Here is a 57671-nt window from a genome sequence, read left to right on the forward strand (position 1 = left end):
GCAGCGCGCTTCTTCTCCTCACTCGCGTAGCCTTTGTCGCCGTAGACCGCGGTGTCGTCCTCGCGGATCAGGTTGGCCATCACCTTCGCATCGTGAACCTTGCCCGTCGTCACGCCGGCCGTGTGCACGAGCCCGCTTTCCGCATCGACGCCGATGTGCGCCTTCATGCCGAAGTACCACTGGTTTCCCTTCTTCGACGATGACATGGCGGGATCGCGCTTCTGCTCCTTGTTCTTCGTCGAGGATGAGGCGGCGATCAGCGTCGCGTCGACGATGGTGCCGCCGCGCAGCAACTCGCCCTTGGCCGCGAGGTGCTCGGCCACGCTCTCGAAGATCGCCTTCGTCAGCTCGTGCCGTTCGAGCAGATGGCGGAAGTTGAGGATCGTCGTCTCGTCGGGGATCGCATCGCGGCCGAGTTCGAGACCGGCGAACGCGCGCATCGATTGGATGTCGTAAAGCGTCTCCTCGGCGCCAGGGTCGGAGAGGTTGTACCACTGCTGCAGGCAGTAGATGCGCAGCATCGTCGGCAGCGGGAACGGGCGGCGCCCGCCCTGCGGGCCAAGCTTGGGATAGTGCGGCTCGATCAGCGCTTCGAGCTGGGCCCACGGCACCACGGCCGACATCTCGGCCAGGAATACATCCCGCTTCGTGCGCTTCTTCTTCGCTGCAAACTCGAGCGATGCAAAGCTCAACTGGTCAGCCATCCGTTGCCCCCTCGAATCAATGACCTCAGTGTGCCATGGTCGAGTGGTTGTTCAGAGGCTCCCTAGATTCTTCTTGCAACGCGGGGCGAAATGAGGATTACATTGAGAATCTAAATTGGAGAGGCGCTTTCCGTCCCGCTGGGGGAGCAATCCATGAATAGCAATAGAAAGAATATTAGACATTCGGAGCAGACAAACCTCTCAATCACTATTTTTGATGCGGAAAGTTGTTCGGAAAAGCAAAAGTTCGCTCGCTTTCGCGACACGCTTGCAAGTAAGGGCATGCCTTGGCGTTTCGAAATGATGCCGGACGCTGATTTTCATGCACGCATTATAAGTGCAGAATTGGGTTCCGACCTGATTTCTCGTGTGCAAATGACGCCCCTTATTGGAACGCGTTCAGGGACAGAAATAGCAAATTCAAATGAGGACGTCTTTTATGTTTGTTACATTTTGCACGGCGCAGCGCAAGTAGAACAGGATGGACGGGACGCGTGCGGAATAAAGCGAAGCTTGATGATTTTTGATGGCTCATCTCCGGTCAAAGTTAAGGAGCGTGCTGAACGCTCCTACGATGTATTCTCGCTCGTGGTCCCAAAGGTTCGTTTCAATGACTTAGAGAACGCTAACTCTCTGTTTCGCAATATTTCTATTCCACCTGAACAATTGGCCAATCCACTGGCGGCGTGTTTGGACGCTCTGGTGATGACGTTGCCAACTACTTCGTCGGAAGAGCTGGCAGCTTTGTATGATGCTTCCATTATTCTTCTGCCGATGGCTGCCGGGCGGAGAAGGAAAGAGCTTATAGAACGAATGGAGCTAATACCTAGCCGCTATGTTCGAGAGTTGTTGAAATTTATCGAACATAATCTCGGTAACGCGGAACTATCTCCGGGTGCAGCAGCTGAACATTTCAACGTGTCCGTAAGATACATTCATAGGCAATTCGCTATCAATGGCACGACATTCGGCACTTACGTGATGGGAAAACGCCTAGAAGGTGTACGTCGCGACCTTGTCTCCAACGCATACGACAACATTCCTATTTCGGCCTTGGCTTTCCGCTGGGGGTTCAGTGATCTTTCAACATTTACCCGAGCTTTCAAGAAGCGATTTGATTGTACCCCGAGAGAATGTAGACGCAGGGGTTAAACGGCCAGCGGAAGTGGCGAACACTGCCGCCACTTCCGCTGGTTTACGTCGGCCACCGTTCAGTAGCCTGCAACCGGATCCCAGAAATCACATTTGTACTCGCTTCTGTACTGCGAGACAGTCGTCGTCGAGAGAGGTATGTCCTGGACGAAGTACTTCGCGCTGTTGCCGGCGCCGAACTTTGGCCAGGGTGAATTCCCCGAGCCATTCGGATTGCCGCTCTTCGCGAAGTTAGTCCACGCGGCAACGAGCTGATCGGATAGTTTCGTTTCCTTGTTATTTAACTCTCGTGGCTGACCCGTCTCCTGGTCGAGATTCACGCCGAGTTGTCCGCCATGCCAGTTGTTGAACAAGAACTGGATGTCAATCGTGTGTGCTGCCAGACCTTTGAAGCCCGGCATCTTCGGGAAGTAGTAAGGGCTGTTCTGATAGGTGAAATCGTAGGCGTAGGTCGGCACCTGCGACGCCAATGTCTGTAGAACGTGGAGATCCTTGCACTTGATCGGATCCGTCGTCGCTCTGTCGTAAGCGGCCATCGGATCGCCGCCATAGTTGGAGAGCGGGTACTGATCTGCAGTTCCGGCCGGAAATGGCGTTCCAAGGAAAGGAGAAAGCGCTCCTTGTGCGATCGCCGCTGCATACTGATCCGCTATCATCGGCGACTGAGGCGGGCCGGAGAAATATTCAGTAATACCTGTAAAGAACGTGCCCTCGTCTTTGGTCGCGCCTCCCATGACGGGCATCTTGTTGAACCTGCCGGCTGCCAAGGCTTGCGCCGGATTGGTCGGGATGATTGTGCCATCGGCAATTGCTAAACTGATGAAAGCACTGTTCGCGTTGGGCGTGCCTTGCAATTGCAGAATGCGCGCCGCTGTGAGATCGCGCAGGCATTTTGCGGCGGCCGCATCAGATCCCTTGCATCCGGCCGCAGTCGCAAAGTTCTTGCCGGTGCTCGACGCGGTGGCTGCTGGAATGGCTGTGTCGAAAAATGCTGGTGAACTCTGCGCGATGGCTCGGTTGAACAGGCCATTGCTCAACGGCGAAAGCAAGTTGAGTCCGGTATCGAGCGCGCCTGCAGATTGGCCGCCCAACGCAACACGGGACGGATCACCACCGAACGCTGAAATGTTGCGCTGAACCCAGCGAAGCACAGCTTGCTGATCGAGGATGCCGTAGTTGCCCCAGAGATGGCCTTCCTTATTTATCGCAGGGTGTGAAAAAAAGCCAAACAGGCCTAGGCGGTAGTTCATCGTCACAACGACGGTCGGGGTACCGTTCGGGCCGCCGGTCGCCAGCTTGCTGCCATCGTAGTCGCTCGACTCGCCATCGAAATTTCCACCGCCATGAATCCAGACGATGACCGGCTTCTTTTTGTTGTTATTCTTGTTGGTAGTGAAGACGTTGAGATAAAGGCAGTCTTCGTTCGCACTCGTCGGACCTGCAAATGCGCCGAGGGTCGTTACCTGCGGACACGTGTTCGCATAGTGCGTGGCGTCGAGTTGGCCTTTCCAGCGTTTGACTGGTTGCGGCGGCTGCCAGCGCAGATTGCCGACGGGCGGAGCGGCATACGGAATGCCCAGGAAGATATTGACGCCATCCTTTGTGTATCCGCGTATCTTTCCATCGGTCGTCTTGACGGTCGGTCCGCTATTGTCGTTGTTGTTTTGGGCAATTGCGGGAGTTATCGCTAGTCCTGCTGCAAGCATTGAACACGCAAGAAGACTTTGGCGCAACGAACTATGTCGAGCGCCGAGATTGAAGATACTTTGCATTATTCCTCTCCATTGCAGATTGTTTGCTTTTCTTTTATTGAGAATAATTCGCTGCTTCTTTCGCAAGGAAGTGACGGAAGCATACTCATGGCGTTATTTCGTTTGTCCTGAGCGAACAGAATTGGCCTGGAGCGCCATAATCCGGATTTTGGACCTGTATCTTTTGCACTCAACTCCGCGCATCTTGCCTATGCCAACGCAGCGTTGATTAACACCCCAAGCATTTCGGATTGAGAAGTGGCGGCTTCTGTCGCCACTTCCAGAGTTCTTGTCGTGCGTAGCTGCTTAGTAGCTGGCGACGGTGTCCCAGAAATCGCATTTATAAACAGATCGGAATTGCGATACCGGCGTCGTTGACAGCGGAACGTCCTGCACGAAATATTTCGCGTTCTGTCCGGCATCGAACTTCGGCCAAGGCGAGTTGCCCGAGCCGTTCGGATTGCCATTCTTTGCGAAGTTGGTCCATGCAGCGACAAGCTGATCGGAGAGCTTTGTTTCTTTCTCATTGAGTTCGCGAGGCTGGCCTGTCTCCTGATCAAGGTTCACGCCGATATTGCCGCCATGCCAGTTATTGAACAGGAACTGGATATCGATGGTATGAGACGCCAGAGCTTTGAAGCCCGGCATCTTCGGGAAATAGTACGGCGCATTGGGATAGGTGAAGTCGTAGGCATACGTCGGGACCAGCGGCGCCAATTTCTGTAACACGTGAACTTCTTTGCACTTCGCAGTATCTGTCACCACGCGTTCGTAGGCGATCATCGGATCGTTGTTGTATGTGGACAGTGGATACTGATCGGCAACACCTGCCGGCATTGCACCACCGGTGCAGAAGGCGCAAGGCGCGCCTTGTGTGACCGCAGCTGCATACTGATCGGCGGTCATCGGTGCCTGCGGTGTTGCGAAGTATTCGCTGATGCCTGTTAGGAATGTCATCTCGTCCTTGGTTGCGCCACCCATGACCGGCATTTTATTGAACCGCCCGGTGGCCCAGGCTTTTTCAGGGGTGATGGGGATGATCGTTCCGTCGACGAACGGCGTGCCCGTCGTGTAAGGGCCATCGGCATTTGGCGTACCCTGTAACTGCAGAATGCGCGCCGCAGAGAGATTGCGCAGACAGTCAGCGGCCTTTGCACCCGAACCGGTTGGGCAAGCGGCAGCCTTGGCAAAATTTTTGCCGCGCGTTAGTGCATCCGCAGCTGTCGGAAGTGTGGAAAAGAAACCAGGCGAGCTTTGGAAGATTGCGCGATTGAAAAGACCATTGCTCAAGGGCGACAAGAAGTTCACACCCGTGTTATAAGCCCCAGCGGATTGGCCGCCCACCGCCACGCGGGTTGGGTCGCCGCCGAAAGCTGAGATGTTGCGCTGGACCCAGCGAAGCACAGCCTGCTGATCGAGGGTGCCGTAGTTGCCCCAGAGATGGCCTTCTTTGTTGATCGCCGGATGGGAAAACGTTCCGAATAAACCCAGTCGATAGTTCAGTGTTACAACAACTGTTGGCGTGCCGTCGGGACCACCAGTCGCGAGCTTGCTTCCGTCATAGTCGTTGGATTCGCCATCGACATTGCCACCACCATGAATCCAGACGATGACAGGTTTCTTTTTGTTGTTATTCTTGTTGGTGGCGAAGACGTTGAGATAAAGGCAGTCCTCGTTCGCGCTGGTCGGACCTGCAAAGGCTCCAAGAGTAGTTACCTGCGGACAAGTATTTGCATAGTGCGTAGCGTCGAGTTGACCTTTCCAGCGCTTGACCGGCTGCGGCGGCATCCATCTCAACTTCCCGACCGGCGGAGCGGCATACGGAATACCTTTGAAGATGTTGACGCCATTTTCGGTGAGGCCGCGCACCTTGCCTTCGGCCGTTTTGACCACTGGACCGTCGCTATTCGCGCCTGCCGACGTAGGCGAGGTAATAACTGCGGTCGAGATCAGCGAACAAACCAGAATTGCACTACGTGTCGATCGTTGTCGTTGGCTCAGGTTAAACGAGCTTTGCATAGTTCGCTCCCTAGTCGTTGTGTGTGTGTTTGCTATTTTCTTTGCTCTCCACTTGGGGAGGCCGTACTAAAGGGCACTTCGAGAGCGACTGCGTTGCAGAAACCGACAGTAATATGCAGTGAGCGACATTAATCTTGATTTTGCGATGCAAAGAGCCGGCTCCGGAAATCTGCACAGTGCGATAATCTCGCCTTCATCATTCCAACTTCTGCATTCCCGAAAGCACAGGACGTCGATCACAAATTTTCAAACGTCCTAATACCTTCAGAAAAACTGGTTGGTCCATTGGCCGGCTGCCTCACGATGCTCGCGCAGACGCTATGCACTGCCCCAGCTGAAGAACTCGCGACTCTTTTTCAGGCGTGCATTTCGTTGCTTCCAATGTCCGTCGGTTTCATCGAATGCGGTCGACAGCCGAATATTCCCAAAAACTATTTGCTAGTGGATGGAATCTAACGCTTGGTGCCCGCGCTTGACGGCGGCGATGATCTTGTCGGGATCGGCGGTCCAGGTGAAGGGCTTTGGCTGCTGGTTGTGCTCGGCGAGGAAACGGTTGATGGCGGCCTGGAGATCGACAATGGAGTGGAAGACGCCGCGTTTCAGGTGGCGCTTGGACAGCTTGGCGAAGAAGCCTTCTACCGCGTTGAGCCATGAGCATGATGTCGGAGTGAAGTGGAAGGTGAAGCGCTCGTGACGGTCGAGCCAGGCGCGCACCTTGGGGTGCTTGTGGGGAGCATAGTTGTCGAGGACCACGTGCACCGCCTTGTCTGCGGGAACCTCGGTGTTGATGGCATTGAGAAAGCGGATGAACTCCTGATGGCGATGGCGCTGCATGTTCCTGCCGATGACGGTGCCGTCGAGGACGTTGAGGGCGGCGAACAGGGTGGTGGTGCCGTTGCGCTTGTAGTCGTGCGTCATCGTACCGAGCCGCCCCTTCTTCATCGGCAGGCCGGGCTGCGTGCGGTCAAGGGCCTGGATCTGGCTCACATGGGGATTTGTGGGTCAAGATGTTCGGATCAGGATTCCATGGTAAATCTCCGGTCGTTGCTGCGTATCCAAGGTCTGAGCCCGTTTGCATGACCCGGCCCGTTTCCGATGCCGCTTCAAACTCACATCCGGTCGCCGCTCACATCGGCCGCACCAATATCCCGCTTGCGTCGGGCGAGGGCTCAGGAGGGCGGGACCATTCTCTTCTTCGGCTTTTTAAGCCAGGCCAAATTTCGGTCCGCTCACCTGGATCCACCGGAGCTGATCAGGCCCCGGAAGATTGAAAAGGGGGAAGCGTTTGTTTTCAGGCGGCCGTTGTCTCGGCTCCTTCCAGCACAACCCCGGCGGTCACATATTTCCAGAAGGCGATCAGCAGCTTTCGCGCCAAGGCAACGATCAGCACTTTCCGAACTCGGCCACCATTGAGCTGTACGCGCTGATGAAACCACAGGGTCAGTATCGAACGGGGCTGATGCCTTACCCACAACCAGGCGAGCTGGATCATGGTTGTTCGCAGCCGCGGGTTTCCGGCTTTGGAGACGCCTTGTTCGTGCGCGACGGATCCGCTCCGCCAGGGCGTCGGCGCCAATCCGGCATAAGCGGCAACCTGCCGTCGGTTGGAAAAGTTTCGGAACAACCCCTCCGACCACAGGACACCGGCGAATTCCGGGAGCCGATCAAGTTCGCGTCCAATCTGTGCCTTCAAATGCTCAGGTAGCGGACGACCATCACCGGTCCTGAGTTCCTCAAGCCGCTCCCGTCTTTTGCGCAATAAGGGCCCATAGTCAGAGATGCCCTGGGCGAAGAGCAGCCCCTTGATCCGATTGACGTGCTCGACCCGCTCCGCTGTCAGCGTCTTGCGCTCGCGACAGATCCGGCGGCGATCCTCCTCTTGTGGGGTCGGTGCTCGAACCATGGCGCACACCCGCGGCTCGCCTCGCTTATACGCCAGCAGCGCGCGCACCAGAGCTTCCCCGTCGATCTTGTCAGTCTTCGCCCGTCGACGCCGGCGCGACGTCGCGATTGAAGCAGGATCAACGACGTGGCTTTCGACCCGTTCGTCCTGCAGCAAGCGGTGAATCCAAAAGCCGTCGAGACCCGCCTCCTGAATCACGATGATAGGAACGACATGCCCCGTGCGGACCTGCACCTTGTCCTTGAGCTGACAGAACCGTGCCCACAGTCCAGCGACATCGCCGCTGCGAACCGTATGCTTCGACATCTTTTCTCCGCCGCCCGGCGACAGCGATGTAATCAGCCAGGTCGATCGACTAAGTTCCAACGAGACGAAAATCGCGCCAAAATCGGTGCGGATAGCGGTCGGCGCTTGGGGTTGGTCAGTAATTATTTGCATGGTCGCCTCCAGAGTGGGTGGGTCAGCAACCTCACTCTGCCAGAGCGTCGGTCGCTATCCACTCCCCATGGGATCTCTTCTCATCCACACACAGCACCAGAGCGCGATCAGGCGGCTTCATGTAGAGCCCCACCACATCCGTGACCTTCTCCTCAAACGCCGGATCGCTGGAGATCTTGAACCTCTTCACCAGATGCGGCTTGAGGCCGGCTTCGGCCCAGATGCGCTGGACGCTCGTGCGGCTGATGCCGACCGCCTTCGCCATCGTCCGCACGCTCCAATGCGTGGCGTCCGGCGGCGTTTCGTTCGCGGTCTTGGCGAGCACTTTGCGCTTCACCGCCGCCGACAATGGCGCCCGGCCCGGCGGACGCGTCTTGTCGCGCACAAGGCCATCCACCCCTTCCGCCGCGAACCGCTCCTGCCAGCGCCACACACATGGCTTCGATTTGCCCGTGGCGCGCATGATCGCCATCGTGCCCAAGCCATCCGCGGAGCCAAGGATGATCTTGGCGCGCCATACGACTTTCGCTGGCGTGTTGCGATCCGCTACCAGGCGCTGCAGGCGCTCCCGCTCAGCCGCGCTCACCTTGAAGGATATGTTTGCTCGCATGTCCCCGAGAATGACTGATTTGCCAGGCCGTGGGAATCCTGTGTCCGGGACGGAACACTAGAATCTTGAATATATTCCGGTCAAAGCCGATCTCATGCAGCAACTCCAGGAGATGACCCGCTATCTTCCAGCTCTGGAAGATCCCGATTTTGCGCCCGGTGAGTTTAGTCCCGCTCAGAAGACGAAATCTGGTTCCATCATCATGCCTTATGTGATTTTCGGCGACGTCGCCGAGGCGTTTATCAGGACCGCCTATAATCGTGGATGGGTGTTACGCGGTTTCGACTGGGCATCATGGGCTCATTCGGACGAAGCTCAAGCGATGTGCGGCGATCGGGGTAGCGCAGAATCTGAGGAAGGCCGGTTATCGGAACATATCCTGGTCTGACGCGACGTCAGCTTCGATCATGTCTGGACCAGCTTCAAAATGTCGACCATCCGATTCCAAGATCGAACGCTTCGGGCGAGCGATTCTCAGAATTGATGCCGGCGAAGTTCTGAGCCCAATATCGGCACCGCTTCTCGAGAAGTTTCTGTACGAGGCGAGCGCGTTCCCTAATATTTCCGACGACGATCAGGTTGACAGCATGACTCAAGTTGTTGCGAATATCGATAGCGCAATTTTTCAAGCGAGGCGCAACAAGCAGAATTTTGGCTAGGCCCACAAGCTTCACAGGGCGATCTCGTCAGTCTACGAACGATAATCTGACGCGCGCGGACACCAGTCTCGCGCGACCGTTCCGAGCCCGATGCTTATGGCTTCCACCCGGAAGCGAGTTTGAACTCGTGGACAACTCCGCAAATTCATCAAGAGCAGGCGCACGCGGCGGTACTCGATCAGCTTCCAGAAAAGTCCCTTTCAATCGGCAGTCCTCTCGGCACGCGCGTCCGTTCGCTTCGCGACCCGTGGACCATCATCGAGCCTCGGCGGCTTGCTCCAGTTGGCGTAGCCGCGACTCTTCTTCGGTGATGTAGTTCCTCGTGTTGGGAATCGCGTCGATTTTCCTGGTAAGTTGCATTTGGAAAACCATCAGTCCGCCGTAGCGAAAACCAACTTCGCTTCCCGCCAGATAGAATTCCCACATACGGCAGAACCTTTCGCCGAGAACGGCCGCAGCATCTGCGCGATGACTGAGGAAACGGTTGCGCCACGCCGCAAGCGTGTCGGCATAGTGCAACCTCAGGATCTCGATATCGGTGACGATGAGTCCGGAATTGTCAACAGCGGGAAGAACTTCCGCTCGCGAGGGCAGCCCGTTGATCGCAAACGGCTCTATCAACTCTTGGTTTCGATGATTCAGGCTATGGTAGTTTGCTACTTTGCCCAGGAGATGTCCCGATCGCTGTTGAACTAGGTCGGGCCGACGTTGCCGGACTGAATGTTACGCGGCCCTCGTGACGTGGGCAACGGGCTTGATCGTCATGCGATCGTGGTGAGCTTGAAGGGCCGCACGCAGAACCGACAATTGCTTATGCGCCTTCAATCGTCGGAAGCTCTTGTTGGCCTCGATCATGCCGGCCGCGACCCATCGCAACGCCATGCTGGCATCACGCCAGCGTTTGACGTTGCGTGTGACGCGGCGAATGGTGCCCATCATATTCTCGGCGATGTTGGTACAGGCGAGCGATCGACGAAGCTCCTTCGGCAGCTTCAATCGGACGACAGTCAGGATTTCGTCGACGCCTTCGAGGATGCTGGCCGCTACGCCGGGCCATCGCTGGTCGAGTCGACGCGCGAGATTGCGGATCAATTTTTCAGCCTTGTCGGCGTCATCGAGCTCCCAGGCCTGGCGCAGCACCCGACGGGTGGCCGCATGATGCTCTTTCGGCAGGCGTTCCATGATGTTGCGCGCCTTGTGGATCTGACAGCGCTGGATCGCGGCGGCCGAGCCGAAGGTGCGGCGGATCGCCTTCGACAACGCTTTCGCGCCGTCGACGATGAACAGTCTTGGCACCGTCGGTGCGAGCCCGCGCGAGACCAGGTTGTCCAGCAGGGCCTGAACCGTTGCGGCGTTCTCGGTCGCCCCTTCCACCAGCGTCAGCGGATGCTTGTTGCCTTCACCGTCGACACCGATCGCGGCGACCAGCACGAGATCGTCGCCGATATGCAGCCCGTCGATTTGGACCACCAGAAGGTCGAGCGCGGACAGATCGGCAGTCATGAAGTCGGCCAGCCGCGCCGCCGACAGCGCGACGAACCTCCGCGAGGCCGCCGACTTCGAAACCCCCGATCCGGGCGGTGCCGGCACGTCACCCTCGGGCAGCCGGACAGCGCGGCGAACCGGCGCGTCGACACGTTGATCAGCATCAGGTTCATCGCCCAGCGACCGAGCCAGTCCTCCTGCGCCGCCGTTTCCCAGCTCGGAATCGTGACCTCGCGGCCGTCCACGCCACGAACCCGCGGGCGCTCGACCTCGATCTTGCCGCCGTGGAAGCCGATCCGTCCCCGCGTGCGGCCCCAACGGTGCGCCCGCCGCGCCGTGTCACGACCGTGGCGCGGCCCGCAGGCCGCCGTGACATCCGCCTCCATCATCGTGCCGAGCGCCTCGATCCCTGCCGTAAGGCAGAACCGATCAAAGCTCGCCCGCACTTCCGCATACGCTTCGTCCACAGCCCCGGTCGCCGGCGAACCAGCTGGTGTGATATCTCTTGTCATGGCGTTGCTCTCCTTTGTGGAATCAGCACCCCGAGCCTACCGGCTCAAGGTGGGCAACGCCGACCTCTTCAGAAATTCAACAGAACCCCGGGACATCCCCTGAACCCGATTTCAATCCTTCTAGCGAGCCAAAAAAATGGATAGATACAGCAAGTTCATTCAGACCGTAATAGCGATCGCCCTGGTTTGGATCGTGATTCGACCCTTCTTCACGGTGACGGCCGCGGACGCGCAATCGATTGCCAACGTTCGCGTCGTCGCATTTGACGTGAACACTCCGCTCCCGGTCACCACTGGTGGCACGCCGTTCCCAGTGAATATCGTCGACGCGTCCGTGCCATTGGCCGTTACTATTACGGGGCCCGTACCTCTGCCGATCGTAACACGCTAGTGGTTATCCATGCTGGAACATCGCGTCCAAACCCGGGCTCTGCCGCCGCGGCGTGTATGTTTTCATCGCAAGACGGACGGCACCGATGACTCGCACTCGCGTTGCACCACCTGTCATCGCTTGCGCGGCAATAGCGATTGCGGTGATCTCTCTTTACGTCTTCGAATTTCCCTACGCCGCACTCTCTTGCGTCCTCGGCTGGACAATGCTGGGGATCGCCGCATCCGACGCCGCACGTTACATAATCCCCGATGCCTTGTCGTTGCCATCAATCCCTATCGGATTGCTGGCGACATATTTTCTGGGCGACCTCCAACGTGACCCATCGCTGACACTAGACCACACCGGGGCGGCGATATTCGGTGCGATGCTCTTGTATGGCATCAGGGAAGCCTACTTTTACTGGCGCGACAGAGAAGGCCTTGGCCTCGGAGATGTAAAACTCGGCGCAGTTGCCGGGGCCTGGACGGGTTTCCAGGGGATGACGAATGTCCTGCTATTAGGATGCATCCTAGCGATCGCCTACATCATCGCGATGATGCTGTGGCAAAGGCGGGTGCTATCCGGCGCCACCGCAATGCCGTTTGGTGTCTTCCTGGCACCGGCGATTTGGATCATCTGGTGTGCAAATGCCTTAGCGGCTGCTGCCTAGACGTCATTACCAACCGCAGCATCGTAATTCATTTAATTGCGCCTCCTCCCGGCTCGTTTCTCCCACCATAGCCCTCCACGCGTGCATCCCAAGCTGTAGGCCGCGGCGCCAACGAAGCCATGCCCGCGCGCAGCGCCTCTGCGGCATCCGCCGCGTCCTCCGGATCGCGGATAACCGTAGGTCTGATGAACACGATGAGCTCCGTCCGTGTTTTGCTGTTGTCTGTCTCCCCGCCCAATACGTCGCCCAAATACGGAATTTTGTTGAGCACAGGTATGCTCGATTTCGAACGGTTCACTTCTTCGCGTATGAGACCACCAAGAACGACCATCTGGCCACTCTGCACAGCAATAGTACTTGTGACGCGTCGCTGAGATATCGTCGGCGTGAGGGAGGCCGTTGCGTTCGCTTGACCCGTCGGATTCTGCAGGGCGCTTACCTCTTGCTGAATCTCCATCGTCACCAAACCGTTGCTGTTGATGCGGGGCGTAACGTTGAGGATAACGCCCGTGTTCTTATAGTCGATCTCATTGACGGTCGGCGAATCCGGATTGATGACACTTTGAGCTTCACGGGTGATAATCGGAACTTGGTCTCCCACTTCCAGCGTCGCTTGTTGGTTATGAAGGACCACCACCGATGGTGACGACACCACACGAACAGCGGTTTCCTGCGCAAGCGCGTCGAGAATGACTCTCGGATCGGAGCCTACGCTCCCCGCAATCAAATTGAGACCCGGTGTGACCGGAGCAATCGCCAGCGCGTCCGCAGTGCTGAATCCGATGCCCCCCGCTTTCCCGTGGTTCTTCTGGAAGAAGAACTGCACGCCATACTGCAAGTTCTTATTGAGAGTCACTTCGGCGAGAGTGGCGTTAATTAGGACCTGCAAGGGAGGCTGATCAACCCGACGCAGGATTTGGAGGATCTTTTTGTAGTTCCGCTCAGATGCTCTGATCAGAAGCTTGTTGTTGTGCTCGTCCGGGGTGATACGCACGCCGTCGGATGACGACGATGATGAGGACGTGGAAGATGTCGAAATATCCGATGACGAATCATCATCTGACGATGCCAGCGGAGGAGCGCCCTTTAACGGGCTGTTGTTGTTTGATGCTCCAGGGGTGTCGCCACCGCCGAAACTGCTATTGCCGGTTCCGCCCCCGCTAGTGCCGAATCCGCTTCCAGCCGAATTCGTTGAAGAGCTTCCAAAGCTGCTGCTGGTCGAGCTCAGTCTCGATGCTCCGAGCGTTGGCGCAACCTCTTTTTCCTCGGGTCCACGAACAGATCCGCCGCCTGAACCTGAGAACGCAGCCATCAATAGCTTTGCCAGGTCCCTGGCCCTGCCGTTCTCGACTCTATAGACATAGTAGTTGTCGTCGTCAGCGCCGCCATGATCGAGACGCGAAATCCAGTCTCCGACCTTATCGATGGTCTGGGACCGGGGGGCTAGGGCCAAAATCGCGTTGAGGCGCCCGATAGGTTGGAACCTTACCATTCCGCGACCTTGCTTGCTGGCCTGAAACACTTGCTGCAACTCGCGTATCACATCGTCAGGCGATGCATTGGCGAGTTTAAATATTCCAGCAGACTGTCCTTTCATCCAGTCAACGTCGAACATGGCAACGATATCGACAACTGACTGGCGGACTTGGCTCGATCCGCGAATGAATAGAAGGTTGTCAAAGACGCTGGCGCGAAGATCGTCCTGCTTCACCATCAAGCCATCGAGCATCCGCATCATCGCCTCGGTGGACACATACCGAAGTGCGAAAATCGACACTCCATAGCCGGCGCCAACCTCATGGCTTTCGCGGACATAGTCGAATGCTGAAATCCCCTGTTGATGAGCATCCGCCTCCGGAACAATGCGGTAGACATTGTTCTCTATGAGCAAGGCTGCGTGATTTGTCGCCAAGATGCTCTCGAGAATAGAGATGAGCTCAGCCCGCGTAACAGGACCGCCTGTCGAGACCGTCACGCGGCCCTCGACGTGGGAGTCAAAGACGTACGTAATGCCCAATGTGTCTTTGAGGATCACCTTTGCAAGTTCGGAAAGCTCAGTGTCGGCGAAGTTGAGTTCGTATCCCGTATTAGTCTGGGTAACACCCGGGGTTGAGGTCCGAGGCATTCGCGCGATCCGGTTATCGCCAGGATATTTCCGTTCTATCGAGCCGGTGCTCATACCGGGGCTAACTTGCGGCCGATATTTTGCTTGAGCGACAGGGGAAAGATCTGCGTTGGAAAGCTTAGCCATCTCATCCGGCGGCTCTATGAGTGGCTTTTCGAGCAAAGCAGAACACCCCGAAACGCTGATAGAAACACATCCGGCCAGGGCCAGAAACTTCCACCCAGTCATCAACGCTTTCCCCCGTCACCACTCGGACGCCAACTCATTTTTATTATGTGATCTATCGATTCGCTGCTCAGAGGTAGTTCGCCGAAGCCATCTGCCGCTTCCCCGGACGGCCGACCTTCCGAATCGATGAGAAGGGGACAATAGCTCGCGAAAAAAAAAGCAGTGACTTCTTTTCGTTGACCAAAGGGACTTTGAAGAACGCTCTGTGGCGCTGGCGTAACTTAACGTTCAAAGCATAACGGTGGGAAGTTTGCGTTTAGTGCACTGAATTGGATTTCCGTGCATTTCGCTCCGCAATGTACGATGCCGACAAAAGAATATCGATTAGTCTTAGATCGATTAGCCCGCACAAATCGAAATAAAAGGATTTTTGAAGCCCCTTCACTTTGCTAAGCTCACTGGCAGTCGACGCCTTCCTCTTTGGCGCTCGGTGTTGGAGGCTATGTATGAGTGGAAGCTTCGAAGATTACCTGCTCAGCGAACGGCTTATCACACCGACCGACCTGGACAGTGTAGGCAAGTTCCGTCAGGAAACCGGCGCATCCATTTTTTCCGCGTTACGAAAGGCGTCCGGCCTACAGTCGCAGGCGTTGGTTCGCGCGGTCGCGGACTTTCATAAAGTCCCAAAAGTCGAAGAGGGCGACTGGACGAGATTCCAACCGCCACAAACGGATATTTCGCCAACCTTTTTGCGGGAAAACAAAATATTCCCACTGGGAGAAGTTGACGGCGGCATCCTTCTTGCCATGGAAGACCCGTCAGACGTTCAATCCATCAACGCCGTCCGGATAGCACTTCAGCGCGAAATCATTCCTCGCGTTGCCGCGGCCGAGGACATCCTGGCTGCCATAGAGCGAAGCGCGCGAGAACGCGGAACAGCCGCCGTTTGGCAAGAAGGCAATAAAGCGGAAGGCGGCGACGACGTAGAACATCTGCGCGATATCGCACTCGGCGCTCCGGTCGTCCGATTTGTCAATCAGATGATTCAGAATGCCATCCACGCGCGTGCTACGGACATTCACATAGAGCCCTTCGATGGCCGCGTCGCCATTCGGATAAGGGTCGATGGGATGTTGCGGCAGGTCCCTCCGCCCCCGGCGCAGATGGCCAAAGCCGTTGTCTCACGCGTAAAGATTTTGTCCGGATTGAACATCGCCGAGCGTAGACTCCCGCAAGACGGACGAGCGCGCATTCGAATCAACGAGCACCGCCTCGACCTACGCATCGCCACGATCCCGACGGTGCACGGCGAGGCCGTCGCTATACGACTTCTCGATAACGTCAGGCGAATGCTGGATTTCGCTCCTCTCGGTTTTTGTGAGCGTGACGAGGCCGAAATGCGCAAGCATCTATCGGCGCCGTACGGCTTGATGTTGGTCACGGGCCCAACCGGATCCGGTAAGACGACAACGCTTGCGACAGCGCTTTCGCTACTCAATAAATCTCACCGCAAAATTTTGACGATCGAGGATCCGATCGAATACGAGCTTGACGGCGTCAACCAAACGCAAGCCAAGCCCTCGATCGGCCTCACGTTTGCGGACGCGCTCCGCTCATTCCTTCGTCACGATCCCGATGTTCTGATGGTTGGCGAAATGCGTGACGGTGAGACTGCGAGCATCGCAATCCACTCAGCGCTCACCGGACACCTCGTGTTGTCGACCCTTCACACGAACACGGCGGCTGGCGCGATTCCCCGCCTTCTCGACATGGGAATTGACGCCTTCTTGCTGGCCTCCTCGCTCAGATGTGTCGTGGGGCAACGCCTCGTCAGAGTTCTATGCGATCATTGCAAGCAGCCTTCAGATGAAAAGCTCTCGCTAGGTCGAGCACAAGCCACCGATCTTACGCCCGACGAAAATCGCCATTGGCGCGCGGTCGGCTGCGAACGGTGCTTCGGGACTGGCTACAGCGGACGCCTTGTCATCGCTGAAGTTCTGAGCGTCGATGATGAAATTCGCAAGCTCATTCAGCCGAACGCCGAGACCGCACTAATCGAGTCGGCAGCTAGAAAAAACGGCATGACGTCGATGATTATGGACGGACTGGCCAAATGCCGCTCCGGCGTCACCACACAAGAGGAGGTCCGCCGCGTAGCACTCGACGTTTGAAGACGCTCACAGACAACGTCATCAAAACAAAAAAATTGGGAGGACGCATTATGACATCGACAACTGACGAGCATCGACTCGGCGATTCCCGCCGGGCCGACTAGTCATGCTCTACCGATACAAGGCGCTGACGCGCGCCGGCGCCAGTCTCTCCGGCGAGATGGAGGCGCTGGACCGTACGACCGTCCTGCAGGACCTGCATCAGCTCGGGCATTTTCCGATCGAGGTGATGGAGATCAAGGCGTCTGCGTCCGGATCAAACAGCGCGCGCCCGTCTCTCTTCTCCGGCCTGCCGTCAAGTCGTCAGATCACACTCTTCACGCGCGAACTCGGCATGCTGATCAAGGCGGGTTTGCCGCTCGACCAAGCGCTGGCATTTCTCGAAAGAGACGCGGGCTCGAAAGCGCTCGGGCAGTTAGTCGGGCGCATCGGCGCAGAGATCAGCAGCGGAAAGAGCTTTTGCGAGGCATTAGAGCTCCAAGGGAACGCATTCCCGCCGATTTATTCTAGAATGGTCCGCGTTGCCGAAGCGAGCGGCACTCTTGATACCGTCCTCGAGCGAATAGCTGCCGGCCGGGAAAAGTCCCAAAAGCTAAAGAGCATGGCGCTTTCGGAGGTGCTTTATCCCTGCCTGCTGATCGTGATGGCGATCGCAGCCGTCACGATCATGCTGACGGTCGTCGTACCGCGCTTCAAAGATATGATTAGCAATGCCGGCACAAAGATCCCAGATCAGGCGCGCTTCGTCATCGGTGCGTCGGACTGGCTGCTCGCCAATTGGGAATATCTGCTTGCCGCCATTGCAACGACGGTCATCGTTCTCTTGCTTGGCTGGTCCAAGCTCCGCGGCCACGTCGAGACCGTTTTGCTGCGTCTCCCTTTGATTGGAAGCATTCTCAAGCTCAACTTAACGGTCCGGTTCTGCCGCACACTTGGCATGCTGATCGAGAACGGCATCGATCTGCCCGCTGCCATGAAGCTCGTCGGCGACGTTATCGGCAACAAGTCGGCGTCGGCCGCCCTGGACCGCTCATACGACGCGCTCAGAAAAGGTCGCAGCTTCCTCGACCCGCTTTCCCAGTCGGCAATCTTCCCTCCGGTCCTGATCAACATGCTTCGCGTCGGAGAAGAGACCGGGAGCCTTTCATCGTCCCTGCAGCATATGGCGGAAGTCTTCGAAGAAAAATTAGAGAGAACCGTAGAGCGCACGTTCACGATATTCGAACCAGTGATCATTCTTCTCGTTAGCGGAATCATCGCGTTCATCATCGTGTCGATCCTGAGTGCGGTCATCAGCATCAACGATCTCGCCATATGACAGAGGGCCGCGGCAATGAAGACCAAAAAAATCAATCGTTCGAGCCTCGCTAGGCGAAAGAAGCGCAAGCGCACCGGTGAGATGGGCTTCACGCTCATCGAATTGCTCGTCGTGATGGTCATTCTCGTTCTTCTTGCGAGTCTCGTCGCGCCGCGCGTGATCGGTTATCTCGGAAGTTCGCGAACGAAAACCGCCAAGGTGCAGATTGAAAGCCTGGGGACATCGCTCGAACTCTTCAAGCTCGACAACGGCCGATATCCCGATGGACGAGAGGGGCTGACTGCGCTTGTTCAGCGGCCCGGCAACATGCCGAGCTGGAATGGCCCCTACCTCAAGAAGGATAAGGTGCCGCTCGATCCCTGGGGGCAGCCGTATATCTATCGTTATCCGGGACAGCATGGATCCTTCGATATTTTGACACTCGGCGCCGACAAGAAGGAAGGCGGCCAAGGCGAGGACCAAGATGTGGCGAGCTGGCAGTAACAAAGCAGCTGCACGTGGGGAGGCTGGTTTCACGCTCTTTGAGGTGTTGGTGGTGCTCGTCGTCATTGCGCTAACGGCGGGCGCGATCTCGACTCTTTATCGCAGCCCCTCAAGCTCCGCCCAATTGAAGACAGCTTCGCTCCTGATGGCATCACGTCTCCGCGATATCAGATCGGGCGCGATGATCTCCGGGACGGATCGCGTCGCGGTGATCGACGTCGATCGGCACGCGATCGAATTCGGTAACGGCATCCCGCCGCTCGCGCTTTCAAGATCCATCCATTTGGATGTCACAGCCGCGGACAGCGAGAGACTCTCTCCAACCAGTGCGGGAATTCGCTTCTTCCCGAATGGTAGTTCTACCGGCGGCACCATCGATCTCAAATCAGAAGGCAAAGTCTATGAAATTCGCATCAACTGGCTTACCGGTCGCGTCTCCGCCGACTCGCTCAACTAAACGGCCCGTGTGCGGCGATTCAAGATCTGGCTTCACCTTGTTCGAAACGCTGATCGCGATGCTGGTCTTGTCAATCGGGCTTGTCAGCTTGTTTGAAGCTCATTCGCGCGCGCTTAAAACGGCGGGAACCGCAGCTAACTATGCCAGAGCGCGGATTCTTGCCCAGGGATTGCTCGCCGACGCCGTCTCCGGCTGGTCGGGAAAGCCGGTTGCGAAAAACGGCGAAGACAACGGCCTTAAGTGGTCGGTCGACGTCCGGCCGGAAACGGCCCCTTGGGCGAAAATTCATGCGCGCGACGATTGGAAGCTCCAGCGCGTCCGCGTGACGGTCAGTTGGTCCGGCGGGCGACAACTCGAGCTCGATTCGTTAAAGTTAGGACGTAACAATGGCTAGCGTCCCAAGACATAGAACATCGGCAAGTGGAGAGAGTGGCTTCACACTGATCGAGTTGCTCGTAAGCCTCACGATCCTGACAATGATACTCGGCCTATTGAGCGCGGCTCTTCGCACGCTCTCGCAGAATTGGAATGCCAACGCGAACGGCATCGAGAGGCTCGAAATGGTGTCGCGCGCATTCGACATTTTTCAGCGAGACGTCTCGGGCCTCCGAAGACTTAGCCGTACCGTGAATGAAAACCGGCAATTTATATTCACGGGAACCGAAAGCCGGCTGTCGTTCGTGACCACAGAACCTCCCTACCCGACCTCACCTGGCCCCTACTTCGTCGACTATTCGATCATTCACAATGGTTCGCAGACAGAGATGATCAGGGCCCGTGCGCCCTACCTAAGCAATATGTTCGCCTTTCCAGGAGCGACACCGGCAAACCAGGTGTCGCTATTGGAAGGGTCATTTAAATACCAATTCTCATATGCCCAAAAAGGCGCGCACGGTGGTCAATGGCTCGCGTCGTGGCGGAAGCCCAACCGGCTGCCGGACCTCATTCGGCTTGAGATCATCGATGCGAGGACGGGCGCCGATATCGCTCAGCCGTTTGTCGCCGCTTTGCGGACAGACGCGGAACTCGCCTGTCTCACCGAAGGCTCCGACGCATGCAGCGCACGGACAAAAGGACAGTTCAACCAGAACACCTTTGTGTCTCAGAAAGAAAGCGGGAGATAGACTGTGGAAAGGGAGATCTCCGAGAGGCTCACTCGTGACGCACACGCGATCGAATACCCCCGCGAACATGGCTTCGTCATGCTTGTTGTGTTGTGGGTTCTGACTTCGGCAGTCATCCTTGTTTCGTCCTTCAACGGCGCCGTCCGCGGCAGCACTGCCTCCGTCGTCTCGGAAGTCGGTTGGACGAAGTCGGAAGCTCTTGTTGACGCCGGTGTCGAAGTCGCGGCCGCGCATCTCATCGACCAGAATGATAATCGGCGCTGGCCAGGAGATGGCGTAAAACACTCCATAAAATTCGCGGGAGCCGAATTATCGATTTCAGCCACAGATGCGAATGGGTTCATCGACCTCAACAAGAGCGACGAAAAGCTGCTTCTGTCCTTCTTCCAGAAATTTACGCGCTCTGCGATCAAAGCCCAGAAAATAACCGACGTCGTGATGAAAGCTCGCGAAGCTGCTACCGGCACCGGCAAGCAAAGCCAAACAGACGCTGCTTCAAACGCCCCGCTGGATACGTTTTCTGCTCGGGCGGCGTTCATCGATGTCTGGGAGCTTGGGCGAACGAAAGGAATACCAGTCGACCTATTCAACCGGGTTGTCCCCTATCTCACCGTCTACAGCAGGGACGGAACCATCGACCCCATTGCGGCGCCGAACGCAGTGTTGGAAGCGATACCGGATCTTAGTCGCGCCGATATCGAAAAGCTAAAATACGCCAGCAAATCGGCCCTCGAAGACGTCGCGCAAAATGCTAAAGCCTATGTGACGGATCAGAGTGGCCCGGCTTATCTCGTAACGGTGAGCGCCCATCGGCCCAACGACAGCTATGGCATCAACCGGACCTTCGTAATCGCGACGGGTGTAGATCCGTCGGCACCCTATCGGATGCTCGCGAAATCGCCCATGGTCAGTGTGCCCGCGGAGAAAACGCAATGACGCGCGATCCGAACAGTCAAGGCCGCGTTCGCCGCCTTTACATATGGTGGCTGCGCGAATTGAGCAGCGTCATCACGCGTCGACCGACAGGCGAGCGTCCATGGCGTACGATGCTTTTTCATACCGTTGGAGGCCTGCAGATCTTCACTAAAGGCGAAGGTCCCATAGTGTGTCTCGCGACACTGGCGAAGGACGCGGGGCCAGACGAAATTGCCAACGTGAGGCGAATTTTGATCGGCAAGTCTTCGCAAGAGTCAAAGCAGATCTTGCTCCGATTATCGCCGACGGAGGTTGTTCAGAGAACCATACGCGTTCCCGAAGCCGCGGTCGATTTGATGAATTCCATCGTGGAAAACAAGATCGAAACAATCGTCGCCTGGCCGCAGGAGAAGACGTACTACGGCTATCGCGTCTTGGGTCCTAACGCACTCTCCTCCGACCAAATCGATACGGAAATCGTCGCGACGACGCGGCAAATCGTCGACAGTGCGCTGGAGCGTGCGCGCGAGATCGGCCTTTTTCCGCGCGCAGTTGACTTTGCGCCGTCGCCGGAGGCTGCATCGATCATCGAACTGCTGCGGCTCGAACCTGACCCAATCAGCAGAACGGCCGGCCGATTGAATTTGGCGCTTGGTGCCCTCGTCGTCTCCAGCTTGGCGATCTGCGCATTCGGCGTCTATCAGCTTTGGAATCGCGAAGCGCAATATGGCGAACTCGATAGCCAGATCGCCGCCGTCATGACACGCGTCGCCGAGGTCAAGCGGCTCAACGAAGAGAACACAAAAATCAAAGACGAGCGCGAGCGCCTCGCCAAGCGTAAAATTGATCATCGACCCGTCATGGAACTGATCGAGGCACTTAGTCGTGCGCTGCCGGATACCGCTTATCTCGATGAATTCGAAATCCACGACAATGAAGCGCGCATCGTCGGAAAATCACCTGATCCGACGGGGCTCATCAGTACACTTGAAAGCACTCCCGAATTTGAAGACGTGCGATTTTCCGCCCCCACGACACGAGATGACGGCGAAAAGCTCGGAACATTTTCGATCGTCGGAAAGGTACAAAGCGAAGGAACTCCGGAGAAGAACCAGTGAAATCCTATGGAGCCTACGTATCCGTCGCAATATTTCTGGTCGTGGTCCTGACTCTGGGCGGCGTTGCAGTAGCGCCCTTTATGCGCGTTGCAGCGCTCGAAAGCACGATTGCGGATAAACAGGAGTTACTCCCACAACTGCGTGCGCAGGTCGCCCACGAGGATAAGCTCCGCAAAGAGCATGCAGATCTCGCAGCCCTCGGACAAGATAAGAGCCTCCTGCTCGAAGGCGACAAGACAGGCGTGGCTGGTGCGAACCTGCAAAGTCTCGTCAATTCGCTCGTGACTGCAAACAGTGGAACAGCCTCGAGCATTCAGATCTTGCCGCCCAAGGAGGACGGCAATCTCATGCAAATCTCCGTCAGCATTTCGATCAACGTTGGGATCGACGGTCTGCGCGACATCATTCATACTCTCGAAACGGGAACGCCCCTCATCTTCATAGACGACATTACGGTCAGAGCGATTCACGACGACTTTCGGCCCCCAGAGCCCCACTATCTAGGGCCCCTCGATGTAACCTTGCAGGTTAGCGGCTTTGCTGCACAAAGCGGAGCGTCCTGATATGGCTAAGTATCGTCCCCTTCTGCTCATTATTGTGTGCTTAGCGTTGGGCGCCCTCGTATGGCTCGATAACCGTGACACCATATTATCGATGTGGAATTCCGCAGCACCCCGCCCTTCAAGCGCGACTGCACAAATCACCCTCCTCGACAACGCGAAGTTAGAGGGAGATGCGGCGCCCGAACAAAAGCGGACGACGGAAGTCTCTCTTCTTACGGGAAATCCCTTGGCCGCGTTCGACAAAGCGTCGCTTGAAAACTGGGTGAAGAGGCCGCTCTTTGCGCCAAGTCGGCGACGGCCACCCCCGCAAGAAGCTAAATCGAAAATTGCGCCGCCGCAGCCGCCACCCGACTACCAACTGCTGGGAGTATTGCTGAACCCCGAAAGAACAGTTGCACTGCTCCGCAGCGAAGATACGGGAGCGGATTTTCACGTTCAGGTCGGCGACATGCTCAAGGGATGGCTTGTAGCCTCGGTGGAGCGGGATGCGGTTACACTTAAACGCGATGATGAGACGTCTCAGGTCATCCGCTTCAAGAAGGCTTGCGCGGACTCCGGCGACGCGGCGTGCCCTTAGTCTTTCGCCGCATTGGAAAAAGAAGGAAGCTCAAGGCATCGCCGGCGACGCGGCGGGAGGCGGTGGGCTTTTCGTATCCTTCGAGTGGTCCGAGACGGCGATCAAAATTTTCTCTACGCCCGTTACGTTCCTTTTAGATCGGACAATCATATAATTTTGATTGCGCAGCAACCGCGCAAGTATGTCCGGCAGACTGCCTTGAAACGTCACCGAGATTGGATCATCAGAGTCGATGTCGGTATTACCGGCCACCACGACACCGTATTTGTCGTGTAATGCTTGCAGTACCTCTCCCACCGTCGCTTTATCGACTTGCAATTTGATGCGTTGCGACGGGTTATCGCTCTCAATCGTTACACCCTCAGCACGAAGTTCCGATTGGCCAAGAACGAGCGCAAGCGCAAAAAGGAATGCTCGGGCCGCAAATTTTCCGCCAAGTGAAGTACCACGCGTCATCGCCGGAAATCCAAAGCTCGAATGAGCTAGGCCATCCTCGAACTAATAGCATCCTGCATCAAGCATGCATTTGTCGAAGCGCCAATTATCGAAGCCCCACCGCTCGTATGACCAGGGTTCCCATCCCTTCCCCATTAGCAAATCGCATCGGTACATCACTTTCATGCAACGGTGATAATCTCTGCATATTCCTTCATGGCGATGCCAATGATAGATCCCCAAACGAGGATCCCAACCAAACATTCGTCGGCAATGGAAGCCATGCGCTAGCTGAATCATAGATTCTTTGTGGGCGAAATTGCTATATCTCGGTGGGTTCAGCGCTGCGGCCGGTTCGCTCAGTAGGAGCGCCGTCAGTAACCCGCAACAGAACCACTTCATAGACGGAAGCTGGTGTCCCGATTTCCGCAAAGTTGCCCCCATCCGAATAAAGCACATGAGCCGCGACAAGAGACGCGAAAGAACTATAAAACCATTTTTAGCGAAACCGCCCCGAAGAAATTATGGGCAATGTGATTGAAATCGCGGTCGTCACTTGCATGCCACGGTCTCCCCTCTTCGCGCGGCTTCCATGGCTATCGACCCCAAGCTCTCTCCTGATTACGCACCATAGTCAGCCATCTTGAGCCACCAGTATGGAGCGGGTTTTGCGGCAACTGCGGCGCGGGCGAGGGCGGGGATCATGGCGGCGAGATCGAAGCGGTGGTTGAAGCGCCATTCGAACTCGGCGAGGTAGCGCACGATGTGCTTCTTGCGCAGCGCGCGGTAGGTGCCGGTGATGGCGCTCTTGATGTTGCCGAGCATCGTGTTGACCCACTTGAAGGCGGGATGGCGGGGGGCCTTGCGGCCTGAGCCCGTCGCGATCGCGATATGGACGCAGCCGGCGTCAGCGACGCCGCGGAAGCAGGCGAGCCCGTCGGTGAGGACCGTCGCGCCCGGCGCGATGATGCGCTTCGCAAGGCTCTTCACACGTCGGCGCTTGAAGCGGGCGATGCGGGAGAGCTTGATCCGGTGCGGCCGGCCTTTCTCATCGGTTTGAACCGCCGCGACGATCGGCTTCTTGCCGGGGCTACCGCGACCCGTTTTGGCGCCGCCGCGCTCTCCGCCGAGATAGGCGTCGTCCATCTCGATGCGTCCGTCGAGCTTGTCCTCTCGCTGGCGATCCGCATCACCTCGGCGAGCTTGGTCTTGATTTTCCAGGCCGTCGTCTGCGTCGTGCCAAGGCGGCGGCCAAGCTCGATCGAGGAGATGCCCTGCTTGGTCTGCGTGATGAGGTACATGGCGCGGAACCAGGTCGTCAGCGGTACCTTGGTGGAATTGAAGATCGTGCCCGCCGTCAACGACGTCTGTCGCCGGCACGCGTTGCACTGGTAGAGCTTGCGCGGCCCAACGATACAGTGATCGGTTCCGCCGCATGCCGGGCAGACGAAACCGCCCAGCCACCGCCACCCGGCAATCGCCGCCCGGCAAAGGTACGCGATTGCGTCGGAAACCGCCTGGACTTCTGCCGGAAAGCACGCATTGGTGTCATGACTGGCTCGCGGCTCAACGACCGCGTTCAGCAGTAGGGCTCGCCTCGCGACTTGCGGGGCTTTGGGTGGTGCGAGCGTCAACTCCGACGCCGCGATCCACCGGAGCCCAACACCATGCCCACAATACCACATTTAAATTCATCGAACTCAAAGCGTTCGCGAGCCACCACCCGTGCAGCCGTTGAAAGACCGGCGCAATCTAAAAAGCCAACATCTCGCCCGTCAGTTAAGGAACTGCCGAAAGACGAGCCACATCGTACCGGCGTCACGAAGCACGGACGGCTTCTTACTCTTCTCGGCCAGCCACATGGTGCCAGCATCGAAGAGATGATGCAGGCGACGGATTGGCAGCAGCACAGCGTGCGCGGATTTCTGGCAGGAACCGTCAAAAGGAAGCTTGGCCTCGACCTGACATCATCCAAGACCGATGGCGAAGTCAGGCGTTATCGGATCGTGACGCGTCGAGGCCGTTAACATGGCCAAAGCCGTCCTCGATATTGCAGTTGAGATTGCGCGGCTTGAGAGTCTCGCAATCGACGAGCTGCGCGAAGAATGGCGGCGTCTACACCAGACGCCGCCACCAAAGCGATTAAGTCGCGATATTCTGCTGCGAGGGGCCACCTACAAGCTGCAGGAGAACGCATTCGGGGGCTTGTCGAAAGCGGCACTTCGCAAACTTCAGGGCTCGATTGCTGGTGGCTTATCGTCTGCCGAAAAATGCCGCCCGCGCGTTTCGTTCAAGCCTGGCACCCGGCTCGTGCGCGAATGGCACGGCGTGACGCACACGGTTGTCATCCTGACCGACGGTGTCGAGTGGCGTGGCCAGCGGTATGGGTCGCTGTCAGTCGTCGCACGGGAAATAACCGGTGCGCACTGGTCAGGGCCAAGATTCTTCGGCTTGAAAACGGGGGCAGCGCTCGAATGAACCGGATTGCCTGCGCCATCTACACCCGCAAGTCGTCCGACGAAGGGCTTGAGAAAGAGTTCAACTCGCTGGACGCACAGCGCGAGGCGTGTGAGGCGTTCATCTTGAGCCAGAAGCACGCCGGTTGGGTAGCCGTCCGCGATCTCTACGACGACGGAGGTTTATCAGGTGGCACGCTCGAGCGGCCGGCACTACAGCGGCTGCTGACTGATATTACGGCTGGTAAGGTGCAGATCGTGGTCGTCTATAAGGTCGACCGGTTGACGCGCTCGCTCGCCGACTTCGCCAAGATCGTCGACGTGTTGGATGCACACGACGCCTCGTTCGTGTCCGTGACGCAGTCGTTCAACACGACGACGTCGATGGGCCGGCTGACACTCAATATGCTGCTCTCATTTGCGCAGTTCGAGCGCGAAATCGCGGGCGAGCGCATCCGTGACAAGATTGCGGCATCCAAGGCCAAAGGGATGTGGATGGGGGGCACCGTGCCGCTCGGCTATGACGTCAAGCATCGCAAGCTGGTCGTGAATGCGGCCGAGGCTGAAACGGTGCGCCTGATCTTCAGACGTTATGCCGAACTCGGTTCCGTCACGGTCTTACAAGCAGAACTGGACAGCCAAGGTCTTCGCAGCAAGCGCCGGGAGGGGGCCGGCGAGCGGCTGGCTGGTGGCCGGCCGTTCTCGCGCGGGATCCTGTACTTGATTTTGCAGAACCGGCTCTATCGCGGCGAGGTTGAGCACAAGGGCAATGTCTATCCCGGTCAGCACGAGGCGATCGTGGAGCAAGAGGTTTGGACACTCGTTCAGGAGAAGCTCGCCTCCAGCCGTCGGGAGCACAAACTCGCCATCGGTGCCGAAGCACCAAGCCTCCTGTCGGGTCTCATCTTCGATAGCGATGGTAACCGGATGACGCCGACGCACGCCAATAAGCGCGGCCGGCGGTACCGCTACTATATCTCCGCCTCGCTTCTTGACCGCACAAAGCCTGGACCGAACCCCATGCGCGTGCCAGCAAGTGAGGTTGATGGACTGGTCGTCGAACGCCTGCGGAGGCTGATGGCATCGCGCCAGAAAATTGCGGACACGCTCGCGTCGCTGGGCCTCAAAGCGCGGGAACTCGAAGCTGCACTGGAGCGGGCCGATGCGCTCGGCAAGAAATGGCTAATGTTGCCGCCGGAAGAGCTGCGAAAGTTGACGCGAAGCGTCGTCGCCCAGGTGATGCTTTCTCTTGAGAAGATTGAAGTCACGATCGGAGTGAAGCAACTCGCTGTTGCACTTGGCTCGCCGGTCAAGTCCGAAAACGATACGGGACTCACAATCGTGTTGTCGATTCCCGCCGAGCTGCGCCGATCTGGTCAAGGCAAGCGCCTTGTCATTGGCGAGCCGTACATGCAAATTGGTGACGCCAGCTTGGTTGCGTTCCTGAAGGAAGCGTTTGCCGCCCGGCAGGCGCTTTTGGCGGATACGAGCGAGACGCTGAACGAGATCACAGCACGCACGACGAAGAGCAAGGGGCGACTGACGGCGCTCATGCGCGTCTCCTATCTTGCGCCCGACATTGTCAGCGACATTCTGGCAGGACGTCAGCCGCCTGAACTCAGCGTCAAGCGGCTGGTGCGCACGTCGCAAAACTTGCCTCGCGATTGGGGCGGCCAGCGCGCCTTTCTAGGCATGGGCTGACGAAATCAGCGCGCACCGTTCGCGAACAGTTCCGAATCCGCCCGCCCCGGCAGCCGCCATTTGAGACGTTTGCCCAGAAGTCGTCGGAGATCGCCGAAATTTGCGTCTCTGATAGGTTGTGATGCGATCACGTCGCGGCTAACGCGCGGAACTTGCGGGCTCTTTCGTCCGCACACAGAAATAAAAAATATTATTGTATTTCAATAAGTTAGCTGGCTGGGGGACTAGGATTCGAACCTAGACAGGCAGAGTCAGAGTCTGCAGTCCTACCATTAGACGATCCCCCAATGCCGGGATCAGGCGCGCCTGTCGGCCGCCGAGAGGGCGCGTCATAGCAGCAGCGCTGGGCGACTGCAAGGCCGGCGTCGCTTCAACGCTCCCCTGCGCCAAAAGGCTCGTGCACATCAGCTTACGGCATGGTGCCGTCAACACGCGCTGGGTGCGATTTGGATGTCGTCCGGCGCCAGGCTGGCGCCTATTGGCGCAGTCCGAGAAGCTCCGGGCGGTATTCGAAGTGCATCGTATCGTAGTGATACCAGCGCCCGCCCCAGATGAAGCCATGCTTCTCGAAAATGCGCACGATCTCGAGCGGGATTGCGTTGCGATAGACCGGACGCTGGCTCGCGCCGCCCTTGGCCCATCGCCAGTAATGCGAATGCGTCGTCGCAATATCGATCGCAATGCCGTAGCCGTGACCTGAGCGCCGCGCCGTCCCCGCGATCGTGCGGCACACGAACCCCCCCGCGGAAGGAATGAGGTACGCGGCGAACCTCGCGGGCAGAGCATCGAGCTCGTCGCTGACGGCCTGGAGATGCGCCGCGACTCCATTCCTGCGGGTCACCATGATTCGCTGATTGGCTTTCCCCGGCAGCCACCGGACGGTCGTCAATGACGCGGCGAAGCCCGGCTGCTGGCAGTCGCCATAGAGCTTTGTGAAGAATGCTGTGTTGCGCGCGCGGCCCGGATCGAAATTGAACTTTGGCGGACGAGCCTCGGCGCCTTGCGGATAAGAATATCGGAACATGTCCTTGATGCTCGGATGCGCGAGCCACGTTTCGAACGGTTTTTCTTCGTCGCTGCCGAGCGGCAATGTCGTTCCGTCACGGAACTTCAGATTGCGGCCGTCGAGGCCCGCCACCGAGTCGGGATAGGCCGCAGCAAGTCGCCCGGCCACAGCCTCATCGCTGAGGCCATCTGCAACACAAATAGTGGGTGAGATTGCGATGATCGAGGCAGCATGTCCAACCACCCGGAACAACAATCGAATTCGCTGCAGCATGGGAAGCCGCCGTTCGCGAGGCACGCCAGAGAATGTGTGGCGCGGCGTTAAGCATCCCGCGAGAGCTTTACGGGCGTGCGCGACCTGATACACTTCCCCCTAACTGAGGTCCAGATCGTTGGCCTGATGAGCACGGCGCTTGGCGGCAAGCTGCTGATGCACCAGGTCCTGGAGATAAAAATTTGACGCCCGAGAAATCAGGCTCCGATGCGTCCGACGCAGCTGGGCTCCCGCAAAAATCCGATGACGAGATTCCAGATACGACTGGATTTTCCGCGCTTTCGCTATCTAGCGAGAGCGAACGTGACGACAGCGATCGGCAGCTCTACAAGCGCAACGACAATGGTTCAAAGCCGTTCGTGAACCGGGCTTCGCCGCGGGGAGAGGGCCGTGACGAGCGGCGCGAGCCGCACGCTATTTCGGTGTCGTCGCTTGCGATCAAGCCGCCGGGTGGCGAACAAATTTACGGCGCGCTCGACCTTGGCACCAACAACTGCCGGCTGCTTCTGGCGCGGCCGTCGCGTCGCGGCTTTCGCGTCGTCGATGCATTCTCGCGCATCATTCGTTTAGGCGAAGGCGTAAGCCACACGGGCCACCTTTCAGAGCTTGCGATGAATCGCACGATGGAGGCGTTGAAAGTCTGCGCCGGCAAGCTGCATCGCCACAATGTGACGCGCACCCGTCTCGTGGCGACCCAAGCCTGCCGCGTCGCGGCCAACGGTCCTGATTTCGTCGCCAAGGTAAAGGACAGCTTCGATCTCGATATTGAAATTCTGACGCCGGAAATGGAAGCGCATCTGGCGGTCGCCGGATGCGCAACGCTCATCGATCCGAGTACTGATTACGTGCTCGTGTTCGACATCGGCGGCGGCTCGTCGGAGATCATCTGGCTCGACCTGACACGGCTCGGAACCCGTCAGGACGCGCTGAGCGGCCGCGGCGATGTCGACGACGCCATCGTCGCCTGGGAATCGCTTCCCGTCGGAGTCGTTACGCTGGCTGAGCGCTTCGGCGGTCGCGAGGTGACGGCGGAGAGCTTCGCCGCCATGTCCGCGGCGGTAACGAAGCTGCTTCTGCCGTTCGAGGCGAAACATAACTTCCGCGCGCGTACCGCTGGCAAGCCCGTGCACTTTCTCGGCACCTCCGGCACGGTTACGACGATTGCCGGTGTCATGCTCGGCCTCGACCGCTACGACCGCAAGCGTGTTGATGGTATTTGGCTCGGCACGCACGACATCGAGAATGTCACGTCCGAGCTTCTGGCGCGCTCCTACGATGAACGCGTGCTGCAGCCGTGCATCGGCCGCGAGCGCGCCGATCTCGTCCTTGCGGGCTGCGCCATCCTCGATGCCATCATGCAGCTTTGGCCCGCCGATCGCCTGCGCGTCGCCGACCGCGGGCTGCGTGAAGGCATCCTGATGCGAATGATGATGGAAGATGGCGTCTGGCGCTCCAGCCGCCGCCGTCGCGGGCGCGGCAAGCGCGGGAAGGGTGCACGGTAGTCGTGAGCGGCAAAAGTAATAACGGCGGTGCCGGCGGCAAGAAGGGCGGCGTCGGTGGCGCCCATTCAAGCTTGAGCGGCGGCCAGCGGCAGCTTCGCACGACGGTCAAGACTGCGCGCAAACGCTCCGTCTCGTCTGCCCGCTGGCTTGAGCGTCAATTGAACGATCCCTACGTCGCAGCGTCGAAGCGTGAGGGTCTGCGCTCCCGCGCGGCCTTTAAGCTGCGCGAGATCGACGCCCGCTATCATTTCTTGAAGCCCGGCCAGCGGATCATCGACCTCGGCGCAGCGCCGGGCGGCTGGTCGCAGGAAGCGGCAGAGCGGGTGAAGGCAGCCGACGGGAAGGGCCAGGTCGTCGCCATCGACTATCTGGCGTTCGAGCCGATCCCCGGTGTCGATATGATTGAAATGGATTTCACCGATCCGGGCGCCGAGGAGCTTTTGAAATCCCGCCTGCGGGACGGCCGTGCCGATGTCGTGCTCTCCGATATGGCGGCGCCGACAGTCGGTCACGCCAAGACCGATCACTTGCGCATCATGGGCCTCGCCGAGGCGGCCGCCGCCTTCGCTGCAGAAGTGCTGGAGCCAGGTGGCGCTTTCCTTTGCAAGGTCTTCCAGGGCGGCACCGAGCGCGACTTGCTCGACATGCTGAAGCGCGATTTCAAGGTCGTGCGCCACGTGAAGCCACCTGCTAGCCGCGCTGAAAGCTCAGAGCTTTACGTTCTGGCGACGGGATTTCGGGGAGAGGGGGCGGCCGACTAAAGCTGTTTCGGCTCTTTCCGACGCCTCGTCGCGATCTGCTTTCCCTGCCGCCGTGGGCTGGGGAAACGCTGAACGCACCCGCCGACGGCTCTAACTCAGAAGCAAATCCTATGGGGGCGTTGAACCCCGTGGGCGCCTCTTTGCTCCTCTTCCGCGACACGCGTATGACGAGACAGGCCTTTTCGCGCCACTTTTTGCACGCCGCTTGAATTGGTTACCATCATCCCCATTTGACGCGGCCAAGAACGCTTCCAAGTCGGAAATCTTGGTGATATAGACCCCGCGACAGTGTTCCGCCCCAGGGGGCCTGAACGTGTCGCCCCCCAAAATCTGGAGAAGTCGGCATGACTTCGAGCCTATCCGCGCTCGATTCGGCGATCGCGCTTACCTTTGACGACGTTTTACTGGTGCCGGGTCCGTCCGACGTCATGCCAGGACAGACGGACGTCTCGGCCCAGCTGACCAAGAGTATTCGGCTGAATATCCCGCTGCTGTCGTCCGCCATGGATACGGTGACCGAAGCGCGCCTCGCCATCGCGATGGCCCAGGAAGGCGGCATCGGCGTTCTCCATCGCAACCTCACCATCGAGGAGCAGGCCCGCCACGTCGCACAGGTCAAACGCTATGAAAGCGGCATCGTCCTCGATCCGGTAACGATCGCGCCGCAGAAATCTCTGCGTGATGCCCTGACGCTGATGGCGGAGAAGGGCGTGACCGGCGTGCCGGTCGTCGATAGCGGCCGCGAAGCGCCGGACGGCAGCGCCGGCAAGGGCAAGCTCGTCGGCATCCTGACCAACCGCGACGTCCGCTTCGCCACCGACCTCGACCAGCCCGTTTCGAAGTTCATGACGAAAGACAATCTGGTGACCGTCAAGCGCAACGTGTCGCCGGAGGATGCCAAGAAGCTTCTGCACAAGAACCGCATCGAAAAACTGATCGTTGTTGACGATCAGGGCAACTGTATCGGCCTCATCACCGTCAAGGACATCGAGAAGGCCGCCAAGCATCCGAATGCCTCGAAGGATGCCCAGGGACGCCTTCGCGTCGCCGCCGCGACGACCGTCGGCGAAGACGGCTTCGAGCGCACCGAACGTCTCATCGCGGCCGGTTGTGACGTCATTGTCGTCGATACCGCACACGGACATTCCATTAAGGTCATCGACGCCGTTGCGCGCATCAAGCGGCAGTCGAACAGCGTGCAGGTGATTGCCGGAAACGTCGCCACGGCCGACGCGACGAAGGCGTTGATCGACGCCGGAGCCGACGCTGTGAAAGTCGGCATCGGTCCGGGCTCGATCTGCACCACGCGCATCGTCGCGGGTGTTGGCGTGCCTCAGCTCACCGCCGTGATGGAATGCGCCAAGGAAGCCGCCCGTTATGGCGTGCCGGTGATCGCCGACGGCGGCATCCGCTTCTCCGGCGACATCGCCAAGGCCGTCGCCGCTGGCGCCTCGTGCGTGATGATCGGCTCGCTGCTTGCGGGCACGGACGAAGCGCCGGGCGAGACCTATCTCTATCAGGGCCGCACCTACAAGTCGTACCGGGGAATGGGCTCCGTGGGTGCCATGGCTCGCGGCTCGGCCGATCGCTACTTCCAGGCCGAGGTCCGCGATACGCTGAAGCTCGTTCCGGAAGGCATCGAAGGCCAGGTTCCCTACAAGGGGCCGATGGAAGCTGTCGTTCACCAGCTTGTCGGCGGCTTGCGCGCGGGCATGGGTTATCTTGGAGCCAAGACCATTCCGGAACTGCAGAAGCGTGCCAAGTTCGTTCGCGTTTCGCCCGCCGGCATCCAGGAAAGCCACGCCCATGGCGTCATGATTACGCGCGAAAGCCCGAACTATCCGGGCGTTGGCAGGTAGTCTATTGAGACCAGATCGGCTGCGCCAACCTGCGAGGACCACATCATGACAGTCATGGACTTTCTGCTGCCGGTCTTCGTTGAGGTGCTGCTGATCTTCGTGCTGATGGGTCTGATGGGGCGGGCGCGGCTCGGCAGCATCGCTCGCGGCGAAGTGAAACCGGAGGACGTCGCGCTCGACAGCCGGAACTACGGCCCGCGTGCGCGGCAGTTCGGAAACAGCTTCTCCAACCAGTTCGAGCTGCCGCTGCTGTTCTTCGCGTTGATCGCCTTCCTTCTGATCACGCGCGTCGGCGACCTGCTGCTACTCGTCCTGGCCTGGGTCTTCGTGCTCTCCCGCATCGTCCACGCCTACATCCACACGACGAGCAACGATGTCATGTGGCGCACGCGCGTCTATTCGCTGGGTGCCGTCGTCCTTTTCATCATGTGGCTCGTCTTCGCCATCAAAATTCTGATTGGCATCTAGAGATGTTTTTCCAATGAAAGCCGGTGCTCGGATCGCTGCGGCGATCGAGGTCTTGGAAGCGATCATCAATCGCTACCAGCCCGTTGCCATTGCCTTGACCGATTGGGGCAAGGCCCATCGTTTTGCCGGGTCCGGCGACCGCAACGCCATCGGCGGCCTCGTCTATGACGCCATGCGCCGCCGCGCGTCGATCTCCTGGGCTTTCGGAGAGGACACGCCCCGCGCGCTCGCGCTCGGCGCCGCCTCTTCTGCGTTGGGCCTGACGCCGGAAGCCGTCATCGCCGCGTGCGATGGCTCCGATCACTCGCCGCCACCACTAACCGAGACCGAGCAAGCCGGGCTGACACGCCCGCTCGACGGCGCACCGGCCCACGCGCAGGCCGACATTCCCGAATGGCTCTGGCCGTCGTTCTCCGATCAGTTCGGCGCCGACGCTGTCGCCGAAGGCCAGGCCATGGCCCGCCGTGCCCCGGCCGATCTTCGCGTCAACACGCTGAAGTCGACGCCGGAGAAGGTTCTGAAGGCGCTCGCGAGCTTCGGCGCCGAGCCATGCGGCCTGTCGCCGATCGGCATTCGCGTGCCCCCGCCCGTCGGTGCGCAGCGCACGCCGAACCTCCAGGCTGAGGCTGCCTTCCAAGCGGGCTGGTTCGAAATCCAGGACGAAGGCTCGCAGATCGCCGCGCTGCTGTCCGGCGCCGGACCGCGCAAGCAGGTGCTCGATCTCTGTGCCGGTGCGGGCGGCAAGACGCTCGCGCTTGCGGCCCTGATGCAGAACACCGGTCAGATCTATGCCTACGATGCTGACCGCAACCAGCTTAAGCCGATCTTCGAGCGCATCAAGCGAGCGGGTGTCCGCAACGTTCAGGTGCTGCGTGCGGGCGACGAGGTGGCGGTTGATGCCCTCGGCCCGCGCTTCGATGTCGTCCTCGCGGACGCGCCATGCACCGGAACTGGAACCTGGCGCCGCCGACCGGACGCCAAGTGGCGGCTGAAACCGGAAGCATTGAAGGCGCGGATGGCAGAGCAGCAGTCCGTGCTGAAGCGGGCCGCGAGCCTCGTCAAGCCGGGCGGCCAACTGCTCTACGTGACGTGCTCAATTCTTCCCGAAGAGAACACTGGGCAGATCGCGTGGTTTCTTGAAGGCAACGCCGACTTCTCCGTCATCCCGACGGCTGAAGTCTGGAAGGCGGCGTTCGCGAGCGAGCCTCCGCCGTCGGCCGACGCGCGCACCGACACGTTGTTGTTGACACCCCACCGGCATGGCACCGACGGGTTCTTCATTGCGGCACTAGGCCGAAAGGCATAACCGAACTTTCGGCGGATTGATTTGCCGCCGGGGATCGTCGCCTTGAAGCGCGCGGACAGATTTCCTCAGCACGCAAACTGCTGCGGGAAATGTTTGTCCGCCCGTTACGCGCTGACATAAAATGTGAGCGGATTACTTGGGGCCACCGCCAAGAAACTCCGTTGACATCACAAACCTTCAAACTATCTCATCAGGCGTTTGCCGCTGGCTCGCGGCAGATCGAGGGACCGCGGCTTTGTATGCGTATTTCACGCCGTGCCCACGCTCGTGAGGCCAATTGAGGTCAATGAATGAGCGGTAGGCCCCACTCCTTCCTCTCCCCGAAATGCGAAGTTCGTCCCGCACCGGATCGCGGCGGCCATACCGTCGTCGCCCGGCACGCAATCGCCAAAGGCGAATTGATCGTGGTCTGGAGCGGAACGCTCGTAACCGGCGAGGAACTGAACGAAATGCCTCAGACCGTGAAGCGCTATTCGCTTCAGGTCGAGGAAAACCAGTATCTGGTCTCGCTGTCGGACTGCGAGCCGCCGGATTACGTCAACCATTGCTGCGATCCGAACTCCGGCCTCTCAGGCCAGATCACGCTCGTGGCGATGCGCGATATCTCGCCCGGCGAAGAGATCACCTACGACTACGCCATGAGCGACGGCTCGCCATACGACGAGTTTGCGTGCTCGTGCGGTTCGCCACACTGCCGTGGCCACGTGTCGGGACAGGACTGGATGCGCCCGGATCTCTGGCGGCGATACGCAGGATACTTTTCGCCGTATCTCCAGCGCCGCATTCTGGCCGGTCAGGCGCTCACGTCGCTGGCTGCGAGGCGGCGGCGATCGCTTCGCAAATCGGCGGCCGAGCCGATCATCATCCCTGGCTAGTAGCGCGTCGCGTGCGCTACTCCTGACCGCCGAGCTTCCGGTCGACGTGAGCGTCGAACGTCCGGTAGTCGCACGTGATTTCTTCCCCGGCGCGAATATCCCGCGAGGCGATGTCGTAACCCTCGATCGAGCCGGTCTCGTGCACGCCCTCGGTGTTCGGCTCGTCGGCGTGGTTCATGAAGCGGGCGTTGTCGGCGCAAAGCACGAACATGCCACTGGCCTCGTGGAGATAGACGTGGTCGAGAAGGTTGGCGCGTGCGACCTCCGGCAGGCTTTCGATCTCGTCTTCCGTCAGCAGCCGATCGAAGTGTGCCATGAAGCGCCATGTCACGGTGCCCTTGGGAACGTCTTCCGCCGCAAAGAGCCCGATCCCGGCAATTTCGCTCAGACCAAGCCGGGTCTTTACCATCAGCATGAAATACAGTCCTTTCGATCATCGCGACGAAACCAATCGGCGTGCTCAACGATATGCATGCGCCCGTGTGAGCGTCAGTATTCGGTTCTGGTGAAATTGGGAGCTTCGAATTTGCGAAATCTAGGGTCGCTTGTCGTTTTCGCGGCATTGGTGGCGGCAGCCGCATCATCCGGGTCGGCTTTTACGCCGGGGGAGTGGTACGCCGCGCTGAATAAGCCATCCTGGACGCCGCCGAACTGGGTTTTTCCTGTCGCTTGGACAATTCTGTACATCCTGATCGCGATCGCTGGTTGGCTGGCTTGGCGGGCGGGCGGATGGACGCCGGCCATTCGGGCTTGGGGTGCTGGGCTTGTCCTGAATGCGCTGTGGTCATACCTCATGTTCGGACGCCACGACATCGCGCTCGCGCTTGTTGATCTTTGCGCGCTCTGGGCCACAGTCATTGTCTTTATCATTACGGCTTGGCCCATCAGCCGCAGCGCGAGTTACCTGTTCCTGCCCTATTTCGCCTGGGTAACTTTTGCGGGTGCCCTGAATTTTGCCGTCTGGCAAATGAACTAGGACTTTTCATTTTCTGCCCCGCGGCGGATGGAGCGGGATGGGCTGTCGCAGGCGGCTCGAATTGGCGGGCGTTGCGACATGCCCCAACTTCGCGTAGGGGAAGGCCCTGAAGAAAGGGCCCACCCACTTTGACCGATTCCGTCCTCATCATCGACTTTGGCAGCCAAGTAACGCAGCTCATCGCACGACGTGTGCGGGAGGCGGGCGTCTACTCGGAAATTCACCCGTTCCAGAGCGCCGCCGAAGCGTTCCAGAAGCTGAAACCGAAGGCTGTGATTTTATCGGGCGGCCCGGCGTCTGTCACCGAGGCGGACTCGCCGCGGGCACCGTCGGCGGTGTTCGAAGCAGGCGTGCCGGTGCTCGGGATTTGCTACGGCCAGCAGACCATGGCCGAACAACTCGGCGGCAAGGTTGAAAGCGGCCACGACCGCGAATTCGGCCGCGCCTTCCTCTCAATTGCGACGCCCAGCCCCCTGTTCGAAGGCGTCTGGTCGAAGGGCGAGCGCTATCAGGTCTGGATGAGCCACGGCGACCGCGTCACCAGTCTGCCGGAAGGTTTCGAAGTCATCGGCACCAGCGATAACGCGCCATTCGCCGCCGTCGCGGACGAGAATCGCCGCTTCTATGCCGTGCAGTTTCACCCTGAGGTCGTTCACACGCCCGACGGCGCCAGGTTGATCGCTAATTTCGTGCACAACATTGCAGGTCTGAAGTCCGATTGGACGATGTCGGCCTATCGCCGCGAAATGATCGCCAAAATCCAGAAACAGGTCGGCAAGAGCCGCGTGATTTGCGGGCTTTCAGGTGGCGTCGATAGCGCCGTCGCCGCCGTGCTGATCCATGAAGCGATTGGCGACCAGCTGACCTGCGTATTCGTCGATCACGGCCTGATGCGGCTCGGCGAGGCGGACGAAGTCGTCGGCCTCTTCCGCGATCACTACAACATTCCGCTCGTGCACGTGGACGCGTCGGAGCAGTTCTTAAGCGCGCTCAGCGGTGTTTCCGATCCCGAGACGAAGCGCAAAACCATCGGCAAGCACTTCATCGACGTCTTCGAGGCCGAAGCCAAGAAGATCGGCGGCGCGGAGTTCCTGGCCCAGGGTACGCTCTATCCGGACGTCATCGAAAGCGTGTCGTTCACCGGCGGCCCGTCGGTCACGATCAAGTCGCATCACAACGTCGGCGGTTTGCCCGAGCGCATGAACATGAAGCTCGTCGAACCGCTGCGTGAGCTGTTCAAAGACGAGGTGAGGGCGCTGGGCCGTGAACTTGGCCTGCCGGAAGCCTTCGTCGGTCGGCACCCATTTCCAGGGCCGGGTCTTGCGATCCGCATTCCCGGCGAGATCACCCGCGAAAAGCTGGACATCCTGCGCAAGGCCGACGCTGTTTATCTCGACGAAATCCGCCGCGCCGGGCTTTACGATGCGATCTGGCAGGCGTTCGCCGTTCTGCTGCCTGTGCGCACTGTTGGCGTCATGGGCGACGGCCGCACCTACGACCACGTTCTCGGCCTGCGCGCCGTCACATCCGTCGATGGCATGACCGCCGACTTCTTCCACTTCGACATGGCGTTCTTGGGCCGCGTCGCCACCCGCATCATCAACGAGGTCCGCGGCGTCAACCGCGTTGTCTACGACGTCACGTCAAAGCCGCCCGGCACGATCGAGTGGGAATGACCGACAGCCGATAGCTGCCGGTTGCCGCTCATGCCGCGAAATTGGTCGAGCGAGAAAGCGCTTCCCATGCGCCGATTTCGGTTTGCATGTCTCCAAGCTTCTGTTCGACCAGGCCCAGGGCATCGTCGCCGAGAAATAGCCGCGTCGGCGGGTTTTCGGCATTGACGAGTGCAAGCAACGCTTGGGCAGCCTTTGCCGGATCGCCAGGCTGGTTGCCACTCTTCGCCTGCCGTGCCGTACGGATCGGATCCATGACGCGGTCGTAGTCGGCAATGCTTCGTGGCGTACGGTCCATCGACCGGCCAGCCCAATCGGTTCGAAATTGTCCAGGCGCGAGCGCCGTCACACGGATGCCGAATGACGCGACTTCCTTGCCGAGCGCTTCCGAGATGCCTTCAAGCGCAAATTTGCTGCCGCAATAGAAGCTGATCCCCGGCATCGTGATGAAGCCGCCCATCGAGGTCACGTTGATGATGTGACCACGCCGGCGTTTTCGCATGCCGGGCAAGACCGCTTTGATCATCGCCACCGGACCGAACACGTTGGCGGCAAACTGCCGTTGCAGATCCGCGATGGAGGATTCCTCCAGCACGCCCTCATGGCCGTAGCCTGCGTTGTTCACGAGCACGTCGATCGGACCGGCACGCCGCTCCGCCTCGGACACGGCGCCGGGCACAGCATCGTACATGGTGACATCGAGCACGATGGGATGCGCAAGGTTCGGCGCAAGAGCAGCAAACGCGTCGGCGTCTTCCGCTCGTCGCACGGTGCCGATCACACGATGTCCGGCTTCCATCGCACCTTTCGCAAAGGCTCGGCCCAGACCAGAGCTGACGCCGGTGATGAGGAAGGTCTTAGGTTCGGTTGCTGACATACGAATAGCTCCCACTAGCAAACAATTTATATCATGATATAGTTTGCCGATGACATCTCGCAAGAGCTCAAAGTCAGCCAGCCCGCGGGGCGAGCAGGTTCGCCACCGTATACTCGATGCCGCCGAACACTTACTGCGCCAGGGCAATGCCGAGTTTTCAATGCGCGATCTCGCGGCTGGGGCCTCCGTCAGCTTCGCCACGCCGTTCAACCAATTCGGCAGCAAGCTTGCGATCATGCACGCGCTTTCGGGGCGACGCATTGACTCGATGGAAGCGCTGCTGAAAAGCGGCTGTCCGGCAGGCGACGCGATTGATCGCGTGTTCTTCGCCAACGACGCCGCGGCATCCGTGATGGTGCTGGAGCCGGTTGTGAACCGGGCTGTCATGGGGTCGCTTGGCGCCCCCAGTTCTACGCCGGGAACGGTCTTGGAGCGCTCCGCGAACCTATGGGCGACGGCCCTCGGTCGTGGCGACGGCCTGTCGGGGGCTCATCGAGCTGAAGCGCTCGACATTTTGCCAAAGCAACTCGCGTTTGGATTTCGCGGAGTTTTGTCCTTTTGGACGGCGGGCGAATTGAATGACGCCGATCTCGCGCCCGCGGCGAAACGGGTGGCCGCGACGCTCATGCTCGGCTTCGCCGATCCACGTCGGCGTGCAGCGCTGATCCAAGCCGCGATCCCTCATGCAAAATAAAGAATTGACATACTGATCTACTAGAAGGTAGACAGAAGCTATGAGCAACGTATCAACCACCGCTGACGATATTCTGGCCTGCGCACGCACTCTCATTATCGCAGGGGGCTATAACGGCTTCAGTTACGCCGATATCGCCGACGTTGTTGGCATTCGCAAGCCAAGCATCCACCATCACTTTCCGAGCAAAGTCGATCTCGTCCGCACGCTCGTGTCCCGTTATCGCCAAGAAGCCGAAGTCGGGATTGCTGAACTGGAACGGAATATCTCGGATCCTGTCGAATTGCTGCAGGCGTACACTGGGTACTGGAAGGAATGCATCACAGATGCCAGTGCCCCCTTCTGTGTGTGCGCTCTGCTCGCAGGCGAACTTCCCGTGCTTCCAGAAGAAATTGCACTTGAAGTGCGGGGGCATTTCCGCGCGCTATCGACGTGGCTCACATCCGTCTTTGAGCGTGGGATGCAGCTCGGCAGCCTTCGGCTCTCAAGTTCTCCGCGCGTAGAGGCTGAGGTCTTCATAGCCACAATTCACGGAGCCATGCTTTCCGCGCGAGCCTATGGAGATCCACAAGTCTTCGGGCAGATCACCGACCCGCTTCTCGACCGAGTTTCCGTTCGGCACTGAGGCGTCCTGTGAAGGATCAGGGGGGCCTCACTGAATTCACACGACGAGGCAGAAAGTCGAACTCTTTTACCGCCGCTATTTTGCTTGCTTAACCTACCAACTAGTAGAAAGGACGTCAGTATGTCTACTCAATACGCGGAGATTTCCGCCGTCACCGAAGAGCGTTGGCTCAAGCAATACTATTTTATTCGAGGTGCGTTTTCGGTGCTGTGGGTCGCGTTGGCTCTGACAGCCGGACAGCAGGGAGGCGCGATCGCTGCCGCTTTGCTCATCATTTATCCGGCGTGGGATGCTTTGGCGAACTATGTCGACGCGGCGCGGAGCGGGGGCCTTGGGCAAAATCGCACGCAGGCCATTAACGTTTTCGTCAGCGTCGCAACGGCGGCGGCCGTGGTCGTGTCGTTGCAATCTGGCATGAGTGAGGTGCTCGGCGCTTTCGGCGTTTGGGCGATCCTTGCTGGCTTGCTTCAACTCGGGACGGCGCTTGGCCGCTGGAAGACCTACGGCGCACAGTGGGCGATGGTTTTGAGCGGCGCTCAGTCGGCAGTGGCCGGAGGGCTCTTCATTTCGCGCTCGACGATGGCCACGCCGCACTCGATCAGCGACATTGCGGGTTACGCTGGCGTGGGTGCGGTTTACTTCCTGATTTCGGCAGGGTGGTTGGCCGTTCGGGACTGGCGCAACAAGGCCGCATGACGGCTATCGCTTCGGCGAGTCGCCAATATGAGCGTCGATCCAATAGCTGACGATGTCGATGACTTTGTCTTCGATGCCATAGTAGCCATGCGGACTAAGAGAGCCGCATGCGCGGTTTGATCGATCGATGCCGCCGCTGACTTCGACGACGCGGACATCAGGAGAATGGATCATCGCTGCGGCGGTCTTAGTGGCGTCGCTCGGAGGCGCCACGTCGCAGCGATCATCCTTGTTGGCAACAATGAGCGCAGGCACGTGAATATCATCCAGGCCTGCATCGAATACGGTCTCATGGCTGCCGCCACGCACCGAAACGGACTCTGTCAGAATAACCCCTGCAATCGTACCGGCTGGTGCGTGTGCTGCTCCGTTGGCCGCCGCAATGGATCCTTGGCTCGTACCAAGGAGAAACACCGGAAGCGCGCCCTGCGTCCGGGCATATTGGATCAAGTCTTCCACGACGGCCGCGTATTCCGGAGAACTTCGCGCACCGCGTAAACTTTCACGATTGATCCAGTCGGGTATCAACACGGCGTAGCCTTTAGCCAACCACATATCGCGCGTTCTAACCACGAAGTTGTGACCATGACGGATATCGCCGTTGCGCGCTAATCCGACATCCCCCGCGCCTCCCGGCAGCATGACAATCGTGGCGCGCGGTGAGGGCGGCGCGACGTAAAGAGTATGCTGATGCTTACCGGAACTAAGCTTCAAATCGATGATACGTTCGCTGCTATTATCGGCGTCCGCCAAAGCCAGCGTTGAGAGAACAAGCGCACAGATTGTGGCCAAGCCCCAAGACGGGATGAATGTCTTTATCGTCATCGTCGAAAAACAAGTACCGGGCTAATGGAACAGCGTGATTGCCGTGGTCGCCAGCTCTGTGCCACTCTGAGCATGAACAGGAACTGGACGACACGCAAACGCCGCCGATCCGATTGATATCCGATGAGTTCGCCGAACATTCTGACCGACGCAGAGCCCGCCAACGCGTCGGATCGCACACGGCGCATGCGCAAGCTTGCCGTTACGCTCTTGGTGCTGGCGGGTTGCGTCAATTATTTTGACCGCGCCGCCCTTGCCGTCGGCAATCCGGAAATTCGCGCCGAGCTTGGACTGTCCTACAGCGAAATGGGCTTGTTGCTGTCGGCTTTCGCGTGGAGCTACGGCCTCGCGCAAATTCCCGCCGGCGTGCTCGTCGATCGATTCGGCCCTCGCAAAGCCCTCGGCGTCGGAATGGTGCTTTGGTCGTTCGCGCAAATCGCCGGAGGCCTCGTTCATTCGTTGCACCAGTTTCTCACCGCGCGTGTCGCGCTGGGCCTCGGCGAGTCGCCGATGTATATCGGCGGCACGCGGGTCTGCGCCGACTGGTTTCCGCTGAAGCGCCGTGCGCTCCCGATTGCGATCTTCAATTCATCATCCGCGCTGGCACCTGCCTTGGCGCCGCCGATCTTGACGATGCTGATGCTCGCGCACGGCTGGCGCGTGATGTTCATTATCGCGGGCCTTGCCGGTTTCGTCGTTGCGGCGCTTTGGATGATCTATTATCGCGCCCCGAAAGATGCTGGCATTCCCGCAGCCGACATCGATGAAATACATCGCGATGACGGCGCTGCGATCCCGCACGTCGGCTGGACGCAAGTTCTCTGGCTGCTGCGCTTTCCGACGACGTGGGGCATGTTCCTCGGGTTCTTCGGCGTCGTTTACATCTCGTGGCTCTACGCGACCTGGTTGCCAGGATACCTAGAGATTGCGCGCCATCAGTCGATCGCGAACGCCGGGATCTGGTCCGCGATCCCGCTCGCGGCAGGTTTTGTCGGTGCCGTCGCTGGTGGGGTGATCTCTGACCGGCTTGGCCGCCTCGGAGGCATCGATGCCGCCGGCACCTGCCGATTGCCCGTCATCGTTGGATTGATCGTCGCCGGAATTGCTACGATCGCTGCGGTCTACGTCGCCGACTTGTGGACGGCGATCGCGCTCATGTCGCTCGGACTTTTTGCGGCCAACGTCGCTTCAAGTTGCGGTTGGGCACTTGCCGCCGTGATCGCTCCGGTCAACGCCGTTGCGACGCTCGAAGCGATTCAGAACGTCGGCGGCTCCGTCGGCGGATCGCTGGCGCCACTCGTGAGCGGCATCCTGCTTCAGCATTCAGGCTCGTTCGTGCCTGCATTCGTGCTCGCGGGCGCTATAGCGTTTGCCTGCGCTGCAATCTATTGGTCGATGACTCAGAGGAGAATTACGGCGCCCACCTAGTCCGAATAGGCGTATTGGCAGCGCCCTAAGAACAGGGCCGGCAATATCGGGACCATTTACAGGATGAGAAGATGCGCGACGTCGCGATCTTCTTTGCAAGGTCTGATTTTAAGAAATCGCCCCGCAGCCGCTAAGCTACGAGGCGATTGATCCGAGAGCGTGTCGGACGATTACCAGCCGCGTCGGCAGACATAGAACTTCCGCTTCCAATAGTAATCGCCGGTGGCGAGCCAGCGGTCGTAGAGATAGCCGCAGCCGACGCCAGTATTGGCGATAATGATCCCGGGCCTCCGATGATGATGGAAGAAGTGGTTGTGCATGGAGTTATTATGCATGTGCATTTGCATATGCTTTCCGCCCGCGTTCGCGGCCGAAATGCCGCCAGTCAACGCGGCGACTGCAACGACTGCGGCGAGTGCAAAGGACGTCTTTGACATAGGTATCGTTCTCCGTGAACAGAAGTTCGTTTTGCCAAAGCACGGGGGTGTGTTTTGGCAATCCAGAGCGCTGCGCGCTCAGGAACGGAGAATTGACAGGTGCGAGGGTGACCAACAGTTCCGGCTGGAACACAGCTCACGAATTCCGTTGCGACGTCATTTCCTCAAGCGCAGCGACTCGAGCCACCGGTGCCTGCCCGAACGAAGTCACGATAGAGCCGTGGCCCACACACGGATGTTGTGGTCAGGTGACAGGGAATGACCGCTGAAGCCTTAGGGATGCTCGGCAAAAATTTCCGCGACTTCGAGCCCAGTGGCATCGCGCGGTAGCGAGAAGAAGTTGGCCTCTTTGCCCAACGCCTTCTCCAATTCGCGCTGGAACGTCATCCGGTCGAGTTCGATCGTGCCGAACTGCCGAAGGTGATCCGTCACGAATTGCGTGTCGAGCAGCGTAAATCCACCCTTGATGAGACGCGCCGCGAGATGCACCAGCGCGATCTTCGAGGCATCACGCTCCGTCGAAAACATGCTTTCGCCGAAGAACGCGCTTTTCAACGCTACGCCGTAAAGTCCGCCGACCATCTTGTTGCCGTTCCAGACCTCGACCGTGTGGCAGGCACCAAGATCGAATAGCTCGCGATAGAGCGAACGGATTCGGCCGTTGATCCAGGTCGACATCCGCCCGGCGCGCGGAGCGGCGCAGCCGTCGATGACACCGTCATAATCGTTGTCGACCTTGACGGTGAATGGCGTGGTGCGGACCGTGCGCATGAGGCGTTTCGGGATATGTAGGCCGTTGAGCGGTAGCACACCGCGCTGCTGCGGCTCGATCCAATAGAGCGCGGGATCGTCGGCACTTTCCGCCATCGGGAAAATGCCACAGCTATACGCCTTCAGGAGAACCTGCGGCGTAATCTCGAACATCGGGTCGTCGCGCGACGCCATGCTGCCACTTGCCAAGCGAACTCTCGGACGCGCGCGGAACATGTCGCGCAGAGGCAAACCTTACTTCATCCCCAGATATTTTTCGAGCCAATGAATATCATAGGCCCCATCGACGATATCCGGCTCTCGGACCAGATCCTGGAACAATGGGATCGTCGTTTCAATCCCATCGATCACGAACTCGGCCAGAGCGCGGCGTAAACGCATCAACGCGTCGTTGCGCGTCTTGCCCGTCACGATCAGCTTGCCGATGAGGCTGTCGTAGTAGGGCGGGATGCGATAGCCCTGGTACACGCCGCTGTCGACGCGCACGCCGAGGCCGCCCGGCGGATGCCAATAAGTGATCTGGCCAGGCGAAGGCCGGAAATCCTTGGGATTTTCAGCGTTGATGCGGCACTCGATGGCATGCCCGCGAAGCTCGATATCGTCCTGCGTGAAGCTTAACGGCAGGCCGGCCGCAACGCGGATTTGCTCCAGCACAAGGTCCGTGCCGGTGACCATCTCCGTTACAGGATGTTCGACCTGCAACCGGGTGTTCATCTCGATGAAGTAGAATTCGCCGTCTTCGAACAGGAACTCCACTGTGCCGGCGCCGCGATATTTCAGCTTGCGCATCGCATCCGCAACGGTCGAGCCGATCTTCTGGCGCTGAGCCGCATTGAGAGCAGGCGAGGGGCTTTCTTCGAACACCTTTTGATGCCGCCGCTGCAGTGAGCAATCGCGCTCGCCCAGATGCACGGCATTGCCCTTGCCATCGCCGAACACTTGGATCTCGATGTGGCGCGGCTTCTGCAGATATTTCTCGATGTAGACGGAATCATCGTTGAAGGCCGCCTTCGCTTCGGACCGCGCCGTCGAAAGCGCGACGCCAAGGTCGGCCGCGGTCAATGCGACCTTCATGCCCCGCCCGCCGCCGCCAGCAGCGGCCTTGATGAGCACGGGAAAGCCCATCTCCTTGGCGACCTTCATCGCCTCGGTCTCACTCGTCACGGCGCCCGCGGATCCCGGAACAACCGGAATGCCGAGCTTCTTCGCGGTCTCTTTCGCCTCGATCTTGTCACCCATGATCCGGATGTGTTCGGACGTCGGACCGATGAACGTGATCTTGTGCTCTTCGAGAATTTCCGCGAAGCGCGCATTCTCAGATAGAAAGCCATAGCCCGGATGCACAGCATCCGCGCCGGTGATTTCACACGCCGTCACCAGCGCCGGAATGTTGAGATAGCTGTCGCGCGCAGGCGGCGGACCGATGCACACGCTCTCGTCGGCCAGACGGACGTGCATGGCGTCGGCATCTGCGGTCGAGTGGACGGCGACCGTTGCAATTCCAAGCTCGCGGCAAGCGCGCTGGACGCGAAGCGCGATTTCTCCTCGGTTGGCAATCAGGATTTTATCGAACATTTGGACTCCGGGCGCTTTTCACCGCCGTATGCGGTGCGCGCTCTATTCTATGATGATCAGCGGCTCGCCATACTCGACCGGTTGCGCGTTCTCGACGAGGATGGCTTTGACCGTGCCGGCGCGCGGCGCGGGGATCTGGTTCATGGTCTTCATCGCCTCGATGATCAGCAGCGTGTCGCCCTGATTGACCTTGGATCCGACTTCGCAGAATGCCGGTGCACCGGGCTCCGGCGAGCGGTAGGCCGTACCGACCATCGGCGATTTGACCGCGCCAGGATGCTTCGAAAAATCACTCGCACCCGTCGCCGGTTTCGCTTCGCTCGGCGTCGACGCTGCGGCTGCAACCGGCGCAGACATGTAAGCCTGCGGCGCCGCGGCCGTGATCGAGATTTTCTTGGCGACGCGGATCTTGAGGCCGCTTTTCTCGATTTCGATTTCCGTCAGACCCGTATCGTTCAAAAGCTCGGCGAGCTCGCGGATCATCTGACCTTCGGCGCTTCCCATTTTCGGCCCTTGGTCTTTTGCGCTCATCAGTCCCGTGTCCTCGATATTTAGTTGGCGTGCGTCTTATAGCCTAAGCTCTGGCCCCAACGTCACGCTTTGCCTGTGGATTTGTTCAGAATGTCGGCCATTGCCTCGATCGCGAGTTCATAGCCCTTGGCGCCGAGCCCGCAGATCACCCCCGTCGCTGCGAGCGAGATGTAGGAGTGCTGACGAAACTCGTCGCGCCGGAAGATGTTGGAAAGGTGCACCTCGACGACCGGCAGGCTGACGGCCTGCAACGCATCGAGAATGGCGACCGACGTGTGCGTATAGCCCCCGGCATTGATGATGATGCCCTTGGCCTTTCCGCGCGCCTCCTGCACCCAATTGACTATTTCGCCCTCGATATTCGATTGCCGGAAGTCGATGGCGAGCCCGTTCGCCGCTGCCACTTTTTGGGTGCGCACGCGCAGGTCGTCGAGTGTCTCGCGGCCATAGACTTCGGGCTCGCGGACGCCGAGCATATTGAGATTGGGGCCGTTAAGAACGTAAACGAGGGAGGTCATGTCAGGAGGCCGTTAAGGCACCGAGCTGATGCCCGACGCCGATTGTGAAGGAGGCCCAGGGTCTATCAGCTTTCGTCGAATGCGCAAAGTGCGCGGCGATGGCCGCGCACTGCAATGTGTCTTTGATGTTAAATGTCTGGTATAGAACGAGAATTTTCGGCCACTCTCAGCACATGTTGCAGCCGGTCTTGCGGTAGCCGCTGACGAGCGCCTCAAGCTGGTCGTGCAGGTCATCCGGCGCGCCGGGCACCGACTTGTCGCCGACCAGGAAGTGCGGCGTGCCATTGACCCCAAGCTGCTTGGCAAGCAGCAGGTCGCTCTGCAACTCGTTCTTGACGTCGTCGCCTGCCATGTCGGCCTTGACCTTATCCATGTCGAGACCGAGGGATTCCGCGATCTTCAGCGCTGAAGCTTCGTTGGCAACGCCCTTGGAGCCCAGCATCGCTTGATGGAACTCCCAGTACTTGCCCTGGCGCTTGGCGGCCAGCGCGACCTTCGCGGCCTCGATTGAGCCCGTCGACAGGATCGGCAGCTCCTTGAAGACAAAGCGAACCTTCTTGTCGTCGTGGATCAGCTTCTGCACTTCCGGCAGGCCGTGTTTGCAGTAACCGCAGTTGTAATCGAAGAACTCGACGACAGTGACGTCGCCATTGGGATCGCCGGCAACAGAGCTGTCAGGGGCGCGATAGATCTGCTTGGCGTTCTTCGCCATAAAGGCTTTGAGTTTGGTTTCCTGCTCTTTTTGGGACTTCTCATCCAGAGCGTTCTGCACCTCGAACATCACTTCGGGGTTCTTGATCAGATAGTCTCGGATGATGTCGCCGAGCGCCTTTTTCTGCTCGTCAGTGAACACCTTGCCGCCCGCGGTGGGCGCAATGGTGTCGGCGCGCGCGGAGCTATTTCCGAAATTCGATGCTGCGAGTGCCGCGAATGCCAGGCACGCAAATCCGAGCGCGATGACAGAGAGCTTTTTGCCGGCGGAAGCCGCGCGCGCTCTGTTACGGTCAGGAGACTTCTGGGTCATGGATTTGATCTCATTTTTCGATAAAGCAGCCGGCTGCTCAGGTTTGCGGCTTGTAGTTAATGATGTCGTCGTTTTTCAACCACTCGGGCGAGCCTGCTCGTAATTTCAGTTGGGCTCGTTTAGCGAAGACCTGTGCGTCTTTTATGTTCCCTTCGTTGAAGTAGGCCTGGGCCGTCATGGCGTCGGCTTCCGGACCCCGTCCCTGCTTATAATAGATATTTGCGAGCAGCCTGTAAGCATGGCCATTTTCCGGGTCTTCGATAAGGGATTTCCGCAATAGATCGATAGCCTCTTTTTGCGCATCGCTGCCCTTGAGGCTTTGGACCGCTGTGGCCAGTTCGACCATGATTAAAGGACTGTTAGGCGCCAGTTTCAGGGCTTGCCGCAAGCTCGGGACCGCAGGCGCGAGTTTGCCTGATCGCATAAGGAAATCGGCCCGAAGTTCGTAAAAGTACGGGTAATTTGGGTTTTCCTTGATCATGCTGTCGGTCTGCTGGACCGCCGATTCCAGCGCACCGCCGCCGCCGCGAAAGAATGTCGCGATGGCCCGTGCATAGCGCGCCGGCAGCGTCTTATTTGAGTCAGGATAGCGATTGAACACGGTCGCGGGCGATTCCAGATAGCCCGAAAGCTTCGCCCGCATCAGGTCGTGGCGAAGCTGCAGCGACGGAGGGTCTTTCTTGTTGAAATACGGACTGGTGGTTGCGAGCCTGCTGAGCCGGTCGAGGCGTTCGGCTGACAGAGGATGCGATCGAATGAACGGGTCCTGGAACTGATCTGATAGATATTCCTGTTCCTTGAACCGCTCGAACGTGTCGAGCATGCCTTTGCCCGACTGTTTCGTGGCCGTGAGATACTTGATCCCCGCCTGATCGGCCGCCGATTCCTGCGATCGCCGCTCGGCCAGAAGCCCCTTGAGAATGACGCTGCTGCCGCCCTGCAAGAGAGCAGCGCCGCCTTGTGCCGTCTCGCGTCCTCCGTCTCCGCCTGTGACGCCGCCCGCAACCATGGCGCCAATGCCGAGAACCTGCGTCAACAGAGCGCGTGTTTGATCCTTCGCGATGCGCGAGCGGAGCGCCGCCATGTGGCCGCCCGCGATATGACCGCTTTCATGCGCGATGACGCCGATCACTTCATTCGGCGTCTGGGCCTGCATCAGCGTGCCGGTATTTACGAACACATTCGCGCCGTCGAGAACGAACGCGTTGAAGGCTTCATTGTTGATGATGCGGACGGTCACGCGGCCGCCGCCGAAACCCGCCGCTTCAAAAATCGGTTTGGAATAATCCTGCAGCAACGCTTCGATCTCGGCGTCGCGGATCAGCGGCAGTCCCTGCGCTCGGGCGCCGTTGGCTAATGTCAACAGCGATGCGATGAGCGCAACGATCCAAATCGTCAAACTTCGGGCGTTGGAATGCGCCGGAAGTGACTTCCAAAATATCGGCATTCGCAGTGCCCTGATCTCGACAAGCGTTTCGAGACGCCACGCACAATCAAAGTATGCGCCAACCCTATTTGGGTCAAATGCGTTGCTACGATGTGCTTATAAACATTCACGAGTTTAGGGCGTCAGCATGGCGGCAAGCGCTGCCGGCGGCGCTAGTCCGAAGCAAGATAGGCAAGTAGCAGCTTGGATTTTGGAAAGGGGGCCGAAGCAAGCGATGCCTCGGCCCTTCGTCTGTTTATTCGCCGCCGAACTTGCGCTGCCACCAGCCCTTGCGCTGCGGTGCAGCCTGAGCTTCGGCGTCGCCAGCCGAGCCTTCATCGTCCGGTCGGACAACAACGCGCTCGATTCGCGGCTCGCTGGAGCCGATCTCGTGCCGACGACGCGGTGCCGCCGCAGGTGCTCTGTCCTCGGCGGTGGCCGGAACTTCGGCGGGCATCTCAACAGCCCGCTGAGGTTCTTCCGTCGCAACCTCGGATGCCGTGCCTTCGAGCATCACGACTTCATCCGCGTCTTGCGCCTTCGAGGGAACGTCCCAAAGCCGTTGTTGCCGCGGAACCTTGAGTTCCGGCTGCTCGATAGCCGTTGCCACATCTTCCGACGACAGCGCCTCGGTGATGTCTCCACCGTTTGACCACGTCTCCGGCTGGGCAGCCTCGGTATCGCCGTCGGCGTTCCCGCTCTCGAGTTGTTCGTGATCTTCGCCTTCGGCGACGCCGTTGGCATCATCGGCATGCATCGGGCCGCCTTCACGATTGCGGTCCCGACCGCGACGGCCACCGCGGCGTCCACGCCGGCGCCGCCGGGCGGGCTTTTCGCCGTTGGCGCCGTTTTCGCCGTGCTCACCGAGTTCCCCTTCCTCGGATGCCGGTTGGGCATCGAGGTCGTCCTCGTCAACTGGTCCTTGTTCGCCTTCATCATCGTCGTGCGGCTGCGGACCTGCCGCAAATCCATGATCGTCTTCGCCGCGCGGTTCTGAACTGAAACGCTCGCGGCTTTCGCCACGATCGCGTCCTCCGCGACCGCGACGCCGCCTGCGCCGCCCGCGACGGCCGCCGGCCTCATCGCCCTCGCCACGACCATTCTCACGGGCCACGGTATCTTCGTCGCCGTCATCGACGTGCGATGCGGTTTCAATCTCGCCGCCTTCGAATGTCGGTGCTTCTTCCTCACCGTCGAAGCCCCAGTCCATATTGACGGCAGCACGTTCGACACGACGCACCGGAACGGCAGGGCCGCCGCGCTCGATGGTGAAGTTCGCACCCTGCACGCGATCGCTACCGAGTACCGTCACCGAGTAACCGTGGCGATGCTCCATGTCGGTGACGTAGGCGCGCTTGCTGTTCAGAATGTAGAGTGCAACCGGCGGCGTCGTCGTCGCGGTCAGCGGACCTGTAGCACCCGCCGTGATCGCATCCTCAAGGCCACGCAATACGGCGAGCGCGATGCTCTCCGTCGAGCGGATGATGCCAGTGCCCTGGCAGTGCGGACACTGTGACGTCGAGCCTTCCAGCACGCCCGTTCTGAGACGCTGGCGCGACATTTCCATCAAGCCGAAATGCGAGATGCGGCCGAGCTGGATTCGCGCCCGGTCGAAACGAAGCGCATCCTTCAGGCGGCGCTCAACGGCGCGGTTGTTGCGCTTCTCCTCCATGTCGATGAAGTCGATCACGATGAGGCCCGCAAGGTCGCGCAACTTCAGCTGGCGCGCGATTTCGTCGGCAGCTTCGAGATTGGTCGCAAGTGCCGTTTCTTCGATCGAGAATTCGCGCGTCGATTTTCCTGAGTTGACGTCGATCGCGACGAGCGCTTCCGTCTGGTTGATGACGATGTAGCCGCCCGAACGCAGCGTCACCTGCGGCTGGAACATGGCGTTGAGCTGCCGTTCGACGCCATAGCGCGTGAACAAGGGCGTCGGCTCACGATAGGCCACGACGTTTCTCGCGTGGCTCGGCATCAGCATCTTCATGAAGTCGGCGGCTTCCTGGTGCCCCGCTTCGCCGGCAACGACGATTTCCTCGACATCCTTGTTATAGAGGTCGCGGATCGAGCGCTTGATGAGGTCGCCTTCTTCGTACACGAGGCTCGGCGCCGTGGACTGCAGCGTGAGATCACGCACGCTCTCCCAAAGGCGCAGCAGATATTCGAAGTCGCGCTTGATTTCCTGCTTCGTGCGCGCCGCACCGGCCGTGCGGATGATGAGGCCCATGCCCTCCGGAACCTCGAGTTCCTGTGCAATGGCCTTCAGGCGGCGACGGTCCTGCGGGTTGGTGATCTTGCGTGAGATGCCGCCACCACGGGCGGTGTTCGGCATCAAAACAGTGTAGCGGCCGGCAAGCGACAAGTACGTCGTCAGCGCTGCGCCCTTGTTGCCGCGCTCCTCTTTGACAACCTGCACCAGAATGATCTGGCGGCGCTTGATAACTTCCTGGATCTTGTAGCTGCGCGGACGGCGACGCTGACGTTGCGGCGCTTCCTCGTGGAACTCCGCGCCCTGCGAGTCGTCAATCTCGCCGCCATGATGGTCGTGATGGTCGTGGACATGCGGCTGCTCGGCATGGTGCTCATGCTCATCATGCTCGGAGCCATGATCGTCGTTGGCATGAACGTCCGAACCGCCTTCGCCCTCGTGGTGATGGTCGTGATCGTTGCTCTCGTCGTGCGCGTGGTCGGCGTCCGCCTCCGCGGCAGGCTCGTCCGCCGATGCGCTTGCTGCAAGATCGGGATTTGACTCGCCGTTATCTGCCGCTTCGGCTTGGACTGGTTCGGAGACGACGTCATCGTCCGGCATCGGAACGGCGACGGCCAAGACCTTGATCGGCTCTTCGTCTTCGTCGCCACCAATCTCTTCGATGTGCTCATCGTCTTCTTCGACATCGACGATGTGCGTGGATTCGCCGTCCTCAGAATCCTCTGAGGACTGTTCCGCGAAATCGTCGTTCGTCGCTTCCCCTTCAGCGTGAGGGGCGGTCGACCCACCGCCGCGTGTCGAATTTCTGCGGGCAAGCGCCTCCGCGCGCCGGTCGGCGGCGGCTTCGAGCTCGGCTTCAGCGGCAGCTTCTTCATCGAGAAGCGCCTGACGGTCGGCGACCGGAATCTGATAGTAGTCAGGATGGATTTCGTTGAAGGCGAGAAAACCGTGCCGGTTGCCGCCGTAATCGACGAAAGCCGCTTGTAGCGACGGCTCAACGCGCGTCACTTTGGCGAGATAGATGTTGCCGCGCAGCAGTTTCCGAGCGGCGCTTTCGAAATCGAATTCCTCTACCCGGCCGTTGCGTTGGACCACGACCCGAGTCTCCTCGGGATGCGTGGCATCGATGAGCATTTTCGTATTGGACATAGGTTATTTTCCTTGGCGCGCCGGGGCGGCGGCTCGCATCTCGAACCGGAATTGCCGGAACGGATCGCGAGGATCGCGCTGTGGCGCGTTCTTTTGGTTGATTGTGCTGATGGAACTGGCGGCCGAGCCGCTGTCTGCACCATCCCGTTCCCCGATGCGCGCGAGTGGCGCGCAGGGACGCATGCGAACGCCGGGTGGATCGAGATCCCGTTGGCGCTGTCTTGGATGATGCAAGCTGTCGTCATGGCCTGTCGTCTATGACCCAGCTGCGTGTCCAGAATTGGGGGACTTCAGGCTGGGGAGAAAAATCCGACACCCTGCGGCGTCGTGGTCGATCAATTTTGGGCCGCCCAGCAATTCGCGCTTTTACCCGACTGACAAACCGGGGCGACCGGCACAAAGTAAGTTCACTCCGACAATGAGCCGCCGGGGGCTCGGAAGTCAAAGCTGCGAAACCTGCTGAGCGACGTTGATACTCCCCGTGCGCTTGCCTCGAGCAGGTGCCATCCGTGCTGGCCCAATTACCTGTGAAAGCAGAGCTTTGCCCCGCAGCAGGCCGACTGGGTTCTGCAGGCGCCTGTTCAACCTACGCCACTTAGGCGTGTGTCTCGGGCGCCACCGAATACATTTCAAACTTTACGAGGTCGATCCTTCGCTGGCAAGTGCTATAAAACTGGCGCGGGATCGACAACGTGAGGCGGTAATGGTCCTTTTATATAACGAATGAAAACAAAGATTTAACGGGGTATGGGGATCGGGCAGACAAGACGAGCAAGGGGGAAAATTCGGCAATGCGCCCGCCCGGGAAACCTTTGGTGAACATTCTAGCAGCAGTAGCAACCGTGCTATGCCTGTTGCTTGGGCGGCCCGCTATGGCGGCCGATGCGCTCGAAACCCACCTGACGGTGACCGGCCGCTCGACGATTTTCGAGCTGACGATGAGCGAAGGCGTGACTGCACAGGCTTTTACGCTCGCGAGCCCCTACCGTGTCGTCATAGATCTGCCCGACGTCAGTTTTCGGCTGGACCCTGCGGCAGGACAGAAAGGGGCGGGACTTATCTCGGCGTTCCGCTATGGCCTTTTCGCGTCGCATAAATCGCGCATCGTGATCGATACCAAAGGCCCCGTTGTCATCCATTCCGCCAACATGACGCGGATCAAGGGATCGTCAGCCGTAAAACTCGCCATCGCCCTTATGCCGACCGACGCAAAATCGTTCGGCGGCGGTACGGGCGCGGGAATGGCCGCGGCCTCCCAGGAGCCGAATTTCGAGAGCGCCTTTGAGGCCCCGCCCGATAAGAAGCAGCCCAACGCCAAGCCCGTCATCGTGATTGATCCGGGCCACGGCGGTATCGACCCCGGCGCCATCGGCCCCAACAATGTAAATGAGAAAACGATTGTTCTTGCTGTTGCTATGCAACTCAAGGAGGAGCTGGAGAAAACTGGCCTCTACGATGTCAAGATGACCCGCCACGACGATGTTTTCGTCTCTCTCGACGACCGCCTCAAATTTTCCCGCGCGGCCGGAGCCGATCTCTTTATCTCACTCCACGCCGATTCCATCGAGACGGCCGCCAGCAGCATTCGCGGTGCCACCATCTACACGCTGTCCAGCAAAGCGTCCGACAAAGTGGCGCGGATTGCGGCCGAAAAGGAAAATGCCTCGGATCTTTTGGCCGGCATCGAAAATTTCGACGAAGGCAAAGACGATCAGGTCAAAAGTATCCTCATCGACCTGATGAAACGTGAAACCTCGAACTTTTCCTCAGATTTCTCGCAGCTTCTGGCCAAACACCTGCGCAAAAAGATTACGATGTCGCGTGTGCCCCGCCGCTCAGCTGCGTTCAAGGTGCTGAAGCAGACGGATTCGCCGTCCGTACTCGTGGAACTGGGGTATATCAGCAATCGCAACGATGAGGAGCAGATGCTGACACCGGAATGGCAGTCGAAAGTCGCCGACGCGATCACCGGTGCGGTGCAAATTTACTTCAACAAAAGAACGGCCTCACGCCCTTGAGGATCCTCGTCCATCCTCGGACGACGTGCTGCCACATTCAGTGCTAATGTGCGAATGTTCTGAGGGGATTGCCATTGCTGCGGCGCGGCAATAGACGTAACCGCCTCATTCGGAAAAATTTAAGCCAGCGACAGACTGACGGAATCTCGGATTTGATGCGCGCGCCCACGCTGCCGCCACCACCGGCGCCCAGGAGAAGGAAAAAGCGGCGCAGAAGCCTGCTGCTCAATTTTCTTGGGTTTGCGTTCGGTACCTTTGTGCTGGTTTTCATCGCCGGTTCCGCAGGTGCTGGCTTTTTGATCTGGCAGGCCTCGCGGGATCTTCCCGATTACGAGAGCCTGTCGAAATATGAGCCGCCCGTCATGACGCGCATCCACGCACACGACGGCTCGCTGATTTCCGAGTTCGCGCGCGAGCGGCGAATCTTCGTACCGATCAACAACGTTCCGAAACTCGTGATCGGCGCGTTTCTGTCGGCGGAAGATCGTCGCTTCTACGAGCACGGCGGTATCGACATTCAGGGCGTGCTTCGCGCCGTCTTCGCGGCGGTCGAAGCGAAAATTCACGGTTCCAATCGGCGTACGCAGGGTGCTTCGACCATCACCCAGCAGGTCGCCAAGAACTTCCTGCTGACGAACGAGCGCTCGATCGAGCGTAAGATCAAGGAAGCGATCCTGGCGATCCGCATCGAGGGCGCCTACTCGAAGGACCGCATTCTCGAACTCTATCTCAACGAAATTTTCCTCGGCATGAACTCTTACGGCGTCGGCGCAGCTGCGCTGACCTATTTCAATAAAGAGCTGAAGGACCTTACCATCGAGGAGGCGGCTTATCTTGCCGCGCTTCCGAAGGGGCCGAACAACTATCATCCGTTCCGCCAGAAGGCGAAAGCGACCGAGCGTCGGAACTGGATCATCGGTCAGATGGCCGAAAACGGTTACATCACGAAAGAGCAGGCCGAAGAGGCCAGGAAGAAGCCCCTCGTCGTCAATCTGCGACCCAATACCGTTCGCATCGAGAGCGCCGAATTTTTCGCTGAAGAAGTTCGCCGCACGCTGCTTGCGAAATACGGCGAGGACAAGCTCTACGGCGGCGGCCTGTCGGTGCGCACGACACTCGATCCGCAACTGCAGAAGCTGGCGAGAACAGCTCTCGTCGATGGCCTCGTGAAGTTCGATCGTATCAAGGGGTGGCGCGGGCCGGTCTCGCACATCGATATTTCGGGCGACTGGGGTGTGGCGCTCGGCAAGATTTCGAGCCCTGGGGATATCGACCCCTGGCGTCTCGGGGTCGTCCTTGAAACGCAGAAGAAAAAAGCGATCGTCGGTTTCAAACCGCATCGTCAACAAGATTCCACGCTCGCGAAGGATCGCGAAGCTGTCGAAGTTTCGCTCGACGACATGAAGTGGGCCGCGAAGAAAGCCAACGGCAAGCGCATCACGCCCAAATCGACGGCTGACATTCTGAGCCCCGGCGACGTCGTCTACGTCTCGCCGAATGACCCGAATAACATTCAGGGTGCATGGTCCTTGATGCAGATTCCGCAGATTGGCGGCGGTCTGGTCGCCATGGACCCCTACACCGGCCGCGTGCTCGCGATCGCCGGCGGCTTCTCTTACGATTTGAGCCAGTTCGATCGCGTCACGCAGGCCAAGCGCCAGCCCGGCTCGTCGTTCAAGCCATTCGTCTATGCATCCGCAATCGATAATGGCTACAAGCCGACGTCGATCGTCCTCGACGCGCCGATCGAGATCGACCAAGGCCCCGGTCAGGACGTCTGGAAGCCGAAGAACTATGAGACCGACGATACGGCAGGTCCGGAAACGCTGCGCTTCGGCATCGAGCATTCGCGCAACCAGATGACGGCGCGTCTCGCGCAGGATCTCGGCATGCCGATCATCACCGAATATGCGAAGCGGTTTGGCATCTACGACGATCTCTTGCCGGTTCTGTCGATGTCGCTTGGCGCTGGCGAAACGACGCTGCTGCGCATGGCGACCGGCTATTGCATGCTGGCGAACGGCGGCAAGGAAGTCACCGCCACTCTGATCGACCGTATCCAGGATCGCTATGGCCATACCATCTGGCGTCACGACGAACGCCAGTGCATGGGCTGCATGGCCGACCGTTGGGCCAATCAACCCGAGCCGCAGCTTGTCGATAGCCGCCGCCAGGTCATTGATCCGCTGACGGCCTATCAAATGACGCACATTATGGAAGGCGTCGTTCAGCGCGGTACCGGTAAGATACTGAGCGCTCTCAATCGCCCGATTGCCGGCAAG

The 57671-nt window shown here is 59.2% G+C and carries 51 protein-coding genes, 1 tRNA gene and 5 pseudogenes (2 of these 57 running past the window's edge); 31 read left to right on the plus strand and 26 right to left on the minus strand.

Annotated features, from left to right (window positions below):
* A protein-coding gene (locus RLW55_RS10335) for an IS5 family transposase (RefSeq protein WP_414463669.1) crosses the window boundary here: on the minus strand, positions 1-704 show its 5' portion. Its footprint begins 256 nt before the window's first position; the window shows 704 of its 960 coding nt (coding positions 1-704); the start codon lies at positions 702-704; its stop codon lies off the left edge, out of view.
* 153 nt (positions 705-857) lie between these two features.
* Here RLW55_RS10335 and RLW55_RS10340 point away from each other — a divergent pair, with 153 nt between their 5' ends.
* Positions 858-1856 carry a helix-turn-helix domain-containing protein gene (locus RLW55_RS10340; RefSeq protein WP_414463668.1) on the plus strand — a complete coding sequence of 333 codons (999 nt, stop codon included), beginning with the start codon at positions 858-860 and terminating at the stop codon, positions 1854-1856.
* Between the two features lie 59 nt (positions 1857-1915).
* On the opposite strand, the gene RLW55_RS10345 is transcribed toward RLW55_RS10340, so the two are convergent.
* From RLW55_RS10345 to RLW55_RS10365, 5 genes and pseudogenes are all read right to left on the minus strand, one after another.
* Positions 1916-3628 carry a carboxylesterase/lipase family protein gene (locus RLW55_RS10345; protein ID WP_414463667.1) on the minus strand — a complete coding sequence of 571 codons (1713 nt, stop codon included), beginning with the start codon at positions 3626-3628 and terminating at the stop codon, positions 1916-1918.
* A 285-nt stretch (positions 3629-3913) separates the two neighbouring features.
* On the minus strand, positions 3914-5500 hold the full coding sequence (locus tag RLW55_RS10350; RefSeq protein WP_414463666.1) for a carboxylesterase/lipase family protein: 1587 nt from the start codon (positions 5498-5500) through the stop codon (positions 3914-3916).
* 564 nt (positions 5501-6064) lie between these two features.
* Positions 6065-6610 (minus strand): annotated as a pseudogene (locus RLW55_RS10355) (IS630 family transposase); the annotation flags it as partial.
* A gap of 307 nt (positions 6611-6917) precedes the next feature.
* Entirely contained in the window at positions 6918-7967 is a 1050-nt protein-coding gene (locus tag RLW55_RS10360; protein ID WP_414463665.1) for an IS110 family transposase, read from the minus strand.
* A 76-nt stretch (positions 7968-8043) separates the two neighbouring features.
* Positions 8044-8577 (minus strand): annotated as a pseudogene (locus tag RLW55_RS10365) (IS630 family transposase); the annotation flags it as partial.
* Between the two features lie 94 nt (positions 8578-8671).
* Between RLW55_RS10365 and RLW55_RS10370 the strand changes: the two are divergent.
* Positions 8672-8965: a DUF6508 domain-containing protein gene (locus RLW55_RS10370; protein WP_414463664.1), complete on the plus strand. Its 294-nt coding sequence runs from the start codon at positions 8672-8674 to the stop codon at positions 8963-8965.
* Between the two features lie 526 nt (positions 8966-9491).
* Here RLW55_RS10370 and RLW55_RS10375 read toward each other — a convergent pair.
* Both RLW55_RS10375 and RLW55_RS10380 read right to left on the minus strand, forming a co-directional pair.
* A pseudogene (locus RLW55_RS10375) lies at positions 9492-9830 on the minus strand (class I SAM-dependent methyltransferase); the annotation flags it as partial.
* 129 nt (positions 9831-9959) lie between these two features.
* Positions 9960-11233, minus strand: a pseudogene (locus tag RLW55_RS10380) (IS256 family transposase).
* A 136-nt stretch (positions 11234-11369) separates the two neighbouring features.
* Here RLW55_RS10380 and RLW55_RS10385 point away from each other — a divergent pair.
* Both RLW55_RS10385 and RLW55_RS10390 read left to right on the plus strand, forming a co-directional pair.
* Positions 11370-11624 carry a hypothetical protein gene (locus RLW55_RS10385; protein WP_414463663.1) on the plus strand — a complete coding sequence of 85 codons (255 nt, stop codon included), beginning with the start codon at positions 11370-11372 and terminating at the stop codon, positions 11622-11624.
* Between the two features lie 142 nt (positions 11625-11766).
* On the plus strand, positions 11767-12276 hold the full coding sequence (locus tag RLW55_RS10390) for a prepilin peptidase (RefSeq protein WP_423414131.1): 510 nt from the start codon (positions 11767-11769) through the stop codon (positions 12274-12276).
* A 28-nt stretch (positions 12277-12304) separates the two neighbouring features.
* Here the strand turns inward: RLW55_RS10390 and gspD are convergent, their stop codons facing one another.
* Positions 12305-14629 (minus strand): type II secretion system secretin GspD, encoded by a 2325-nt coding sequence (gene gspD, locus RLW55_RS10395; RefSeq protein ID WP_414463661.1) that lies wholly within the window; start codon positions 14627-14629, stop codon positions 12305-12307.
* A gap of 446 nt (positions 14630-15075) precedes the next feature.
* Here gspD and RLW55_RS10400 point away from each other — a divergent pair, with 446 nt between their 5' ends.
* From RLW55_RS10400 to RLW55_RS10445, 10 genes are all read left to right on the plus strand, one after another.
* Entirely contained in the window at positions 15076-16740 is a 1665-nt protein-coding gene (locus tag RLW55_RS10400) for a GspE/PulE family protein (RefSeq protein ID WP_414463660.1), read from the plus strand.
* Positions 16741-16846: 106 nt separating this feature from the next.
* On the plus strand, positions 16847-18058 hold the full coding sequence (locus RLW55_RS10405; protein ID WP_414463659.1) for a type II secretion system F family protein: 1212 nt from the start codon (positions 16847-16849) through the stop codon (positions 18056-18058).
* A gap of 15 nt (positions 18059-18073) precedes the next feature.
* A complete protein-coding gene (gene gspG, locus RLW55_RS10410; protein WP_414463658.1) occupies positions 18074-18541 on the plus strand; it encodes a type II secretion system major pseudopilin GspG in 468 nt (155 codons plus the stop codon).
* Complete coding sequence (locus RLW55_RS10415) at positions 18522-18998, plus strand: GspH/FimT family pseudopilin (protein ID WP_414463657.1); 477 nt, start codon at positions 18522-18524, stop codon at positions 18996-18998. The genes gspG and RLW55_RS10415 overlap by 20 nt, the downstream gene beginning before the upstream one ends.
* Positions 18943-19392 (plus strand): type IV pilus modification PilV family protein, encoded by a 450-nt coding sequence (locus tag RLW55_RS10420; protein ID WP_423414132.1) that lies wholly within the window; start codon positions 18943-18945, stop codon positions 19390-19392. Before RLW55_RS10415 ends, RLW55_RS10420 begins: the two co-directional genes overlap by 56 nt.
* Positions 19385-20122 carry a prepilin-type N-terminal cleavage/methylation domain-containing protein gene (locus RLW55_RS10425; RefSeq protein ID WP_414463655.1) on the plus strand — a complete coding sequence of 246 codons (738 nt, stop codon included), beginning with the start codon at positions 19385-19387 and terminating at the stop codon, positions 20120-20122. Before RLW55_RS10420 ends, RLW55_RS10425 begins: the two co-directional genes overlap by 8 nt.
* 3 nt (positions 20123-20125) lie before the next feature.
* Positions 20126-21058 (plus strand): hypothetical protein, encoded by a 933-nt coding sequence (locus tag RLW55_RS10430; protein WP_414463654.1) that lies wholly within the window; start codon positions 20126-20128, stop codon positions 21056-21058.
* A complete protein-coding gene (locus RLW55_RS10435; RefSeq protein ID WP_414463653.1) occupies positions 21055-22155 on the plus strand; it encodes a PilN domain-containing protein in 1101 nt (366 codons plus the stop codon). Before RLW55_RS10430 ends, RLW55_RS10435 begins: the two co-directional genes overlap by 4 nt.
* The gene (gene gspM, locus RLW55_RS10440) at positions 22152-22718 is read left to right on the plus strand and encodes a type II secretion system protein GspM (protein WP_414463652.1); all 567 of its coding nucleotides are present in this window, start codon (positions 22152-22154) and stop codon (positions 22716-22718) included. Before RLW55_RS10435 ends, gspM begins: the two co-directional genes overlap by 4 nt.
* A 1-nt stretch (position 22719) precedes the next feature.
* On the plus strand, positions 22720-23295 hold the full coding sequence (locus RLW55_RS10445; protein ID WP_423414133.1) for a hypothetical protein: 576 nt from the start codon (positions 22720-22722) through the stop codon (positions 23293-23295).
* A 30-nt stretch (positions 23296-23325) separates the two neighbouring features.
* Here RLW55_RS10445 and RLW55_RS10450 read toward each other — a convergent pair whose 3' ends face one another.
* From RLW55_RS10450 to RLW55_RS10465, 4 genes and pseudogenes are all read right to left on the minus strand, one after another.
* A complete protein-coding gene (locus RLW55_RS10450) occupies positions 23326-23751 on the minus strand; it encodes a hypothetical protein (RefSeq protein ID WP_414463650.1) in 426 nt (141 codons plus the stop codon).
* A gap of 600 nt (positions 23752-24351) precedes the next feature.
* Positions 24352-25119, minus strand: a complete 768-nt coding sequence (locus RLW55_RS10455) for an IS1595 family transposase (protein WP_414463649.1) — start codon at positions 25117-25119, stop codon at positions 24352-24354.
* A gap of 35 nt (positions 25120-25154) precedes the next feature.
* A pseudogene (locus RLW55_RS10460) lies at positions 25155-25415 on the minus strand (hypothetical protein); the annotation flags it as partial.
* A gap of 90 nt (positions 25416-25505) precedes the next feature.
* Positions 25506-25640, minus strand: coding sequence for a hypothetical protein (locus RLW55_RS10465; protein WP_414464673.1), 135 nt, complete (start codon positions 25638-25640; stop codon positions 25506-25508).
* Between RLW55_RS10465 and RLW55_RS10470 the strand changes: the two genes are divergently transcribed.
* Genes RLW55_RS10470 through RLW55_RS10480 form a run of 3 tightly spaced genes read left to right on the plus strand, consistent with a single transcriptional unit; the run spans position 25602 to position 27887 of the window.
* Entirely contained in the window at positions 25602-25757 is a 156-nt protein-coding gene (locus RLW55_RS10470; RefSeq protein ID WP_414464663.1) for a DUF3489 domain-containing protein, read from the plus strand. The two genes, RLW55_RS10465 and RLW55_RS10470, sit on opposite strands and share 39 nt — an antisense overlap.
* Position 25758: 1 nt before the next feature.
* Positions 25759-26208: a DUF2924 domain-containing protein gene (locus RLW55_RS10475; protein WP_414463648.1), complete on the plus strand. Its 450-nt coding sequence runs from the start codon at positions 25759-25761 to the stop codon at positions 26206-26208.
* Positions 26205-27887 (plus strand): recombinase family protein, encoded by a 1683-nt coding sequence (locus tag RLW55_RS10480; RefSeq protein WP_414463647.1) that lies wholly within the window; start codon positions 26205-26207, stop codon positions 27885-27887. Before RLW55_RS10475 ends, RLW55_RS10480 begins: the two co-directional genes overlap by 4 nt.
* A gap of 213 nt (positions 27888-28100) precedes the next feature.
* Here RLW55_RS10480 and RLW55_RS10485 read toward each other — a convergent pair.
* Both RLW55_RS10485 and RLW55_RS10490 read right to left on the minus strand, forming a co-directional pair.
* A tRNA-Gln gene (locus RLW55_RS10485) sits at positions 28101-28174 on the minus strand.
* Between the two features lie 188 nt (positions 28175-28362).
* Positions 28363-29166 (minus strand): M15 family metallopeptidase, encoded by an 804-nt coding sequence (locus tag RLW55_RS10490; RefSeq protein ID WP_423414134.1) that lies wholly within the window; start codon positions 29164-29166, stop codon positions 28363-28365.
* A 182-nt stretch (positions 29167-29348) separates the two neighbouring features.
* On the opposite strand from RLW55_RS10490, the gene RLW55_RS10495 reads away from it, so the two are divergent.
* From RLW55_RS10495 to RLW55_RS10520, 6 genes are all read left to right on the plus strand, one after another.
* A complete protein-coding gene (locus tag RLW55_RS10495; protein WP_423414135.1) occupies positions 29349-30668 on the plus strand; it encodes a Ppx/GppA phosphatase family protein in 1320 nt (439 codons plus the stop codon).
* A 2-nt stretch (positions 30669-30670) separates the two neighbouring features.
* Positions 30671-31429 (plus strand): RlmE family RNA methyltransferase, encoded by a 759-nt coding sequence (locus RLW55_RS10500; protein WP_423414136.1) that lies wholly within the window; start codon positions 30671-30673, stop codon positions 31427-31429.
* Positions 31430-31773: 344 nt separating this feature from the next.
* Positions 31774-33288 carry an IMP dehydrogenase gene (gene guaB / locus RLW55_RS10505; RefSeq protein ID WP_013948830.1) on the plus strand — a complete coding sequence of 505 codons (1515 nt, stop codon included), beginning with the start codon at positions 31774-31776 and terminating at the stop codon, positions 33286-33288.
* Between the two features lie 45 nt (positions 33289-33333).
* Positions 33334-33756: an MAPEG family protein gene (locus RLW55_RS10510; RefSeq protein ID WP_423414137.1), complete on the plus strand. Its 423-nt coding sequence runs from the start codon at positions 33334-33336 to the stop codon at positions 33754-33756.
* A gap of 13 nt (positions 33757-33769) precedes the next feature.
* Positions 33770-35062 carry an RsmB/NOP family class I SAM-dependent RNA methyltransferase gene (locus RLW55_RS10515; protein WP_423414138.1) on the plus strand — a complete coding sequence of 431 codons (1293 nt, stop codon included), beginning with the start codon at positions 33770-33772 and terminating at the stop codon, positions 35060-35062.
* A 290-nt stretch (positions 35063-35352) separates the two neighbouring features.
* The gene (locus tag RLW55_RS10520; protein ID WP_423414139.1) at positions 35353-35937 is read left to right on the plus strand and encodes an SET domain-containing protein; all 585 of its coding nucleotides are present in this window, start codon (positions 35353-35355) and stop codon (positions 35935-35937) included.
* Positions 35938-35953: 16 nt separating this feature from the next.
* Here RLW55_RS10520 and RLW55_RS10525 read toward each other — a convergent pair whose 3' ends face one another.
* On the minus strand, positions 35954-36352 hold the full coding sequence (locus RLW55_RS10525) for an SET domain-containing protein (RefSeq protein WP_423414140.1): 399 nt from the start codon (positions 36350-36352) through the stop codon (positions 35954-35956).
* Positions 36353-36463: 111 nt separating this feature from the next.
* Between RLW55_RS10525 and RLW55_RS10530 the strand changes: the two genes are divergently transcribed.
* Both RLW55_RS10530 and guaA read left to right on the plus strand, forming a co-directional pair.
* Positions 36464-36913 (plus strand): TspO/MBR family protein, encoded by a 450-nt coding sequence (locus RLW55_RS10530; RefSeq protein WP_423414141.1) that lies wholly within the window; start codon positions 36464-36466, stop codon positions 36911-36913.
* A gap of 128 nt (positions 36914-37041) precedes the next feature.
* Entirely contained in the window at positions 37042-38589 is a 1548-nt protein-coding gene (gene guaA, locus RLW55_RS10535; RefSeq protein ID WP_423414142.1) for a glutamine-hydrolyzing GMP synthase, read from the plus strand.
* Positions 38590-38617: 28 nt separating this feature from the next.
* On the opposite strand, the gene RLW55_RS10540 is transcribed toward guaA, so the two are convergent.
* On the minus strand, positions 38618-39463 hold the full coding sequence (locus tag RLW55_RS10540; protein ID WP_423414143.1) for an oxidoreductase: 846 nt from the start codon (positions 39461-39463) through the stop codon (positions 38618-38620).
* 49 nt (positions 39464-39512) lie between these two features.
* Here RLW55_RS10540 and RLW55_RS10545 point away from each other — a divergent pair, with 49 nt between their 5' ends.
* The 3 genes from RLW55_RS10545 (at position 39513) to RLW55_RS10555 (ending at position 41478) form a co-directional block, all read left to right on the plus strand.
* Positions 39513-40157 (plus strand): TetR/AcrR family transcriptional regulator, encoded by a 645-nt coding sequence (locus tag RLW55_RS10545; protein WP_423414144.1) that lies wholly within the window; start codon positions 39513-39515, stop codon positions 40155-40157.
* 40 nt (positions 40158-40197) lie between these two features.
* Positions 40198-40782 (plus strand): TetR/AcrR family transcriptional regulator, encoded by a 585-nt coding sequence (locus RLW55_RS10550; protein ID WP_414463529.1) that lies wholly within the window; start codon positions 40198-40200, stop codon positions 40780-40782.
* Positions 40783-40902: 120 nt separating this feature from the next.
* Positions 40903-41478: a DUF308 domain-containing protein gene (locus RLW55_RS10555; RefSeq protein ID WP_423414145.1), complete on the plus strand. Its 576-nt coding sequence runs from the start codon at positions 40903-40905 to the stop codon at positions 41476-41478.
* A 3-nt stretch (positions 41479-41481) separates the two neighbouring features.
* Here RLW55_RS10555 and RLW55_RS10560 read toward each other — a convergent pair whose 3' ends face one another.
* On the minus strand, positions 41482-42303 hold the full coding sequence (locus RLW55_RS10560) for an alpha/beta hydrolase (protein ID WP_423414146.1): 822 nt from the start codon (positions 42301-42303) through the stop codon (positions 41482-41484).
* A 123-nt stretch (positions 42304-42426) separates the two neighbouring features.
* Here RLW55_RS10560 and RLW55_RS10565 point away from each other — a divergent pair, with 123 nt between their 5' ends.
* On the plus strand, positions 42427-43731 hold the full coding sequence (locus tag RLW55_RS10565; protein WP_409560840.1) for an MFS transporter: 1305 nt from the start codon (positions 42427-42429) through the stop codon (positions 43729-43731).
* A 170-nt stretch (positions 43732-43901) separates the two neighbouring features.
* On the opposite strand, the gene RLW55_RS10570 is transcribed toward RLW55_RS10565, so the two are convergent.
* From RLW55_RS10570 to RLW55_RS10605, 8 genes are all read right to left on the minus strand, one after another.
* Positions 43902-44168 carry a hypothetical protein gene (locus RLW55_RS10570; protein WP_414463525.1) on the minus strand — a complete coding sequence of 89 codons (267 nt, stop codon included), beginning with the start codon at positions 44166-44168 and terminating at the stop codon, positions 43902-43904.
* 273 nt (positions 44169-44441) lie between these two features.
* The gene (gene aat / locus RLW55_RS10575) at positions 44442-45113 is read right to left on the minus strand and encodes a leucyl/phenylalanyl-tRNA--protein transferase (protein ID WP_409560838.1); all 672 of its coding nucleotides are present in this window, start codon (positions 45111-45113) and stop codon (positions 44442-44444) included.
* Positions 45114-45173: 60 nt separating this feature from the next.
* A complete protein-coding gene (gene accC, locus RLW55_RS10580) occupies positions 45174-46514 on the minus strand; it encodes an acetyl-CoA carboxylase biotin carboxylase subunit (protein WP_013948814.1) in 1341 nt (446 codons plus the stop codon).
* 42 nt (positions 46515-46556) lie between these two features.
* Complete coding sequence (gene accB / locus RLW55_RS10585; protein ID WP_409560837.1) at positions 46557-47045, minus strand: acetyl-CoA carboxylase biotin carboxyl carrier protein; 489 nt, start codon at positions 47043-47045, stop codon at positions 46557-46559.
* Between the two features lie 62 nt (positions 47046-47107).
* The gene (gene aroQ, locus RLW55_RS10590) at positions 47108-47563 is read right to left on the minus strand and encodes a type II 3-dehydroquinate dehydratase (protein WP_423414147.1); all 456 of its coding nucleotides are present in this window, start codon (positions 47561-47563) and stop codon (positions 47108-47110) included.
* 166 nt (positions 47564-47729) lie between these two features.
* Positions 47730-48587 carry a DsbA family protein gene (locus tag RLW55_RS10595; protein WP_414463522.1) on the minus strand — a complete coding sequence of 286 codons (858 nt, stop codon included), beginning with the start codon at positions 48585-48587 and terminating at the stop codon, positions 47730-47732.
* A gap of 37 nt (positions 48588-48624) precedes the next feature.
* A complete protein-coding gene (locus RLW55_RS10600; RefSeq protein ID WP_409560834.1) occupies positions 48625-50034 on the minus strand; it encodes a M48 family metalloprotease in 1410 nt (469 codons plus the stop codon).
* A 235-nt stretch (positions 50035-50269) separates the two neighbouring features.
* Positions 50270-53371: an Rne/Rng family ribonuclease gene (locus tag RLW55_RS10605; protein WP_423414148.1), complete on the minus strand. Its 3102-nt coding sequence runs from the start codon at positions 53369-53371 to the stop codon at positions 50270-50272.
* An 815-nt stretch (positions 53372-54186) separates the two neighbouring features.
* On the opposite strand from RLW55_RS10605, the gene RLW55_RS10610 reads away from it, so the two are divergent.
* Together RLW55_RS10610 and RLW55_RS10615 are read left to right on the plus strand one after the other, a co-directional pair.
* Positions 54187-55389 (plus strand): N-acetylmuramoyl-L-alanine amidase, encoded by a 1203-nt coding sequence (locus RLW55_RS10610; RefSeq protein ID WP_423414149.1) that lies wholly within the window; start codon positions 54187-54189, stop codon positions 55387-55389.
* Between the two features lie 155 nt (positions 55390-55544).
* Positions 55545-57671, plus strand: partial view of a penicillin-binding protein 1A gene (locus tag RLW55_RS10615; RefSeq protein ID WP_409560831.1) — the 5' portion only. 453 nt of this gene lie beyond the right edge of the window; the window shows 2127 of its 2580 coding nt (coding positions 1-2127); the start codon lies at positions 55545-55547; the stop codon falls past the right edge of the window.

Origin of the sequence: Hyphomicrobium sp. B1 (assembly GCF_049532635.1) — a bacterium.
GTDB lineage: Bacteria > Pseudomonadota > Alphaproteobacteria > Rhizobiales > Hyphomicrobiaceae > Hyphomicrobium_B.

What these genes read in the sequence shown, in the direction of transcription:
- RLW55_RS10550 (WP_414463529.1), top strand. Translation starts at nt 40,198, where the DNA reads ATGAGCAACGTATCAACCACCGCTGACGATATTCTGGCCTGCGCACGC.
- RLW55_RS10385 (WP_414463663.1), top strand. Translation starts at nt 11,370, where the DNA reads ATGGATAGATACAGCAAGTTCATTCAGACCGTAATAGCGATCGCCCTG.
- RLW55_RS10405 (WP_414463659.1), top strand. Translation starts at nt 16,847, where the DNA reads ATGCTCTACCGATACAAGGCGCTGACGCGCGCCGGCGCCAGTCTCTCC.
- RLW55_RS10490 (WP_423414134.1), bottom strand. Translation starts at nt 29,166, where the DNA reads ATGCTGCAGCGAATTCGATTGTTGTTCCGGGTGGTTGGACATGCTGCC.
- gspD (WP_414463661.1), bottom strand. Translation starts at nt 14,629, where the DNA reads ATGACTGGGTGGAAGTTTCTGGCCCTGGCCGGATGTGTTTCTATCAGC.
- RLW55_RS10400 (WP_414463660.1), top strand. Translation starts at nt 15,076, where the DNA reads ATGAGTGGAAGCTTCGAAGATTACCTGCTCAGCGAACGGCTTATCACA.
- RLW55_RS10370 (WP_414463664.1), top strand. Translation starts at nt 8,672, where the DNA reads ATGCAGCAACTCCAGGAGATGACCCGCTATCTTCCAGCTCTGGAAGAT.
- RLW55_RS10525 (WP_423414140.1), bottom strand. Translation starts at nt 36,352, where the DNA reads ATGCTGATGGTAAAGACCCGGCTTGGTCTGAGCGAAATTGCCGGGATC.
- RLW55_RS10605 (WP_423414148.1), bottom strand. Translation starts at nt 53,371, where the DNA reads ATGTCCAATACGAAAATGCTCATCGATGCCACGCATCCCGAGGAGACT.
- aat (WP_409560838.1), bottom strand. Translation starts at nt 45,113, where the DNA reads ATGGCGTCGCGCGACGACCCGATGTTCGAGATTACGCCGCAGGTTCTC.
- RLW55_RS10540 (WP_423414143.1), bottom strand. Translation starts at nt 39,463, where the DNA reads ATGTCAGCAACCGAACCTAAGACCTTCCTCATCACCGGCGTCAGCTCT.
- RLW55_RS10435 (WP_414463653.1), top strand. Translation starts at nt 21,055, where the DNA reads ATGACGCGCGATCCGAACAGTCAAGGCCGCGTTCGCCGCCTTTACATA.
- RLW55_RS10415 (WP_414463657.1), top strand. Translation starts at nt 18,522, where the DNA reads ATGTGGCGAGCTGGCAGTAACAAAGCAGCTGCACGTGGGGAGGCTGGT.
- RLW55_RS10340 (WP_414463668.1), top strand. Translation starts at nt 858, where the DNA reads ATGAATAGCAATAGAAAGAATATTAGACATTCGGAGCAGACAAACCTC.
- RLW55_RS10515 (WP_423414138.1), top strand. Translation starts at nt 33,770, where the DNA reads ATGAAAGCCGGTGCTCGGATCGCTGCGGCGATCGAGGTCTTGGAAGCG.
- RLW55_RS10360 (WP_414463665.1), bottom strand. Translation starts at nt 7,967, where the DNA reads ATGCAAATAATTACTGACCAACCCCAAGCGCCGACCGCTATCCGCACC.
- RLW55_RS10480 (WP_414463647.1), top strand. Translation starts at nt 26,205, where the DNA reads ATGAACCGGATTGCCTGCGCCATCTACACCCGCAAGTCGTCCGACGAA.
- RLW55_RS10425 (WP_414463655.1), top strand. Translation starts at nt 19,385, where the DNA reads ATGGCTAGCGTCCCAAGACATAGAACATCGGCAAGTGGAGAGAGTGGC.
- RLW55_RS10445 (WP_423414133.1), top strand. Translation starts at nt 22,720, where the DNA reads ATGGCTAAGTATCGTCCCCTTCTGCTCATTATTGTGTGCTTAGCGTTG.
- RLW55_RS10555 (WP_423414145.1), top strand. Translation starts at nt 40,903, where the DNA reads ATGTCTACTCAATACGCGGAGATTTCCGCCGTCACCGAAGAGCGTTGG.
- gspG (WP_414463658.1), top strand. Translation starts at nt 18,074, where the DNA reads ATGAAGACCAAAAAAATCAATCGTTCGAGCCTCGCTAGGCGAAAGAAG.
- RLW55_RS10570 (WP_414463525.1), bottom strand. Translation starts at nt 44,168, where the DNA reads ATGTCAAAGACGTCCTTTGCACTCGCCGCAGTCGTTGCAGTCGCCGCG.
- accB (WP_409560837.1), bottom strand. Translation starts at nt 47,045, where the DNA reads ATGAGCGCAAAAGACCAAGGGCCGAAAATGGGAAGCGCCGAAGGTCAG.
- RLW55_RS10520 (WP_423414139.1), top strand. Translation starts at nt 35,353, where the DNA reads ATGAGCGGTAGGCCCCACTCCTTCCTCTCCCCGAAATGCGAAGTTCGT.
- RLW55_RS10595 (WP_414463522.1), bottom strand. Translation starts at nt 48,587, where the DNA reads ATGACCCAGAAGTCTCCTGACCGTAACAGAGCGCGCGCGGCTTCCGCC.
- RLW55_RS10345 (WP_414463667.1), bottom strand. Translation starts at nt 3,628, where the DNA reads ATGCAAAGTATCTTCAATCTCGGCGCTCGACATAGTTCGTTGCGCCAA.
- aroQ (WP_423414147.1), bottom strand. Translation starts at nt 47,563, where the DNA reads ATGACCTCCCTCGTTTACGTTCTTAACGGCCCCAATCTCAATATGCTC.
- RLW55_RS10565 (WP_409560840.1), top strand. Translation starts at nt 42,427, where the DNA reads ATGAGTTCGCCGAACATTCTGACCGACGCAGAGCCCGCCAACGCGTCG.
- RLW55_RS10510 (WP_423414137.1), top strand. Translation starts at nt 33,334, where the DNA reads ATGACAGTCATGGACTTTCTGCTGCCGGTCTTCGTTGAGGTGCTGCTG.
- RLW55_RS10560 (WP_423414146.1), bottom strand. Translation starts at nt 42,303, where the DNA reads ATGACGATAAAGACATTCATCCCGTCTTGGGGCTTGGCCACAATCTGT.
- RLW55_RS10475 (WP_414463648.1), top strand. Translation starts at nt 25,759, where the DNA reads ATGGCCAAAGCCGTCCTCGATATTGCAGTTGAGATTGCGCGGCTTGAG.
- guaB (WP_013948830.1), top strand. Translation starts at nt 31,774, where the DNA reads ATGACTTCGAGCCTATCCGCGCTCGATTCGGCGATCGCGCTTACCTTT.
- RLW55_RS10450 (WP_414463650.1), bottom strand. Translation starts at nt 23,751, where the DNA reads ATGACGCGTGGTACTTCACTTGGCGGAAAATTTGCGGCCCGAGCATTC.
- RLW55_RS10420 (WP_423414132.1), top strand. Translation starts at nt 18,943, where the DNA reads ATGAAATTCGCATCAACTGGCTTACCGGTCGCGTCTCCGCCGACTCGC.
- RLW55_RS10545 (WP_423414144.1), top strand. Translation starts at nt 39,513, where the DNA reads ATGACATCTCGCAAGAGCTCAAAGTCAGCCAGCCCGCGGGGCGAGCAG.
- RLW55_RS10600 (WP_409560834.1), bottom strand. Translation starts at nt 50,034, where the DNA reads ATGCCGATATTTTGGAAGTCACTTCCGGCGCATTCCAACGCCCGAAGT.
- accC (WP_013948814.1), bottom strand. Translation starts at nt 46,514, where the DNA reads ATGTTCGATAAAATCCTGATTGCCAACCGAGGAGAAATCGCGCTTCGC.